Source organism: Actinoplanes palleronii, assembly GCF_016862315.1.
GTDB lineage: Bacteria > Actinomycetota > Actinomycetes > Mycobacteriales > Micromonosporaceae > Actinoplanes > Actinoplanes palleronii.
This window is the reverse complement of sequence record NZ_BOMS01000137.1, coordinates 1-52,834: the sequence shown is the minus strand read 5'-3', so window position 1 is coordinate 52,834 and position 52,834 is coordinate 1. Positions and strand designations below refer to the sequence as shown.

Below are 52,834 nucleotides of genomic sequence, written 5' to 3'. Positions count from 1 at the left end.
GGAAGTCGATCAGCCACTCGAAGCTCTGATCGGTGTCAGCGTTCCACTGGAAGCCGTTCGCGCCCTGTAACGTCGCGAAGCCGTGCAGGGTGCTGCGCAGCGTGCGCAGGGCGTGGGTCTGGTCGGCCGGGTCGATCGCGTAGCCGCGCAGGACCGCGGCGAGCGAGGCGATCCCCCGGGCTCCGGCCGCGTCGACCTCCGGATCGGACGTCACGCCGACGGTCGCGGCGTACCGGCCCGGGTGACCGACCACGTAGGAGCGCATCGCCCTGGCCGCGGCGGCCAGCGCGTCCCGCCCGGCGTACCCCTGGGTGGCGTCGCGCAGCGCGTCGCTGAGCTCGTTCATCGCCAGGGCGGCCAGGCCCTGCTGGAGTGCGGCGAGGCTCTCGACGTGTTTGTACAGCGACGGGGTGCGCACGCCGAGCCGTTCGGCGACCAGGCCCATGGTCAGCTGGCTGAAGCCCCGTTCGTCGGCGACCGCGGCGGCCGCGGCGATGACGGTGGCCCGGTCCAGACCGGCCCTAGGCACGGACGGCCGTGGCGAGGAACGGGAGCATGAGCGACACCACCTGATCGGGGAACTGGGCGTGCGGATAGTGTCCGGCGCCGTCGACGAGGGCCAGGGTAGCGAGCCCGGCGGGCATCGCGGCGACGACCGCCTCGCCCTCGGCGCGCGGGTCGGCCCAGTCCGGGTCGAGCGTGCCCTGCACGATCAGAGCCGGACAGCGCACCCCGGCCAGGTGTTCGCCGGCGTCGGCCGGGGTGGTCTGGCCCATCTTCTGCAGCACTTTCATCCGGCCGGGCTCGCGCAGCTTGCTCTCGATCCGGGCGAGCTCGGCGGTCCAGTCGGCCGGCTTCGGACCCGGGTAGGCGACGTCGAGGTAGCTCAGCCACTGCTTGACGCTGCCGAACAGCGCGGTGCCGAGCAGCCGCGTCATGCCCTGCCGGAAACGCTTGACCCGCAGGTCGCCGAGCGCGATCGACTGCTTGCGGGTGAACGGGCCCAACTCGACGATCGCGCTGACCAGCTCGGGCGCGGTCGCCGCGGCGATGGTGACCGCCCCGCCGGAGATCGAGTGGCCGACCAGCACGGCCGGGCCGCCCAGGTGCCGGACCAGCGCGACCAGGTCACCGGCGATGTCGGTGCGCGAGTACCCGGCGAACCCGGTGTCCGAGTCGCCGGTGCCGCGCAGGTCGGTGGCGGCCACCCGGTAGCCGGCGGCGACCAGGCGAGGCACCACGAAACGGTACGCGTGCCGGCTGTCACCCATCCCGTGGGCGAGAACGACGAGCGGCCCGTCGCCGGTCACCTCGTAGGCGATCCGGCCACCGTCAACAGCAAGGAACTCGGTCATGACAACCTCCAGGTCTGGCTAACTCCGTTAGCTAAAAGCTAATCGCGTTAGCCAGATCTGTCAACCAGCAGCTTCGATCAACTACTTCCCGGAGCGCTGAGCGACAGTCGGCGAGAAGAAGGTGGTGCGCCAGGCGTCGAAGTCGGCGTCGGGCAGGTGGCGGGCCCGGGCGGCGTCCGCGGTGTCGCCGCCGACGCGGAACCTGGTGAGGCCGGTGTCGTCGGTGGATGCGGCGAACACGGCGGCGGCCACGTCGTCCTCGGTGCCGAGATAGCCTGCTGGCGGCTCGACCTGGAACGCGGCCATCTGCTGCTGAATGAACGGCAGGTAGGCCGGCGGCGCCTCGATGCCCTCGAACCGCTTGCTGGTCTGCGCGAAGAACCCGGTGGTCGGCACGAACCCCGGCTCAACGACGGCGATCCGCACATTCTGGCCGGCCAGCTCGTAGCCCACCGCCTCGGAGAAGTTGTGCAGGGCGCCCTTGCTGGCGCCATACGCCGCCTGCAGCGGGGTCGGCAGCACGGCGCTGCTCGAGGTCACGTTGACGATCCGGCCGCCGCCCTGGCCGCGGAAGACCGGCAGCGCGGCCCGCACCAGGCGCATCGGCCCGAACACGTTGGTGTCGAACAACTCCTCGATCACGGCCTGCGGCGTGGTCTCGAAGACCGAGAACAGGCCCATTCCCGCGTTGTTGACCACCACGTCGAGCCGGCCGAACCGGGTGGTCGCCGCGGTCACCGCCGCCGCGACCGAGGCCTCGTCACGCACGTCGAGCGCCTGCACCAGCAGCCGCTCGGACGGCGCGCCGGACCACTGGGCCGGGTCCCGCAGCGTCGCCACCACGTTCCACCCCTCGATCAAGAACCTCTCCACCGTACGACGGCCGAAGCCCGACGAGCTGCCAGTGATGAGGACGGTCTGCGTCATGCCCACTCCCTAAATATACGGCGTAAATTTACTGTGTATAGCGACCGTAGCCCGCCGCCCCGCGACCGTCAACGCCGATTCCTATACGCGATATAGTGAGCCGCATGACGCCCCGTCCCCCGGCCTCCGAACGCCTCGACCGCGGTGAGCTGCTGTCCACCGCCCTGGCCATCGCGGACACCGACGGGCTCGACGCCGTCACGCTGCGCCGGGTCGCCGCCGACTGGAGCGTCACCCCGATGGCGCTGTACTGGCACTTCCAGCACAAGGACGCCCTGCTCGACGCGCTGGTCGAGCGGATGCTCGACGAGCTGGAGCTCCCCGGCGACGAGCCCGACCTGCGCACGGTGATGACCGCCCTGCTGCGCGTCCTGCGCGCGCACCCCGCGCTCGCCGAGATCACCCCGATCCGCCTGATGCGCACCGACGCCGGCCTCGACATGGGCGAACGGGTCGTCGGACTGCTGCGCGCCGAGGGCCACTCGCCGGTGGCCGCGGCCCAGCTGAGCGTGCTGCTGCTCAACGCGCTGATCGCGCTGGTGATCCGCCAGCCGGGTGAGACCGCCGTCGCCGACCCGGTGCAGCGAGACGCCCTGCTGGCCGCCAAACGCGCCCGGCTGAAGTCGCTCGACCCGCAGGCCTTCCCGCACCTGACCGAGACCGCCGACTTCTTCCTCGGCCTGCCCGACGAGCAGGAGTACTACGAACGCGGCCTGACCATGCTCCTCAACGGGGTGCGGCTCAGCTGACCAGGCCGGTCCGAATCCGGCCACTCGTGTTCCTGATGCCGCGTCGGTGGTGCTGCGCCGCCGCGATGCCTGATCCCGGCGCGACCTGCCCAGCCTGCCCGGCCTGATCTTCCCAGCCTGCCCGTCCGCCCATCCCGGCCCTCGCGACGGGGCCCGCCCGCCCCGCCCGGCATGATCGGATCGGGCCGCAACGATCGGGCGCGACCAGGCAGTACCCCGGCAGAGTCGACACCGAAAGGGGGCCCCATGATCACGGCACTCAACCGACTCGCCGACCTCGTCGAACAGCACCTCGGCACCGATGTCGACCTGGCCGGCGCGGCGCGATCAGCCGGCACCACCGAGCACCACCTCCGCCGGATGTTCTCGTCGCTGGCCGGGATGCCGCTGTCGGAGTACGTCCGCCGCCGCCGGATGACGATGGCCGCCGCCGACGTCATCCGCGGCGGTGACCTGCTCGGCATCGCCGTCCGGTACGGGTACGGCTCGGCCGAGGCGTTCGGCCGCGCGTTCCTGGCCGTCCACGGCGCCGGCCCGGGCACGGTGCGCCGCGACGGTGGCCCCCTTCGGACACAACCGCAGCTCAGGTTCCGCCTGACCGTCGAAGGGAGCACCTCCATGGACACCCGCATCGCCGACCGCCCCGCGTTCCGGCTCGCCGGCCACTCCGCCCGGGTCCCGCTGATCCACCACGGCCCGAACCCGCACGTCCAGCAGCACATCGCCGCCCTGCCGGCCGAGGAGCACCAACGGCTGAAAGCCCTCGCCGACACCGAACCGGCGGGCCTGCTGCAGGTCAGCGACGACCTGGACCCGGACCGCGCCGAGGGCAGCACGCTCACCTACCTGCACGGCGTGGCGGTCACCGCGGACACCCCGCTGCCCGGCGACCTCGACACCATCGAGGTGCCGGCCGGGGTGTGGGCGGTCTTCCGCAGCTCCGGGCCCTATCCGCTGGCCCTGCAACAGACCTGGGCCGCGACCGCCACCGAGTGGTTCCCGTCGAACCCGTGGCGGCTGCGCCCGGGCCCGGAGATCGTCGCGGTGCTCGACCGGGCGGCCGACTTCAGCACCGCGACCTGCGAGTTGTGGCTGCCGGTCGAGCCGGCCTGAGACTCCGGTACCCGTCTGTGCCCGGTCGTTCACGGATGTCCGTGGACGCCGGGCGCGGCGGCCCGGGCACCGACGGCGACCCGCGCGAGGCCACCGGCGAGAACCGGAACCGTCGACAGAATGGACAGAACCTCGGACGGCACGAGGCCGGCTCGGACGATGAGCGGGACGCTGCGCGCAGCCTCGACGCGCAGCGAACACCCCCGCTCCCCGTCCCCGTGGAGGATCTCGTTGTCCACCGCAGCCCGAGGGCTTCGCCTCGCCCTCACCGCCGTCCTCGCCCTGGTGCTGTCGTACACCGCCGTCGGTGCCGCACCGGTCGCGGCCGCCACCAGCAGCCCGATCGCCGGACTGACACTGATCAACGACGTGTCCCGCCGGCCCGTCCTCGGTGTCAGCCCGATCCTCGACGGCACCGTCGTCGACCTGACCCGGCTCGCCAACCGCAATCTGAGCATCCGCGCCGACCTCGTCGACGGCGCGACCGCCGGCAGCCTCCGGTTCACCCTGACCGGGGCCAGGGGCACCAGTTGGACGCGGATCGAATCGGTCGCGCCGTACTTCCTCTGCAACGACTACGTCGACTGCCCGCTGCTCGCGACCGCCGACACCTACACCCTGACCGTGCAGGCCTACACCGGGACGAACGCCACCGCCGCCCCGCTCGGCGCCGCCTCGACGATCCGCTTCACGATCTCGGCCACCGCGGTCGCGAGCACGGCGATCGACGTCCTGTTCGTCGGCAACAGCCTGATCGGCACCGCCACCGCCTCCACCGGCCAGGACACCCCGCGGGTACTGCAGAGCATGGCCGCCGCGACCGGGCGGACCGTGACCGTCACCGAGGTCATCCACTTCGGGAACACGCTCGCCCAGACGTGGAACGCCGGCGAGGTCGCCGCGGCGGTCAACGGCACCACGAAGTACGACTACGTCGTGCTGCAGGAGTACAGCTCCCTGGTGGCGACCGACCTGCCGGCCGCGAGCAGCACCCTGGTGGGCACGTACGCCCCGGCGGTCGCGAAGGTGCTCAAGCCCGGCGGCAAGGTGGTGCTGTTCAAGAACTGGGCGACCGTCGACCCGGCGCCGTTCCCGTCCCGGGCCGCCTACGTCGCGGCGCTCGACAAGAACTACGCCACGCTCGCGGCCCGGCTGACCCTGCCCGGCATCGTCGCACCGGTCAGTGACACGTTCGAGCCGCTGATTGCCGCGAACGGCACGTCGTACCTGATCGTCGCGGACGGCAAGCACCCGCACGGCCGCGCGATCTACCTGAACGCCGCCACCCTGTACGGCATCCTGTTCCGCACCTCGCCGCGACCGGTGCCGAACCTGTACGTCGACAGCGACACCACCACCGCACCGGCCCTGCGTGACGCCGCGGCCACCGCCATCGGTTACTGAGCCCGGCATGGCCACCGCCCCTGCCGGCATCAGCCGGGCCGGACGCCGGACGCCGCCGCTCGGGACCGTGCCGCGTGGATTTGCCTTTGTGGTTACTGGAGGGCGCAACCTGGTGGCATGTTGTCGATCAGCGAGTTCAGCGAGATGTGCCACCTGTCGCCGCAGGCCCTGCGCTTCTATCACGCCGAGGGCCTGCTCGTGCCGGCCGACGTCGACGAGCGGACCGGTTACCGCTCGTACGCGTTCGAGCAGGTGGAACGGGCCATGATCGTCACCCTGCTGCGCGACACCGGGATGAGCGTCAAACTCGTGCGGCAGTCGCTCGACGAGCCGGACCGGGCCGCGGCGCTGCTCGCGTCGCACGACGCGGAGCTCCGGCGCCAACGCGCAGCCCAGGACGAGGCGATCCGGGCCGCCCGCGCGCTGTCCGTGGCGCAGCCGCAACCCCGGCAGCGGCACCGGCCCGCGACGACCGTGGTCGCCAGGATGGTGCACGGCACCCCGCTCGGACGCGACGCGCGGGAGTGGGAAACGGCCGAGGCTGCCATCGCCGCGGCCTCGGACGACCTGGTCCGGCTGCTGGAGGAGGCCGGCATCACCCGGCTGGGCCGGCCGTGGCGGGCCCTGGCGCTGGAGAGCCCGGAGCAGGATCGGCGCGTCCTGGACGGCGAGGGCCCGTTCTGGATCGTAAAGGTCGCGGTGGCCGCGACCGCTGCGGCCCTCACCGCGCTGCCGGCCGGGACCGACGTGCAGGAGCATCCGGCGTACGACGAAATGTCGATCTTCATGCCCGGCCGCCACACCATGGCGCAGTACTGCACCACGATCCTGCGCCTGTTGGATGCCCAGCCGCTCGATGACGACAGGTTCGTCAACGTGGCCCGCCTGCGCCAGGAGATCCACGAGGACGGCGTCCTGAGCAGCGCGCCCGTCGAACCCCGACCGCAGTGATCACCCCGCGCGGATGGCACCCGCGGCGTCAACCCGGCGCAGTCCACGCCCGGCACCGACGCGAGCCGTTGCCGCCGTCAGCCGTTCGGGCGTGCTGCGATGGCCTGCAGCGACCAGCGGTTGCCGTCGGGGTCCTGGAAGTACACGAAGTCACCCCACGGCTGCGGGTCGACCTCGCCGGCCTCGACGCCCACAGCCAGCAACTGTTTGCGGGCGGCCTCGGCGTCGGCCACCACCACCTGGATCTCCTGCGTGCCCGGCACCTTCGCGGTGATGCCGTCCCCGATCACGATCGAGCAGGCCGACCCGGGCGGTGTGAGCTGCACGAATCGCAGGCCCTCCCGGACCTGATGGTCGACGTCGGCGGTGAAGCCGATCCGCTGATAGAACGCCTTGGCCCGATCCACATCGGTCACCGGCACTGGCACGAGCTCGATTTTCCACGTCACGGTCATGCCTCCACCCTGCCCGCAATTGCGGTCAGAACCTGTCCGTTGCCGACGGCGCCTCATCAGGCACCGGCATGATCGCCAGCTATCCCGTCGCGGACTTCTTCGACGATCTGCCCTGACGCGCGATCGGTCACGCCGGGGCACCGCCGAGGCCGATCTCGTTGCCGTCCGGGTCGCGGAAGAGCGCTTTGCGCACTCCGTTGTCGTACACCTCAAAATCGGCCGGAGTCAGGCCCCGGCCAGCGATCTCGGCCAACCGCGCGTCGAAGTCGCTGAAGAAGAGCGTCTGCATCGCGTGCCCGGCGCGCTCCGGCCGCACCTCGATGTAGAAGTACCGGTTCTCGGCGACCTCCCACACCGCCTCCACGTCGTTGGGCAGGAACGACGGCGGCCCGCCGAGCAGCCGCTCATACCAGGCCACGGCCGCGGCGTAGTCACGCACGGCGATGCCCGCGAAGAGGTCCACAGTCACGGCCCGATGCTATGCCAGGCCGAACGCGCCGCCCTCGACCACAATCAGCAGGCCGATACCGATCAGCACGACCGGAAGCAGCACGTGTCCCCACCTGCTGAGGGCCTTGGCGATCACCGGGCGGGTCGCGAAGTACCGCCCGGCAGCGACCCACACCGCGACCAGGACCAGGAAGACCGCCACATACACGCTCATCCCGCCGACGCCGGCCGTGGCGAACACCGGCACGTAGACCCCGATGTTGTCCCCGCCGTTGGCGAACGTCACCGCGGCCACCTCGAGGATCCCCGGCCCACCCGACCCCGCTTCCGGACCGTCATCGTCGTCGTCGCCCCGGTGCCGCCACGCCTGCACCGCAGCCTTGACCCCGAGAGCGAGCGGCAACAACCCGAGATACGGAACAGCGCTCTCCGGCAGGAACGTCGCACCGAACGCGGCCGCCACCGCGACCGCCACGATCGCGGTGAACCCCAGGTACTGCCCCGCGGCGATGTTCCGGGTCGCGCCCTTGACCCCGGCGCCCTGGGCGAAGAACAGCGCGAGGATGACGATGTCGTCGATGTTGGTGACGGCGAACAAGCCCACGGCCTGACCGATGATGCCCAGGCTCACGTGTGCCGCACCCGCTTTCTTGCCGTCGAGCAAGGAGCGTCTCACAGCCGGAAAAGTCCTACACCAGACAACGCCTCCTCATACCGTGTGAAGATGATCAGCGAGGGGTCCCTGAGGCCCGGCGAAGCCATCCCGACCTCCACGAGGCGTCAGCTCTTCGCCGATCTCAGCGTCCGGGTCAAGATCCTGGCCGCGATCGCGGTCGCGGCCGCCGTCGCACTGGTAGTCGGGATCGTCACGCTGTTCGCGCTGAGCAAGGCAGCGGACTCGGCACAGGCGATCTACTCCAACAACGTCGCCAACGTGTCCCAGGTCGGCCAGATCGAGGCCGCGTTCGCGCTGGCCCGCCTGCATCTGGCCACCTCGGCCATCGCGCCCGACGACGCCACCAGCGACAAGTACCACACCGCCTACACCGAGGACCTGACCGCTCTGGACCAGGCGATCTTCAACTACCGCGACGGCACCTTCGCCGGTGATCCGGCGGTGCTCGCCGACGTGACCGCGAACGTGGCCCTCTACAAGCAGGCCGTCGAGAACAAGCAGGCCGCTGCCGCGTCCGGCAACGACTACGCCACCTGGACCAAGGTCAACGAGCAGGACGTCGCACCGATCGCCGACAAGATCAACGCCGACGTGCAGGCGCTCACCGCCTCGGAAGCGGCCGACGCGTCAGCTGCCGCCGCCGCCGCGCGGTCCACCGCCACCTCCAGTCGTACGCTGTCCATCTCGCTGCTCAGCATCGGTCTGTTACTCGCCCTCGGTCTCGGGGTGGTCGTGGCCGGAGCGATCGTGAGATCGCTGGCCCGGGTCCGGGACGTGTGCGACGCGCTCGCCGCCGGCGATCTCACCCACAGCAGCGGGCTCACCTCCCACGACGAGCCCGGCCTGATGGGTCAGGCCCTCGACGCGGCGATGGCCCGGCTGCGCGCCACCGTCGCCACCATCGACGGCTCCGCGACATCACTGGCCGGCGCGTCCGAGGAGCTGTCGAGCGTCTCGTCGCAGATCGCCGCGTCCGCGCAGAAGACCTCGGCGCAGGCGCAGACGGTGTCGGCGGCCGCGGAGGAGATCTCCCGCAGCGTCGACACGGTGTCGGCGGGCAGCGAGCAGATGGGCGCCTCGATCCGGGAGATCTCGCAGAACGCCAGCGAGGCGGCCCAGGTGGCCGGCGAAGCGGTCGGCCTGGCCGCGTCCACCACCACGACGATGAGCAAGCTCGGGGCGTCGTCGGCCGAGATCGGCAACGTGATCAAGGTGATCACCGCGATCGCCGAGCAGACGAACCTGCTGGCGCTCAACGCCACCATCGAGGCGGCCCGGGCCGGTGAGATGGGCAAGGGTTTCGCCGTCGTCGCGTCCGAGGTCAAGGACCTGGCTCAGGAGACCTCCCGGGCGACCGGGGACATCTCCCAGCGGGTCGAGGCGATCCAGGCCGACACCCGCGGGGCGGTGACCGCGATCGAGGAGATCTCGCGGGTGATCGGCCGGATCAGCGAGTTCCAGACCACGATCGCCTCGGCCGTCGAGGAGCAGACCGCGACGACCTCGGAGATGAACCGCAGCGTCGGCGAGGCCGCCACCGGCACCGCCGACATCGCGCAGACCATCACCGGCGTCGCCGAAGCCGCCCGTGTCACCAGCGAGGGCGTCGTACAGTCCCAGCACGCCACGCGCGAACTAGCCCGCCTGTCCACCGAGCTCAGCGGCCTAGTCACCGCGTTCCGCTATTGACCGGATCGTCGCCATGTCGAGCACATCGCTGTTGGTCAGCACGACGAACCGCCGCTCGACCGACGGCACGACCGCGGCGAACGCCTTGAACCCCGCGTTGTCCCCGCTGTGGTGCCACCACCGCCGCCCACCAGCCGTCTCACCGGTGAACACGCCGTACCCATAACCGCTCTGCTCCGCACCCTTACCGGTCGGCGCCGGATCGAGGCACAGCCGCCCGAACAGCTCCGAATCCAACCAGGTCAGCACATCCTCAGCGGTCGACCAGACATCGCCGGCCCCCATCCCGACCACGTCCAGTTCCCAGCTGGGCACCGGCTGGCCCGCGACGTCATGACCGCTCGCCACGTCCGGCTCATCCCCGGGCATCCCGGCGAACGTCCGGCTCAGACCGAGCGGCCCAAAAATCCGATCACCCAAAAACTTTCGGTACGGAGTGTCTGCCGCCCGCTCCACCACGTGCGCGAGCAGCACATACCCGGCACTGCTGTAGCTCCAGCCCCCACCCGGCGCAAACTTCAACGGCACGGCGTGGAACGTCGTCAGCAACTCCTCCGGCGGCACCCACACCGCCAGATCGATCATCGGATAGTCCTCCCAATGACCGAGCCCCGACGTGTGCCGAAGCAGCTGCCGCAGAGTGATCCCCCGCCACTCGCCCGGGCACCCGGAGATCCACCGCCCCACCGGATCGTCCAGCCCCAGCACACCCTGCTCAACAAGCAACAGCACCGCAGCCGCCGTGAACTGCTTGCTCACCGAGGCGAGCTGATACCGCTCCCGAGTGGTCTCATCGACAACAACGTCACTCCCCTGTCGTACCAAAATCTCGGTCCGCACCATGCCGCCGACCCTAAACCGGGGAGTCCGAAAGCCGCCGCCCTGACCGGTAATGGCAGTACCTCTCACACCGCCGGACGGACGCCTACCGTCGAAGGCATGAGCCAGCAACTCCTCCTCAACAACGGCATCCCGATGCCCGCCCTCGGCCTGGGCGTCTTCCAGAGCCCGCCCGAGGAGACCGCCGCCGCGGTCGAGGCCGCGCTGATCGCCGGGTACCGGCACATCGACACCGCTGCCGCGTACGGCAACGAGCGGCAGGTCGGTGACGGCATCCGCCGCTCAGGCATCGACCGCGGCGAGATCTTCATCGAGACCAAGGTCTGGGTCAGCGACTACGGGTACGGCGAGACCCTCCACGCGTTCGAGAAGGCCACCCGCAAGCTCGGCGTCGACCAGATCGACCTGCTGATCCTGCACCAGCCCGCGCCGGACCGCTTCGACCGTACGATCGCGGCCTACCGTGCCCTGCAGCAACTCCTCGCCGACGGGAAGGTCCGCTCGATCGGGGTCAGCAACTTCATGCGCCATCACCTGAGGGATCTGCTCGCGCAGGCCGACGTGGTCCCCGCCGTGAACCAGATCGAGCTGCACCCGTACTTCGCCCAGCCGGACGTGCAGAAGGCGAACGCCGAGCACGGCATCCTCACCCAGGCGTGGTCGCCGATCGGTGGCATCACGTTCTATCCGGGCTGGGGTGAGGACCGCCGCAACGTCCTGCAGGATCCGGTGATCGCCGGGATCGCCGCCGCGCACGCCAAGACGCCCGCCCAGGTGATGCTGCGCTGGCAGCTGCAGCACGGCCGGTCGGCGATCCCGAAGTCCACGAATCCGGGCCGGATCGCGGAGAACTTCGCGGTCTTCGACTTCGAGCTGACCGCCGAGCAGCTCGCGGGCATCGACGCCCTGGACACCGGCGTCCGCAACGGCCCGGACCCGGACGTGCCCCGCCCGTTGTTCGAGCGAGTCATCCCGGAGGACTGACCGATCACGGCGCCAGGTGGTCCCGTAAGAACTCAGTGATCTCCGCCCGCGCGGCCCGGGCCTGCGGGACCACCCCCGGCATGCTCAGGAACGCGTGGGTGGCCCCGGGATGCTCGGTGAGCCGCGCGGGCGTCCCGGCCGCCCGCAGCCGCGCGGCGTACGCCCGGCCCTGGTCCGCGAGCGGGTCCAGGGTCGGCACCACGATCAGGGCCGGGGCGAGCCGGCCCAGGTCGGCGGCGGCCAGCGGCGACACCGCCCGGGCGTCGGCACCGTCCGGCACGGCGAGGCGCCGCACGAACTCCAGCAGCGGCACGCTCAGCATCGGCGCGTCGGCGTGCTCCCGTATCGACGGGTAGTCCAGCGCCGTCGCGGTCAGGTCGGCACACGGGTTGACGAGCACCTGGGCCCGCAGCGGCAGCCCGTCGTCGCGGGCCCGCAGCGCGGCCATCGCGGTGACCGCCGCGCCGCCGCTCTCCCCGAACACCGCGACCCGCGCGGGGTCGACACCCCACTCATCGGCCAGGCGTACCACCTCGCACAGCACGTCCCAGCCGTCGTCGACGGCGGCCAGCATCGGCGTCCGCGGGCCGATCAGCCGGTGCTCGACCGAGACGACCACGGCGGGCAGCCGGGCGGCGAGGTGACTGTTGATCCAGTCGCTCTGCGGGGCGGTGCCGACGAACGCGCCGCCGTGCACGTGCACGACCAGCGGCAGGGCCACGCCGGACGGGCGCGCCGGCCGGTGCACGCGCACCCGCAGCTCGTGCTCCGGCAGCGCCACCCGCTGCCAGCCGATCACGGCCTTCCGGTCCGGGAACCCGCTGATCACCCGGGTCAGCCGGGCCGACCGGGTGCGGTTCTCCGCATCCCGGTACGCCACCAGCTGCTCATCCGACATCGCCGCCCAGTCCGGCTCCTTCCGCAGTGCCCGCAGGATCCGGATCCCCCGTGCCGCCCGCTCGTCACCCATCGGTCCTCCTCGATCGCCGCTATTACGCTACCTGAGGTATCGATACTAGAAGTAGCATAACTCGCTAGGGTGAGACCATGGCTTCCTCGACCCGCGCGCCCGGCCGTCCCCGCTCCGGCATCGACGCCACGGTCTTCGCCGCCACGCTGAGCACCGTCCACGAGCTGGGCTACACCCGCGCCACCGTCGACCGGATCGCCGCCACCGCAGGCATCGCGAAGACCACCGTCTACCGCCGCTGGCCCACCAAGGGCGCCCTGATCACCGCATGCCTCGTCGACGCGTTCGGCTCGGCCCCACTGACCGGAACCGATCGCCTGGAAATCATCGCCGCGGCCATCCGCTGGATCGCCGCCCGCATCGGCGAACCGGGCATCGGCGCCGCGTTCGCCGGCGTCTTCACCGACGCGGTCAACGACCCCGACCTGCGCCAGGTCCTCTCCACCCAGTTGCAGGACCCCTACCGCCTGGCCCTCCAGGAGGTCCTCAACGAACCCGAACACCGAGTCCTGTTCCTCATCGACGTCGTCGTCGGCACGCTGCTGCACCGCCTCGGCATGACCGGGAAACCCATGTCCGCCCCAGACGTGGACGCCTTGGTCCAGATGGTCCTGCAAACCTTCCGCTAAACCCTGTTTGGTACGAATACCGAGCGCCCGCCCGTAGGCTACGAGCCACGTCCCGCCCGTGAGGCCACGCGACACCCGTGCCCACTCCGGACCGCAGCGCGCCCCCAGACTTTGGCTGGCCCCCAGGGGTGTCTCCGCGTCGCGGAGACACCCCTGGGGGCCAGCCGGGACCGTGAGTCGCGCGACGGTCCGGAGTGGGCACGGTCTCGCGCGGTGAGCGACGCGGCGCGGGCTCTACACTCCCCGCGATGGATGTGCTCTGGTCCGCGACGGACCCGAAGACGCGCCGCTTCTCCGCCGCCCCGGTGCGGTCCGACTCGGCGGCGTTGGAGGACCGTGTCCAGAGGCTGCGGAAGCGACGCATCCGCGGCTACCTCGAGGCGGAGATCCCGGACACCGAGTCTCCGCAGCTCACCATGGGCTTCCGTGGCGAGTATGCGGTCATCCACATGATCGTCGAGGCCCCGGAGCCGCTCTCGTTCCTGCTCCTCGGGGACGGCAGCGTGCCCGACGAGGCCTACGTCCAACTGCCGGTCATGGACGAGCTGGCCAGGTTCTACGGCGACGTCGTCCAGGAGGTCGAACACGCCTGGCACCTGATGCAAGCCTTCCTCCGCACCGGCCGTCCCGACGACCTCGGCGAGTGGCGAGCGCTGTGAGCGGTCATCCGCCCTGCTGGACGATGCGGATCGGGTTGCCGGACGGGTCGCGCAGGCCCAGGTCGACGCCGTAGAAGTGCTTCGTGGGCTCCTGGGTGAAGTCCGTAACGCCGCGCTGCCTCAGGGTTTCGAACAGCTTGTACGCGTCGTCGGTCGTGAATACCAGGCCGGTCAACGCACCCTTGCTGATCAGCTCGCGTAGCTGCTCCGCGGTCGCCTCGTCGTGCAGCGGGGCGCCCGGCTGTTCCAGAGCGATCTCGGTGCCGGTCGTACCCGGGACCCGGACGGTCAGCCAGCGGTAGTCGCCCTGCCGCACGTCATTGCCCTTCTCCAAACCGAGTTTGTCCACGTAGAAGTCCAGCGCCTCGTCCTTGTCAAGAACGTAGATGGACGTCACGTTCAGCGTGGTGATCACGTCGCGTTCTCCTTTGCCGACGATTCCGGACCGTCGCCCAGGCTAGAACCGGTCGCCGGGCCGCTGCTTATCCGAAACTGCGCCATCTGCACACAGCCGGGCACGACCACCGGCCCGTTCCCCCGCCGGTAGCCCGACGGCGTTTCCCCGACGATCACCCGGAACGTCCGGCTGAAGGTGCCGAGGCTGGCGAAACCCACCTCGAAGCAGATCTCGGTGACGCTGCGCCCGGTCTCGCGCAGCAGGAACATCGAACGCTCGACCCGTCGCCGCTGCAGGTAGCGGTGCGGTGTCTCCCCGAACGCGTCCCGGAAGCAGCGGCTGAAATGGGCCGGGGAGAGGTGCGCGACCGCCGCGATGGCCCGCACGTCGAGCGGCCGGGCAAACCCGCGGTCGATGGCGTCCCGCGCCCGCAGCAGCCGCCGGTTGAGCACCTCGGTCTCCCGGCTCACGACGCCCGCCGCATGTCCATCGCAGTCACCCCCGGTGGAGACCGTCATCGTAAACGGGCGCGGCCGCGACCTCGCGCCGGGACGGTCTCGCGGCGGCCTCACGGGCGGGACGCGGCTCGTGGCCTACGGACGGACGCTCGGCATTCGTACCAAAAATGCTGTTGCGCGGTCCGGGAGGATGGGGGCATGTCTGATGTACCGCTGGCCGTTTTTGATGTGGATGGGGTGGTTGCCGACGTTCGCCATCGGCTGAAGCATCTCGCGAGCCGGCCGAAGAACTGGCAGGCGTTCTTCGCCGCCGCCGACCGTGACGAGCCGTTGCAGCCCGGGCTGGACCTGGTGCACCGCTATGTCCGTGACCATCGACTGGTCTGGCTGACCGGGCGCCCGGAGCGGCTGCGGGTGGTGACCGAACGCTGGTTCGCCGACCACGGGCTACCTGCCGGACGGCTGCTGATGCGGCCCGATAATGATCGGCGGGCGGCGCGCGACTACAAGAGTGATCGGCTGCGCCGGCTGGCCGCCGGCGGGACCGTGGCGGTGGTGGTCGACGACGATCCGGAGGTGGTCGCGCGACTACGGCGCGACGGGCATCCGGTGCAGCTGGCCGACTGGGTCCCGCATGCCAAGACGCTGCGGCAGGCGCAGGAGCGCGACGGCCGGACCTGACCGCTTCAGATCGTCGTGTCCGGCGCTCGCCGCACCAGCCGGTCGGCGCGCCGGCCGATCTCCTTGGCCCGCGCGGTCACCCGGTCGCCGAGGGCGTGCAGCCGGGCTCGGGTGGCCGGATCGGGCGATTCCTCCGCGCTGCGGTGCAGCATCGCCTCGGTGATCTCCAACTGGTCGGCGGTGTCGTGCATGGCGGCGGTGGTCCGCTGCCGGCGAGTTGCTTCGTCCGAGGTCACAGGCATGCTCTACCCGCCCACCCGGATGATCATGCGTGATCGGTCACCGGACCCATCGTGAGACCGCTTCGAAGCCGGCGGCCTGCTCCATCCAGAAGTATCCGTACGCCGGTGTGCTCCCGAGATACGGCCCGATCTGCGCGAGCAGCGCCTTGGTGCCGGCGCGGTCCCGGTCGGCCAGGTGGTTGGCGAGCGCCAGCCAGTGCCGCAGCGTGACACCCCGTCCGATCAGGCGAGGCTCGCCGGCCGCGCGCCATTTGCCCGCGCACCACTCGATCTCCTGGATCACTTCGGGGCGGCGGAAGTAGTCCGTCTTCGCGGCGAGCGACTCGGCACGGGACTCGAATCCGTATTCACGCAGCGCGTACTCGAAATGGGCCAGCAGCGGCAGCAGGGTCACCGACGAACCGGGCGGCGCGGCGGCGGCCGGTTCACGGGCCGCCGCGAACATCTCCTCGTGCGAACCGAACCACTTCTGGCAGCGGAACGACACCGCCATCAGGTGCGCCTCGAAGTGGAACTCATCGCGCGCCAGCGCCTCGCCCAGCGCCGTGTCGAACTCCTCGCGGTGCTGACGCCCGTTGGCGAACATCGCGTCCAGCCTGGTCACCCACGGGTACGGATCGTCCGGGTTGAGCTCCACGGCCCGCTGCCCGGCCTCGGCCGCGAGGGCGGACAGCCGGTGGAACTCATGGAACTGCTCCGGACTGGTGTTCCGCGCGGACGCGCCGCCCCGCGCCTGACCGGCCAGCTCGGTCAGGCCTTCGGCCCGCAGGATCGCGACTGTCGCGTCGCCGGGCACTGTCGCCTCCCACGTGTGCACCCAGTGCGGGTGGTGCCCGGCCGCGATCCCGAGCACCGCGAGCCGCCGGCTGCGCAGCTCCCAGTCCCGCCCGGTGCTCTGCAGCAGGTGCAGGGCGGCCGGCCAGTCACCGCGTAACGCCCGGTCGCGCGCGTTGCGCATGTACAGGTCAGCCTGGCCGGGGTCGAGATCCGGGAGGAACGGCTTGCGGGAGCGTCCGAACATCCGGTGATCATAGGATCCCGGCCGGCGCGGGTTCCGCGGCCACCCGCGGCCGGGCGCCGATCAGCGTGACCGCGAGCAGCAGCCCGCGGTCACTGGCCGGTGCGGCCGTCGATGCACTCGCGCAGCAGGTCGGCGTGCCCGGCGTGCCGGGCGTACTCCTCGACCATGTGGATCAGGATGTCGCGGACGGTGTACCGGTCGCCGCCGGGCATCACCACGAAAGCGCCGAGGTCGGTCAGCTCGTCCAGCCACCGGTCGGCGGACGCGATCTGCTCCCGCCAGCTGGCGAACGCGTCCTCGACCACGGCCGCATCCGCCACCGCGCCGTCGAAGTCGAGATCCTTGTTGTCGTCGGACCAGTACGGCCGTGCTTCGTCGTGCAGACCTTGCAGGGACCGCCGGAACCAGCCGTGCTCGACCTGGGCCATGTGCCGGACCAGCCCGAGCAGGCTCATCGTGGACGGCGGCACCGACCGGGTGGCCAGCTGCTCCGGGGTCAGGCCCTGGCACTTCAGGTCCAACGTGAGCCGGTAGTTGGTCAGGTAGAGCCGGATCGTCGCCAGCTCACCGTCCGGGCTCTCGGTGGCCCGCGGATCGTCCTCGGGCTTCACCCAGCTGCCGTTGTAGCCGACCACTCGCTCAGTTGTCATGCTCCGATCCTGGCCGAACCGGCCCCCGCGAGCCACCCGTTAACGCCACGACACGGCCGGCGGACCAGCCGGGGGCGCGCCCGCCGACCGGCAGCGGTACGTCACCGGCCGGGTAGCCGGCCCGGGTCAGCAGCCAGGAGATCAGCGAGTTGGAGTTCCACATGTCGCCAGTGCCGAGCTCGTCGCGGCCCCAGGTCGCCGTCGGGAACGACGGCACCAGCGCGAGCAGCCGAGCGGCCAGCTCCGGGTCGGTGCTCAGCGGCACGGGACCGCCGACGGCGAACGCGGCGTCCGGGATCCGGCCGTGACGCCAGCGCCGCACCTCGTAACGGAACAGCGCGGACCGGCCCAGCCACCGCAGTCCGACCGGCCCCTCGGCGACCACCCCGCGGTTCGGCTCGCGCAGACTCCAGACCGGGGCCATCTCGATCACGTACTCGCCGACCGCCAGCGCGCAGTGGTACAGGTCGCGGGGAGCGCGGTGCTCCCGGCGGGCACTCATCGTCTCGTAGCAGGCGCCGCTCCAGCGCACCACGCGAGCGCCGCCCGCGCCGAGGGGCAACCAGTAGAGAGTCATCTCCGCATCCTGTGGCGGCGCGCGGCGCCACGGTAGGGCCGACGGACACCGGTAATGGCAGTACCTGCCTGATCCCCGGCCGCCGACGTAGCGTCGCAGGGGTGGACAGCCGAACCGAGATCCGCGACTTCCTGACCACCCGCCGGGCGAAGATCACCCCGGAGCGGGCCGGTCTGCCCGACTACGGCGGTCACCGCCGGGTCAGCGGGCTGCGCCGCGAGGAGGTGGCGATGCTGGCCGGGGTCAGCGTCGACTATTACACCCGGCTCGAGCGGGGCAACCTCTCCGGCGTCTCGGACAGTGTGCTCGAGGCCCTCGCGCGCGCCCTGCAGCTGGACGAGGCCGAGCGGGTCCACCTGTTCGACCTGGCCCGGGCCGCCAACACCAGCGCCGCGGCGAGCCGCGGCAGACGAAGGCCGGGCGCACTGTTGCGGCCCGGCGTCCAGGTTCTTCTCGACGCGATGACGATGGCTCCGGCGTACGTCCGGAACGGCCGGCTCGACGTGCTCGGCGCGAACCAGCTCGGCCGCGCGGTGTTCGCGCCCCTGTTCGCCACGGCCGCTCCGGTGCCCAACCTCGCCCGGTTCATCTTCCTCGACCCGGCCGCGCAGACGTTCTACGTGGGCTGGGAGCAGCTGGCCGCGGATACCGTCGCGTTGCTGCGCGCCGAGGCGGGGCGTGATCCGTACGATCGGGGTCTGACCGACCTGATCGGTGAGTTGTCCACCCGCAGTGAGGTGTTCCGGACCTGGTGGGCCGCGCACAACGTGCGCCTGCACCGCAGCGGGGTCAAGTACATGCACCACCCGGAGGTCGGCCCGCTGACCCTGGCCTACGAGTCGCTGGACCTGACCACCGACCCCGGCCTGCGGCTCAACGCCTACACCGCCGAGCCCGGCAGCAGGTCCCGCGAGGCGCTCGACCTGCTGGCCAGCTGGACCGCCGTGCCCACCGAGGTGAGGAACCCATGAGCACGGACCCGCGGGTGGAGCGGGACGTGGTCTTCCGCACGGCCGATGCCGGTGTGCACCCCGGCATCGGCATTGCTTACGACCACTTCGGCTCTGACGATCCGCCTGCTGCCGTCCTGACCGTTGCCGGTCAGACCTGGCTGGCGCCGCCGTCCACGTAGATCTCCGCGCCGGTCATGAACGTGCTGGCGCTCGACGCCAGGAACACCACCGCGTCGGCGATCTCCTCGGGCCGGCCCAGCCGGTTCATCGGCACCCCGGCGGCCAGGCCCTTGAGCAGCTGCTCGGCGGCCTCGGCGTCGGGCGCGAGCCCGGTCAGGCCGGGCGTCTCGATCGGTCCGGGCGCGATGCTGTTGACCCGGATCTCGCGGCCCACCAGCTCGGCCGCCCAGCTGCGGGTGAACGACCGCAGCGCGGCCTTGGTCGCGGCGTAGACGCTGAACGACGCGGCGCCCTTGGTGTCGATGTTGGAGCTGGTCAGGATCACCGAGGCGCCCCGGTTGAGCAGCGGGAGCACGGCCTGCACGGTGAACAGCGTGCCGCCGACGTTGGTGTTGAACGTGTCGGCGTAGTGCTGCCAGGTGATCTCGCCGAGCGCGGCGAACTCGCCACCGCCGGCGTTCGCGAACAGGATGTCGAGCCCGGCGCCCCGCTCACGGATCGCGGTGGCGACCCGCTCCAGGTCGTCGAGGTTCGCCACGTCGGCGCGGACACCGGTGGCGTTGGCGCCGATCGCGGCGACCGCGGCGTCGAGGGCGTCCTGACGGCGCCCGGTGAGGAAGACGTGTGCGCCGTCGGCGGCGAGGCGGCGGGCGGCGGCCAGGCCGATGCCCGAGGTGGCGCCGGTGACGAGGGCGGTCTTGCCGGTGAACTGAGACATGGTGGGTCTTCCTTTGCTGAAAATCGGTCGGTTGTCTTCGGCCGCGGCCTGGTGACCCCGGCTGCGGTCAGTTGATCTCGGAAGCGGTCAGTGGTTGAGGAACGCCAGCTCGCGCCACTGGGCGAGCGGCAGGCCGGAGCCACCCGAGGTGATCACGTGCAGGGCGACGTGATCGGCGCCGGCGTCGAGGTGGTCCTGCACGCGGCGGGCGACGTCCTCGGCCGTGCCGTGCGCGACGAGCGCGTCGATCAGCCGATCACTGCCGCCGGGCACCAGGTCGTCGTCGCCGAACCCCAGGCGTTTCAGGTTGTTGCGGTAGGTGGGAAAGCCCAGGAACATGCCGATCCCGGCGCGGGCTGCCGCCCGTGCCCGATTTTGATCGGTGTCCAGGACGACCGCTTGGTGCGGCGCGATCAGTGGTTCCGGTCCGACCATTTTTCGGTACGCCGAGACGTACGCCAGCGTCACCAGGAACGGATGCCACCCGCCCGTGCGGGCCACTGCCAGGTCGACCATCTTCGGCCCGAGCGCGCCGAGCAGCAGCCGGTCGGCACCCAGGCCGGGCTGTCGGTCGGTCCCACGGCCGCGCCCGGTCCCGGGCTCGCGCCCCGGAGTCAGCTCGTCCAGGTAACGCGCCATCGACGTGACCGGCTTGCCGTAGTCCTGCCCGTGCGCGGTGGCACCGGCCGGACTGCCGATGCCCAGCCCGACCACGGTCCGTGCCCCGTATTTCGCGTCGAGCTCGGCGACCCGCCCGGTCAGCGCAGCGGCCGACTGCCCCCAGATGTTGAGCACGCCGGTGACCACCCGGCTGCCCGGCGCCGCACCCAGCAGGTGATCGACGTCGTCGAGCACGCCACCGCCGTCCAGGCCGGGTAACCAGATGGTGTTCCAGCCGAGTTCACCGAGTTCCGCCGCGGCGTCCCGGACCTGCGGCCGCCCGGCGGAGCGCAACTCCATGCTCCACACGCCGACCCGCCCTAGATTGCTCATGACCAGCACTTCCATTTCCGTACCGCTCGGTACTGATATCAGGAACGCTAGCACACGCCGGCTTATTTCTGTACCGATCGGTTAAGATGAGCTGGATCACCCGGGAGGGGGCGCCGAGATGACGGCGAAGACACGTGAGCGCGGTCGCCCGAGGGGCTTCGACGCGGACGCGGCCCTGGACCGCGCGGTCGAGGTGTTCTGGCGCAACGGCTTCGAGGGCGCGTCGCTGACCGACCTCACCGAGGCCATGGGCATCAACCGGACCAGCATGTACGCCGCGTACGGCAACAAGGACGAGCTGTTCCGGCGCGCGGTCGCCCGCTACGCCGAGCAGGACATGGCGTATGCCCGGGAGGCGCTGGCCGAGCCCACCGCCTACGCGGTGATCGAGAAGTTCCTGCGTTCCAACGCCGACGCGCTGACTCAGCCCGACCGCCCGGCCGGCTGCCTGTCCATCCAGGGCGGCCTGGCCTGCGGCAGCGACAACGGCAACACCGCACAGTTCCTGGCCGCCAGCCGACTGGCCGGCGAGGCCCTGATGGCCGAACGCCTGACCCGCGCGGCGGCAGAGGGCGACCTGCCTCCCGGCACCGATCCGGTGGCGCTGGCCCGCTACGTCATGGTCGTCAGCGAGGGCAACGCCGTCCACGCCACCGCCGGCACCCCCCGAGAGGCCCTCCACACCACCGTCGACCTGGCCCTGCGCGCCATCCCCCACGCCGCCTGACTCGCCCTCCCGCACCCCCGCACCCCCGCACCCCGTCTCGACCGCCACGCGCCCCCGTCCCCCGGCTGGTTGTCAGGGGTCCCTCAAAGCCCCGAAGACACACCTGCCACCCAGCTCACGAGCGCCGGCTGGTTGGCAAGGGTGCCTGAAAGGGTCTGAGACACCCCTGGCGGCCAGCCGGGTTCGGCGGGCATCACGCTCGGCGTGGAGCGCGGCGTTCGCTGCGCGGCGCCGCCTACAGTGAGGCGCGTGGATCTTCCTGAGAATGTCGCGGCCGTGGTCTTCGACTGTGACGGGCTGCTCGTCGACACCGAGACGTGCTGGACCCGGGCCGAGACGGCACTGTTCGCCGAGCACGGCCACGGCTTCGGGCTGGAGCAGAAGAAGCTGCTCATCGGCCGGACCCTGGAGACCGCCGCCGAGGCGATAGCCACCTACTTCGACCTGCCCGGCGAAGGTCCCGCCCTGGCCGCCCGGCTCCACGACCTGGTCGCCCTCGAACTCGCCGCCGGCGCCGACGCGCTCCCGGGCGCCCGCGACCTGGTGACCGCGTTACGCGGCCGGGTGCCCATCGCCGTAGCCAGCAACAGCAACCGTGCCTTCGTCGACACCGCCCTGGCCAAGTCCGGGCTGGCCGAGCTGTTCTCGCACGTCTACGCGGTCGAGGACGTCTCACGACCCAAGCCCGCACCGGACCTCTACCTGGCGGCGTGCGACGGCCTCGGGGTGGATCCGGCGCGCAGCGTCGCCTTCGAGGACTCCGGCACCGGGGTGGCCTCGGCCCGCGGCGCCGGCCTCTACGTCATCGGCGTCCCGTCACTGCCGGGCACGACTCTCGACGTACACCGGAGATACTCCTCGCTCGCCGACACGGAATTGCTCACCTGGGGTTCAGGCCTCGGCCTTAACCGCCGATAAGCCCGTTGACCATGATCGAAAAGCTCGTCCCGGCAAGGACGAGTTGCGGGCCGTTTACCCCTCAGAAGCAGGCCTAGTCCCGAGAAATCTCAGAACCGCCCGCCGATGGTCGATCACCGGCATGGTGACACAGGGATCGGTTCTGAGGAGGATGATGATCGGCCGGTCGGCGATAGTCCGTCACGCGCGCGCCGCGGCCTTCCTCGCCGGTCTGCTGGTGCTGGTGATGAGCGTGTTCACCAGTGTGCTGGCGACCCGGGACAAGCAGGTCACCTCGCAGGACCACGCCCTCGATCTCGCCCTGCAACAGCAGGTCGCCACGGTGCGCAACTATTTCGCGCAGTCCCGGGCGATCGCCGAAGTGCTCGCCGACAACCCGGTCTTCATCGACTTCTACCAGGCGCCCGGCACCACGGCAGAGAAGGTCGCCGCCGGTGGGCCACTGCTGGAGCGGGTCAACGACGCGCTCGCGTACCTGGAGCAGTTGTACCCGGGCCGGGTCGGTGAGGCGTGCTTCGTCGACCGCGACGGCTCCCAGATCGCCCGGATCGACAACGGCCTGCCGGTCGCGACGAAGAACCTGCGCCAGGACGAGACGAAGATGTCCTACTTCGCCCCGACACTCGCACTCGGTCCGGAGCGGGACTACCAGACCAAGGCCTACCAGTCGCCGGACACCCACAACGCGGTCATCTCCAACTCGATCGTGGTGTCGGCGGCCGGGCACACCGGCATGGTGCACTTCGAGATCGCCCTGGACAGCCTGCGGCTGCCGGCGACCAGTGGCCGGGTCGCCTCGATCATCGACGCGAGCACCGGCGGGGTGCTTGTCGACTCCCGGACCGCGACGACGATCACCGGCAATGACGACGACTCGTTCATCCCGTTGAAGGAAGGTGGCCAGCTCGCCGGCATCACCACGCTGGGCGACCGGCGGGTGGCCTACCAGCGGCTCCCCACCGCCACCAACAACGCCAACGACTGGTACGTCGCGGTGTCCGCCACCGCGTTCGGGCTCGGCTGGTCCCGTGGCCTGAGCGTCAACTCGCTCGCGCTGCTGCTGGGCGCGCTGCTGACCATCCTGGTGTCCGGTGTGAGCTGGCGCAGTCACACCCGCTCGGTGCGCCGGGCCTCCACCCACGACCCGCTCACCGGCCTGCCGAACCGGGCGCTGTTCGTCGAGCGCACCGAGGTTGCCCTGCGCAACGGCCGCCCCGCCGCCGCGCTGATCATCAACTTGCAGGGCTTCCGGAACGTCAACGACGTGCTCGGGCACCGGCACGGAGACCTGCTGCTCATCCAGGTCGCGGAACGGCTCTCGGAGGCCGCCCCGACCGGCGCCACGGTCGCCCGGATCGGCGCCGACGACTTCGCCGTGCTGCTGCCCGGAATCGAACTGGAGCCGGCCCGGGAGACCGCCGATAAGCTGCTGGCCGCGTTGCACCACACCTTCCTGATCGACGACTTCCAGCTCGACGTCGAGGCGAACGCCGGGCTGGCCGCCGCACCGGAGCACGGCACCGAGGCCGACGCCCTGCTGCGGCACGCCGACGCGGCCCTGCACCTGGCCCGCGAACAGGCCAGCACGGTCCAGCAGTACGACGCGTCGAACGACACCAACGCCGCCAACCGCCTCGAACTGCTCGGCGACCTGCGCCGCGCGATCGGAGCCGACGACCAGCTCTCGCTGCACTACCAGCCCAAGATCGACCTGGCCGGCGGCCGGGTCACCGGCGTCGAGGCGCTGATCCGCTGGCAGCACCCGCGCCTGGGCCGGGTCGCGCCGGACCAGTTCATCCCGATGGCCGAGTCGACGAGCCTGATCCGTCCGCTGACCAGCCACGTCCTGGACATCGCCGTACACCAGGCGAAGGACTGGTCGGACCGCGGCATGCCGATCCCGGTCGCGGTCAACCTGTCCACCCGCTCCCTGCTCGACCCGCACTTCCCGGCCCAGGTCTTCGACCTGCTGCACCGGGTCGGCCTGCCGGTCGCGCTGCTCAAGTTCGAGATCACCGAGAGCATGGTGATGACCGACCCGGAGAAGGCCCTGGCCGTGTTGCGCGAACTGCGCAGCGGCGGCATCAGCCTGTCGATCGACGACTTCGGCACCGGCCACTCGTCGATGACCTACCTGCAACGCCTCCCGGTCGACGAACTGAAGATCGACAAGTCGTTCGTCCAGGCGATGGGCGACAGCCACGGCGACGCCGTGCTGGTGCGCACCGCGATCACGCTCGGCCACAACCTGGGCCTGTCGGTCGTCGCCGAGGGCGTCGAGGACCTGGCCGCGGTGGCCGCCCTGCGCGAACTCGGCTGCGACGTCGCCCAGGGATACCACTTCGCCCGCCCGATGCCGGCCGAGGACTTCGACCAGTGGCTCAGTGATTACTCGGGCCGCTCCTACTCGGCCCGGCACTCCGCGAACGCCGTCCCGGTCGCCTGACCATCGCGGAGGGCTGGCCGCCTATCTGAGCGTGACCTCTACGCCGCCGGAGAACGGCGAGTCGTGGAGTTCCAGGGTGGCCAGCGTGACCCCCCTCGGGACGTCGAAGACGAGGCTGCTTGTCGCTTTCTTGCCCGGGGCAAGCTTCTTCAAGAACGCGTCAGTGCCGTGATTGGCGTAGAGGCTGGCCAGCTCGTCGATCCGGTATTCGCCGCCCGACGCGTCCCGCGCCTTCTGGGGGTAGCCGATGAAATATTTCGTGCCGTCGCCGATGTCGCGCACCGACAGGCTGATCACGCAGAACTTGCCCGCGGCGGTGCGTTTGAGGCGCTCGACACCGATGCTCGTCCGGGAGCAGTCCATCGCGGAGACCACGAACTGGAACTTGCCGTCGCGGACGGCGTCGCCGAAGCCGGGCCCGGCCGGGACGACCTTCGCCGGCGGGCTGGTGGTGGCCGTGACGGCGGCCGACCGCGTATGGCTGTACTGCTCGGCGGCGATGCCGGCCGCGAACAGCGCGACCACCACGACGAGCGACGCCACGACCGCCAGCGACACCTTGAGCGGCGACACGGGTCGGGCGGCCCGGACCGGCCGGCGAGATCGGGCAGTCCGTACTGAGCCGTGCTGCTGACGAGAATCGTGCGACATCGAGCCACTCCACGGGGCCGGCCGGGTTCACTATCTCCTCACTCTCGGCCACCACTCACGTCTGAACCAGTAATTCGGCATGATCAGCACCAATCACCGCCTGATCGGACAAACCATCGACCCCGAGCACGGCCACGCTGGTGGTCATTTCAGCAGCTCCGGTAGCTCGACCGCCGCATCGGCCAGCCTGGCCAGATCGATCCGCTGCCCGGCCAACCCCGCCCGTACCAAATCCTGGATCTGATCGGTGACCTCCCAGACGTTGATGTTCATGCCGGCGGCCACCCGGCCCTCGACGGTCCAGAAGACGACGGCCTCGAGAGCGTCAAGGCTTCCCCGGACCACCAGCTCGGACTGCCCGCCCGGCGGCACCCAGCCGGCATACTCCATGCCGAGCTCGTACTGGTCGGTGAAGAAATACGGCAGGTGGTCCCAGGGCGTGCCCCGGTCCAGCATCGCTCGGGCCGCCGCGGGACCGGACTGCAGCGCGTTGGCCCAGTGCTCGACCCGGACGCGATGCCCCAGCAGCGGATGGTCGATGTTCGCGATGTCGCCGGCCGCGAAGATGTCCGCGTCGCTGGTGCGATGGTGGGCGTCGACGAGCACCCCGCCGTCGACGGCCAGGCCGGCCTGCTCGGCCAGTTCCACGTTCGGTGCCGCACCGACGGCGATCAGGACGTAGTCGGTGTCCAGGACGGTGCCGTCGTCGAGCACGACCTGCGCGACGTCGCCGTCACCACGCAGCTCGGCGACGTGGGTCCGATAGCGGAAGTCCACACCGTGCGTGCGGTGCAAGGACCCGAACACCGCCGCCAGCTCGTCGCCGAGCACGTGCTGCAGCGGCGCGGATTCCGGGGTCACGACGGTCACCGCGACGCCCCGGCCGCGTGCCGCCGCGGCGATCTCGAGGCCGATCCAGCCGGAGCCGACGATGGTCAGCCGGGCGCCATCGGTCAAGATCTCGGCGAGCCGGTCAGAATCGTCGAGGGTACGCAGGGTGAGCACGTTGCCCAGCTCCGCGCCGGGCACCGGCAGGTCACGGGGCCGCGAGCCGGTGGCCAGCAGCAGTCGGTGATAGCCGATCTCCTCCCCCGCAGCGGTCCGCACGGTCTTCCGCTCCCGATCGACGTGGATGACCCGGGTCCCCACGCGCAGGTCGACGTCGTGCTCGGCGTACCAGCCGGCCTCGTGCACGTACGGAACGCCGGCCTCCGCCTTGCCCAGCAGCAGATCCTTGGACAGCGGCGGCCGCTCGTAGGGCCGGTGGTGGTCGTCGCCGAGCAGCACGATCCGGCCGGTGAAGCCCTCCTCGCGCAGCGTCTCGGCGGCCTTGGCCCCGGCCAGGCTGGCGCCCACGATCACAAAGGTCGGTTCGGTCATGACAGCTCCTCGCATTGACGACTGCTTCGTAGAGTTCGATGTATCGGTCCTACATCAAGGCTTCGTCCTCGGCCAGGTCCCGAGTGTTGTGGCCGACACCCCGCGACGCCGCGATCCGGTGCACGGCGAGCAGGATCCCGTCGAGCGCGCTGATCGCCACCGCGACGAGGCCCGCGGCGGCGTAGTCCAGCCGGCGCCACGGCGCTGCCCGCAACCTGCGGGTTCGCACCGGCCGGGCACGGTGATCAAAATCAGCACGCCGACGGGAGAAGGAGCATGACGGGGATGTACACACCAGGCAGACCGGGCGGGACCGCCGTTTGTGACAACGCCGGTTAGGTTGTCGGCCGTGGGAGTCAGCGCATACGTGCATTGCCGCTGCTGGAAGGACGGGTTGGCGCCAGCGCCGCCGGTCGGCCCGGTCGGTTTCGACGAGGACGGCCGGCTCGGTCTGCTGGAGCCCTGGAGCCGGGAGACCGCGAACGCGCACGGCGACGTCGAGCACTGGCTGGAGCACGGCTGCCCGCACGACCACATGCAAATCCGCCGCGAGGAGATCGGGTCCTGGGCCGGCATCCGAATCTTCCAGCAGGCCCTGCGGGCGGCGGGCGCGGCGGACTTCCCGGTGCTGCTCAGATACCTGCCGGAGACCAACGACGGCTGGATCCCCGCTGACGAGGTGCCCCGGGTGCTGGCCGAATTGGATCACTTCGAGAACGGCGCGCGGCTGGCCGACGAGGTCGTCCTGGTCGACGAGGCGTCCGGGGACGCGCTGCATTCCTACGTCGCCGGCCACGGCGGCGTGTTCATCTGGGGCCGGGACCTCCACATCGGGGTCGATCCGGACGGCTTCTTCGTCCTCGACAGGACGACGGAGCCACCCGGCACGCTCTTCCGGGCGGCCTGTTTCGAGCAGCGGGTCCTGCCCGGCGGCGAGCTGGAACTCACCGGCGAGGGGCACAGCGTGCGGCTGGCAATGACACCGATCGCCAACTACTTGCCGACCCCGCCGCAGCGGTTCACGGTCCAGGTCAGACCGCGGTCGGCGGCGGACTTCGACCACCTGCTGGGCATGCTGCGCCGACTGTGCGCCGCAGCCCTGTCCACCGACAACCCGATCCACTGGACCTGACCCCGACACCCCTCCCGAAGCGACGACCACCGCAACCAGCAGCAACGCTCCAGAAACGACGACCAGCGGAACCAGCCGCGACCCTCCCGAGACCACGACCAACGGCTCCAACGGCGACGACACCGAGGCGACAACCACCGGACGCAGCAGCGGCACCGGCAGGCCCGCAAGCGCCGGACATCAGACCTCGGGCATCAGAGGCCGGCCCAGAATCCGCACTGGTGCTCGGCCGCCAGGTCGACGCCTCCGTCACGGTCGGCGGCGAACACCCGGTGTGCGGGCATCGCTGCCCACCCCGGCCGCCCGGTCGCCGCGAACCGGGACCAGGCGTCGATCATGTCGTCGGCCAGATTCGCCTGGACGTCGCCGACCGTGGTGAAGCCGGCCACGTCGAAGAGATATGGCAGCTCGTAACCGTGTGCGGCGCCCCACGGATACGTATCGGACACCGCCGGGCTGTGCCGTTCGGCGAACTCGTAGCCGAAGGCCGGCGCGTGCCGGGCGAGCAGGCGCCGGGTGGCCAGCGACGGGCACGCCCAGATCCGGTCGGTGGCGAGCGCCGCCCAGGCCAGACCCGGTGTTTCATACGACCCGGCCGGATATCGAGCGGCGACGTCGGCGGCCCGGTCACCGAACGCGGAATCCAGCATCGCCGCGTAGTCGGCCGCAGTGAGCGGCGCGCCCAGCCACAGCTCCTGCACGCCGGTGAACGCGCGGTGCTCGTCGAGGTTGGTCCCGCTGAGCACCGGCACCCGGGCCGCCCTGCCTGCCCGCAGCGCCACGGCTGGCGAGTCGGGCAGCAGGGCCGTGCCGTAGGCGGGAGTGGTGAAGGCCCTCGTCGCGCCGAGCAGCGCGAGCGGGTCCTTGCCGCGCAGGCACGCGACCGCCTGCGTCGGCGGGCAGCCGAGCGTGGCGGCGAACGCGGAACCGTTGCGCTCGACGGTCGCCCGGGACGTGAACGGCACTCCGGCACCCATGCTGGGCAGGAACAACCCGTCGGGCCAGCTGTCCAGGCACGACCCGGACTGCATGATCGCCTTGTCGAAGAGCCCCCGGGCGGACGGCGAGGTGAGCTGTGCGCAGACGCTCTCCGCGCCGGCCGACTCGCCGTCGAGGGTGACGTTGCGCGGGTCGCCGCCGAACGCGGCCGCGTTGTGCCGCACCCAGCGCAGCGCCGCCTGCTGGTCCTGCAGGCCGAACGTGCCGGAGCCGGCGAGCCCGGGCAGTCCGAAATAGCCGAGCACGCCGAGCCGGTAGTTGACGGTGATCACGACCAGGTCGCCGTGGGTGGCCAGGCGGGCCGGGTCGTAGTCGGTGGCCGAGCCGTTCTGGAAGCTGCCGCCGTGCAGGAACACCAGCACCGGGTGCGGGCCGGGCGTGGTCGGCGCGGTGACGTTGAGATAGAGACAGTCCTCGTCGCCGGTGGGCGCGCCGAAGACCGGGTTCTGCGCGCAGCGCTCGTGCGGTGCGGTCGCGTCGCGCACGCCGCGCCAGGCGGTCACCGGTTGCGGGGCCCGCCAGCGGCGTTCGCCGGTCGGGGGTGCGGCGTACGGGACGGCTTCGAACGTACGAAATCCGGTTTTGACTGTGCCTTTGATCTGGCCCTGGTCGGTCCGCACGATCGGACCGGCGGCCGCGGCCGGGACAGCGGGCACCACCAGCATCGCGGCCAGTGCCAACACACTCCAGCTGAGCCTGCGCACTTGCACCTCCGGGTGAGGATTTTTTATGATGCAGATGTATCATAACCGGAGATGGCACAGTGGTGCGATGCCGAAGCGGGTGGATCATGAAGTACGACGGCGGCAGATCGCCGCGGGAGTGTGGCGGATCGCCGCCGAGCGCGGGCTGCCCGCGGCCACGTTGCGCGAGGTCGCGGCGGAGTCCGAGGTGTCGATGCGGCTCGTGCAGTATTACTTCACGACCAAACACCAGATGCTGGTGTACGCGTTCGAGCTCGCCGCGGTCACCGCCGGTGAGCGGATGCGCAGCCGGTTCGGCGAGCTGGGGCGCACGCCGGAGCCGGTCGAGGTGGTCCGGATCTGCCTGCACGAGCTGCTGCCGACCGATCCGGACAGTCTGCTGCTGAGCCGGGTGCACGCTGCTTACTACGCCGCTGCGCTGACCGATGCCACCCTGACGGCCGCCGACGCCGACAACCCGCAGCACATGCTGGAGAACCTGATCGCGGGTCAACTGCGTGCGGGTCAGGCGCGCGATCTGGTGCCCGCCGCGATCGATCCCGATCTCGAGGCCCGCGGGCTGGCCGCGCTGGCCGCCGGGCTCTCCTCGATCGTGCTGGTGGGTGGCCGGACCCCCGAGGAAGCCCTGGCCACCATCGACTACCAGATCGACCGGCTGTTCCCCGGCCAGACCGCCTGACCGGTCAGACCGCCTGACCGGCCACGTCGCCGTGCAGGCTGCGCACCCAGTCCTTCTGCGCCAGCTTCAGGTGCAGTTCGCGCAGGTAGGCGTCTCGCCGGGGCACGGACACCGGTCGCACCGCGTCGGCGATGGTCCGCAGCGGACCGACGTCCTCGAGGTCCTCGGTCCGCGGGCACCGCCCGTCCTGCCGGGCCCGTCGCAGGCCGGCCTGGGCCGGCAGCACCGCGAGCGGTTCAGCACCCAACTCGCGGCGCAGGTAGTCGACGTCGACCTCGTCGACCACCTTGTTGCCGACCAGGATCAGCAGGTCCTCGACGCCTGCCGCAGCCGCCAGTTCCCGGTATCGGCGGGCCACCGTGACCGATTCCGGCGTGGGTTCGACGACCACCACGATCGCGTCGAACTGGGCGTGCAGCGAGTTGGCGAACGCGTCGGTACCGGCCACCATGTCGCAGACCACCCAGTCGCCGGGCTGCGCCCGCAGGTGCGACAGCAGGTTCTCCAGGATGGCCAGGTGGCCGTGGTAGCAGCCGCCGCCGATGTCCTCCGGCTCGTAGGTGCCCACGTGCATGACGTGGGTGCGCTCGTCGAGCGCCACACCGTGCCCGGCCAGCACCGGGTCGGCGGGATCGAGGGTGACCAGGCGCGAGCCGGGACCGGGCGGGGTGGTGGCGACGAAGTGCTCGACCGCGCCGACCAGGGTGTTGGTGCCCATCAGGTGGCGGCGCACGGACGTGGCATTGTCCGGATGTGACAGCGCGGCCCCCCGGTCGGCGGTGACCCCGAGCAGCGGGGCGAGGTGCACGTTGACGTCGGCGTCGATCGCCAGGACCCGGCGGCCGGTGGCGCGCAGGTGTCCGACGAAGAGCGCGGCCAGGGTGCTCTTGCCACTGCCGCCCTTGCCAGTGAAAGCGATTTTCATTACCGAGAAGCTAGTGACGGCCGAGGAGCCGTGCAAGCGAAACACGCGTTTTCGTAATGAAAATCGTTGCCAACTTTGTCGCGGCTCAGCACGCCGGGAACCCGGCCGAACAGAGCGAGGTGAACCCCTCGTAATGTCCACGCAGGTCAGCGACAGATGATCGAGGTAGGGCCGCCAGCCCGCCCCGTTGTCGACGGACGTGGGCGGGTCCGGATTGCCGGCACCCACCGGAAACCCCAGACCGCCTCGGCGACCGCCGGGTCCGCCGCATGGAAGATCACCATGCCGTCGTCCACCTCCAGACCGAGGGCCGGGACGTCACTGCGGTTCTCGTACGGCCCGCTATGCTCCGGCGGACCGACCGGGTGGGGAGACGGCGTGAAACGCGGCGAGGTCTGGTGGACACCGCTCGACACCGAGTGGCCGGTCGTGCTGATCTCCGACCACGGGGACGCGGTGCAGATCGTCGCGCCGGCCACCGCGGAACAGAAGCGGGGCTTCGTCATCCTCACCCCGGAGCAGGCGGCCGAGGCCCGTCCGGTCGCGGACACCGGCCCACTCGTCGGCATCGAGGTACCCATCGACCTGAGTGAGACCCTCCACCAGGTCGGCGTGGTGCGGGTGGCGCTCCCCCGCAACGGCCACATCTTCTGCACCTGGGAACTGACCGTCGAACCCGGTGCCCTGACCGAGCGCGTGACCACGCTGCCGGCCGAGACGATGCGGCAGCTCGACCAGGCCATCGACATCGGTAGAGTTCGTTCCCATGGTCGACTGGGTCAAGCTTGAACTGGACATCACACGGTTCGACGACGCGAGCTTCGAGCACTACCTGCACCGCGCCCGATCCGCGGACATCCGCTTCTCGACGATGGCCGAGCTGGGCGACCGCCGCGCGCTCTACGAGCTCAACAAGACCTGCTCGGCCGACATCCCGAATCGCGGACCCTTCTATGCGTACGACGAGTACGTCGCCCAGCGCATCGACGTGCCGACGTATGACCCGGAGGGTGTCGTCATCGCCGTCCTCGACGGTGACTGGATCGGCATGTCCGCCACGTCCGTCCACCAGGACGAAGCGTTCTCGGAGATGACCGGCGTGCTCGCCCCGCACCGCGGCAAGGGACTGTCCCTCGCGCTGAAACTCCTCGCGATCCGCTTCGCCCGCTCCGCAGGCTGCCAGCGACTCGTCGCCTTCCACCACCCGGAGAACCACACCGCCATCGCGATGAACCGCCGCCTCGGCTTCGTCGATCAGGCTCGCTGATCGGAGCCGCCCGGCTGGACACAGCGGCCCTTATGAGACCCGCATAACGGCCACCAGAACCAGCCGGGGCGCACCCGGCTGGACACAGCGGCCCGAATGAGACCCGCATAACGGCCGCCAGAACCAGCCGGGCACACTCGGGCGGGTGGCGGGGTCAGCTGGTCCTGTCCGTTGCATCCCGGTCGCTGGGCAACGGTGCGGGGCCATAGAAGCGCCGCCGATAATCCGCCGGGCTCACGCCCACGTGCCGCTGGAACAGGGCGCGCATGTTCGCGCCGGTGCCCAGCCCGGCGCGGCGCGCGACGGCTTCCAGGCCGTGACCGCCCTGCTCGATCAGGCGGCAGGCCAGCGTGACGCGCTCCACGGTCAGCCAGGCCAGCGGGGTGGTGCCGATCTCGGCACGGAACCGCCGGTGCAGGCTGCCCACGCTCATCCCGCACCGCCGCGCGAGGTCCGCCACGGTCAGCGGCTCGTCCAGGCACTGCTGGGCCCAGGCCATCATCGGCGCGAGGGACTGGTCGGCGGCTGGCGGCATCGGGCGTTCCACGAACTGGCGCTGGCCGCCGTCGCGGTAGGCGGCGAAGACCAGGCGGCGGCTGACGTGGTTGGCGATCTCCGCGCCGTGGTCGCGCCGGACGAGGTGCAGCCCCAGGTCGAGCGCCGCGGCGCTGCCCGCCGAGGTCAGCACGTCACCGTCGTCGACGAACAGCACGTCGGGTTCCAGCCGCACCGCCGGGAAGCGCGCCCGGAACTCGTCCGCCAGGTTCCAGTGCACGGTGGCCCGGCGACCGTCGAGCAGGCCGGCCTCGGCCAGGGTGAACGCGCCCGTGCACAGGCCGACCATCCGGGCGCCGCGCTGGTGCGCGCGGCGCAGGGCCGCGAGCAGGGCCGGGCGGGAGGGCGTTTCGACGTACGGCCGGTTCGGCACGATCACGGTGTCCGCTTCGTCGATCTCGTCGAGGCGCCCCACCGCGCCGATGCTGAACAGTGCGTCACGCATGGGCGTCGATGCGCGGGGAGCGACGACCTTCAGGTCGTACAGTAAAAATCCGATCTCGGGCCGCAGCGGACCGCCGAATATCTCGCACGCGCAGCCGATCTCGAACGGGTTGGACTGTTCGTCGACGACGAGGACAACCCGGTGTGAGGATCCTTGCGGCATTGGTCATTTCTACCAGTGCCGGGCCGGTCGTTCCCCGGTCAGGATCGGTGCATGCTCACAAAGTTCGCCCTGGCCGACGAAGCGGCCGGCCTCACCGAGTTCTGGTCCCAGCGCGTGCTCGCCGCGGCCAACGGCAACCTGCTCAAGGTCGCGAAGGGAACCCGATCCACACATTGGCATTCCCACGACGATCAAGACGAGACATTCTTGCTTTTGTACGGCCGGATGACGATCCAACTGCGCGACGGCGACGTCCCGTTGACGCCCGGCGACCTGCTGGTCATCCCCCGCGGCGTCGAGCACTGCCCCCGCGTCGACGGCGACGAGGCCCACTTCCTCCTGATCGGCCCCGACGTCACCTCGACCGCGGCCGGCGGCAAACCGGACTGGAGCGCGCCACCCGCCGATGACCGTGCCGCCCAGCCCGGAGCGTGACGTGGGCCGACCGACCAGTTCGACGAGGACGTCGTCGCGGGCGCGCGGGCGGCCCGCCACCTCACCGGCACGCGTCACCACCTGCAGCCCGGTCTGACGCCGGCCGAGTTCGACCGGATCGAGCAGCAGTTCGGGTTCACCTTCGCCGACGACCACCGGGCCTTTCTCAGCATCTGCCTGCCGACCGCCGATCGCTGGCCGGACTGGCGCGACGGCGACCCGGACACCCTGCGCACGATGCTCGACCGCCCGGTCGACGGCGTCCTCTTCGACGTCGAACACGCCGGCTTCTGGTACCCCGGCTGGGGCGAGCGACCCGCCGACCTGGCGACCGTTCTCGATCAGGCCCGCGCTCATCTCGCGACCGTCCCCCGGCTCGTTCCGGTGTACGCGCACCGCTTCCTGCCCGCCGGTCGCGGCACGTCCGGCCACCCGGTGCTGTCGGTCCACCAGACCGACATCGTCTTCGCCGGCTTCGACGTGGCCGACTACCTGCATCGCGAGTTCGCCGGCGGCCCGACCACCTGGTCCGACGACGCGGAACCCGAGACGACCGTCGCTTTCTGGCTTTATTTCACCGGCTGAGGACCGCGCCGCTCATCGTTCCCGCTTCTTCCGTACGACGGAAGAGCCGCCCGCCGCCGTCACCTGACCGGAACGGCCGGCAGGTCGAGCAGGCTGCGGTCGCCGTCGGCGCCGTGACTCAGGGCCGCGGCGACGTCCTCGTGCGGGGTGCCCGGCCGGACCGCGCTGACCTCGTCCAGCAGTCGGTAGTGTTTGTCGTCGAGGTCGAGGTGCAGCGACTGCAGGTATTCCTGCAGCTGGGCGAGGGTACGCGGGCCGGCGATCGGGACCAGCGCCGTGGCGGCCCGTGCGGACCGGCGACGCAGCCACGCCAGGGAGACCTGGACCGCGCTGACACCCAGCTCGTCGGCGATCGCCAGCACCGCGTCGACGACCGCGGAGCGCTGCGCGGTTCCCTCGATCGCGTCGCCGCGAGCACTCAGCCGGCCCTGCTCCCCCTGCCGGTACTTGCCGGTCAGCAGTCCCCCGGCCAGCGGCGAGTACAGCACCACGCCGAGACCGTACGCCTGCGCCATCGGCAGCAGTTCCCGGTCGGCGGAGCGTTCGGCCAGGCTGTACTCGGTCTGGATGCCGACCAGCGGGGCCAGCCCGCGCAGGTCGGCCCGGACGGCGGCGCCGGCGATCCGCCAGGCCGGGAAGTTGGACAGACCACCGTGCCGGATCTTGCCGGAGCGGATCAGGTCGTCGAAGCCGGCCAGGATCTCCTCGATCGGTGTGACGCCGTCCGGGAAGTGCGGCATGAAGACGTCGACGTAGTCGGTGTTCAGCCGGCGCAGGCTCGCCTCGAGCGACCGGACCATGATCTTGCGGCTGTTGCCGGTGCTTCCGGGGCGGGGCTCGGCCTGCCGGGTCCCGCTGTACTTGGTGATCACCACGAAGTCGTCGCGCCGCGGCCCGAGCAGCCCGCCGAGCACGGTCTCGGCCTGACCGTCCTGGTAGATGTTCGACGTGTCGAACGTGGTGCCGCCGGCGTCGACGAAGGTCTCGAAGATCTGCTGGGCGGCCGCGGCGTTCGCCGTGCTGAACGTGGCCGTGCCGAGCGCGTACTCCGACACGCGCAGTCCGGTCAGCCGGCCGAAGGTCTGGTAACGCATGGCGACTCCTGAAGATCGGGTAGGCTCCGACAGTAGCACCTAAAAAGAGAGGTCACTCTTTTATGCCAAGGGTCAGCCAGGCTCACCTCGACGCCCGCCGCCAGCAGATCGTGGACGCGGCCCGGTCCCGGTTCGCCAGCCACGGGTTCGCACACACGTCGATGACCGACATCATCGCCGAGTCCGGGCTCTCCAACGGCGCCATCTACCGGTACTTCACCAGCAAGGACGAGATCGTCGTCGCCGTCTGCGAGCAGGGCACCGACGCGCTGCCGAGGGCGCTCACCGCCGAGGCCGTGTCGGGGTTCCTCGAGCACGTGCGTGCGCGGGCACGGGACTCCCACCACGCACGGCTGGTCGCGCAGATCTATGCCGAGGCAGCGGTGTCACCGCAGCTGGCAGCGGTGGTGCAGCGGCAACTGGCCGCCATGCGGGCCGCGATCGCCGAGTTGGTGCCGGATGCGCGACGTGCTCAGGCGGGGCAGATCGCCGAGGCTTTCGTGGCGCTCTGCGCCGCCTACAGCCAGCAGCTGGCGATCCGCGGGGACGTGGACCCCGCCCCGTTCGCCGCGGGGCTGATGGCGATCATCAGGGGCTGATCGGGCGCGCTCTCCGTCGTACAAAAAGAGTGTTCTTTCATTTTTTGGGGTGACCCACCGTCAGTCGAGCGGTGGGCGGTAGAGGACCTCCACGAACATGATCACGTCGCGGACGACATCGAGGATGAGCATGCCCGGCCAGCTCGGGTCCGGCGCGACGTTGCGGTGGTCCGGGCCGTAGGCGCCGTCCGGCGGCGGTTGCGTGTAGAAGCTCTGACAGAAGTCGTCGTCGCATTCGCACATCCGCAGGACGCGGAGAGCAGCGACCTGCTCCGCCAGACCGTTTTCGCCGTCGTCGCGGAGCGCGGCCACGATCTGCGCGGTGAGGATCGGCCATCGGCTGCCGAGAAGCGGCGGTTCGTCGGGCGTCATCACCGGCGGCGTTGGCTCGGGAATCCCTCAGGTGTGCACAACATCGTCGTAGTTTCCGCACCAGCGCAGCCGGAAGCCACCGATTTTTCGCGGCGCGGCCAGGGCATATGTACTCTGCAGCCCACCGAGTGATCAATTCGAGTCGAGCCAGCCATCGAGGAGACGCGTGCAGTTCCGGACACGAGCCGCCGCCGTGCTTCTCGTGGCGATCGCCGGCCTCGGCGGCGCCCGGGCGGCAGTCGCCGACGACGACCCCGCCGCGCAGGTCGACGCGCGGGCGCTGGGCGCCGACGACCAGGAACTCTGGCGCCGGCAGAACCTGCTCGGTGACCTGAAAACCTGGATCGTCACCCAGCCCGGGATCGAGACCAGCGGTTACATCGAGTCGGTGAACAACCCGGACGCGGGCTCGACAGTGCTGCTCTGGCACGGCGCCGCCAACCACACCCAGCAACTGATCAAGGACAAGGCGCGCCAGATGGGCATCCCGCTCACCGTGGAGCAGCGCACATTCAGCATGGCCGATCTGGTCAGGACGCAGGACGCGATCCTCGACCTCGCCGGCACGGGACCGCTGACGGACTTCCGGATCAACTCGGTCGGCGGGCTCACTGCCGATTTCGACGGCATTATTGTGTACGGCGAGCACCGGCACCCCCGCCCCACCGCGGACGCCGAACTCGGCATACTGCTCTGACCATGAAACTGTACAACGCCACCGCGCTCGCGCTCGTCCTCTTCACATGACGCTGCACTCCCGCGCCCTTCTCGGCGCGGTCGTCGCCGTCGCCGGCTACGCGCTCTTCAGTAGCCTGCAACCGGATCCCCCGGTGAGTGAAGAGAAGTCCTCCTGGTCAGTTCCGGTCGGCTATTCCATTCTGTCCACCGTCGACATCGACGGCGGTTCCGTCCGGCTGTGGGAGCACCACGAGGGCACTGCGATGTGCTTCGTCCAGGAAGTGGTCGACCAGGACGGACGCCACGAGTCGGCCGTCTAGGGCAGCTGCTGGGAAGCGACCGACCCCGCATGGCGGACCGCGCGGGGCATGGCCACGCTGGTCATCGCGCCACCCCGGCAAGCCGCCGACGCCGTGCTGGTGACGGCGCCGGGCGGCTCGCAGTTCGGCCCGTTTCCGGTCCGGGCCGGCTTGGTGATGATCCCCGATCGGTGGGAGCACGAACCGGTGCAGCTCGAGTTCCAGGCCCTCGACAAGAACGGCACATCAGTCGGGCCCGCCGAGTCCAAACACCTTGAGGCCACCTGATTCACGACCGCTATACGGCGTCAGGTATCTGGATCGAGAGGCAGAAAGGGTGGCCGGCCGGATCCAGGAAGATCCGATAGCGGTCCGGAGCCGGCTGCTCGGAGACCAATCGCGCTCCCAGGCGAATCGCCTCAGCCTCAGCCTCGTCGAGGTCGTCGACCGACAGATCGATGTGCATCTGCTTGGGTACGTCGGCATCACCCCAGGTGGGCGGCTGATGATCCGGCACCCGCATCGCCGCGAACCAGCCCCGGCTGGTGCGCACCGCGACAAAATCGTCCCCGGTCACGGCCACCTCACCGCCGACCATCGCGGCCCAGAACGCCGACAGCTCCTCCGGGTCCGTGCAATCGAACACCACCGATGCGAACCGAGCGACAGCCATCCCGCCACCCTACCCACTGGCCCCGCAGAGGATCGGGCTTGCTCGACCGCGCCGCGGTCACCGATTCATTCAGGCTGACCGTTTTCATACGCCGCGAACTGGTCCAGCAGACTCTGCGGGGCATTGGCGTCGAAGCACAACTCCAGATTCCGGGCCGCCTCTGCCGCCGCTTCGGCGCTGCGGGGGAACAACGCTTTTTCGTACGCATGAAGCGCCTTTTCCGTCTCCCCCGGATGGGCCGCGAGCGCCTCGCCCAGCTCCGCCCCGTCGAGCATCGCGAGATTCGCACCCTCACCCGCGAACGGCGACATCACGTGCGCCGCGTCCCCGAGCAGGGTCACCCCGGGCACCCGGTCCCAGCGGTGTTCGATCGGCAGCGCGTTGATGGTGCGCGGGATCAGCGCACCGTCCGCCTCGGTGATCAGCGCGTGGAATTCCGGCGCCCAGTCGTGGAATTCGTCGACGAGGAGCGCTTTGGCTTTCGCGGTATCGGTGAAGTCGATGCTCTCCACCCATTCCGCGGGCTTTTCCAGGGCGATGTAGATGTGCAGGCTGCCGTCGGTTTCGCGGTGCGCGAGAAAACCGTTTCCCGGGCCGAGAGCGAACAGCATCCCGGCGCCCACTGTCCGAGAAGGACCAGGGTGACGGACGTCCGCGTCGTGCAGGTCGACCTCGACGAACGACATCCCGGCGTAGGCCGGCGTCGCGGCGGACAGCAGCGGCCGGATCCGTGACCAGGCGCCGTCCGCGCCGACCAGCAGCCCGGTCGTGTGCGTCGAACCATCCGCGAAAGTCAGCTCGTGCCGCCCCTCACCCACTCCGCGCACCGCGGTCACCTTGCTGCCCCAGCGGATCGTGTCGTCCGGCAGCGAGTCGAGCAGCATCCGGCGCAGCTGCCCGCGATCGACCTCGGGCCGGGTGCCGTCGCCCTCATCGATCTCGTCGGTGTGCACCGTGCCGTGCTTGTCGAGGATCCGGGTCGCCTCACCACCCGGGTGGATGATCTTCTGGAACGCGTCGAACAGCCCGGCCGCCCGGATCGCGACCTGGCCGTTGTAGTCGTGGATGTCGAGCATCCCGCCCTGCGTGCGCGCCTCGGGCGAAGCGTCCAGCTCGTAGATCGTCGCCGGGATACCGTGGACGTGCAGCACGCGGGCCAGGGTCAGCCCGCCGAGGCCGCCGCCGACGATCGTGACAGGTGTGTTCATGGTGTCCTCCCAGTTCAGCAGCTTAGAACACGTTCTTGACGAACATGTTCTTCACAAGCAAAAAAAGCCATTTTTGGTACGCACGGTCAGCCGACCGGCACCGCCTGAATACCCGCGATCACCACACCGAACGTCCACGCGAAACGCTCCTCGCCCGTGCCGGAGAACAGCTCCTCCCGCACGCGGGCGATGTTCGGGAACTCCGCCTCGGAAGCCTCCCGCAACTCCATCACCAGCAGCTGATGCTCGTCGCCGGCATCCACCGACTCACCCCGGGTGCCCTGCTCCGCAGCGATCGCGGTGCCGTGCTGCAGCAGCAGGTCGACACCCCAGGCCGCCTGCCCGACCGGCACCCCGCCGGCATGCAGCAGGCCGAGCAGCGCGTCGATGAACCGTACGTAGTGCGGGCCGGACGGCCGCAGCGTGAGCACCGAGCGCGCCAGGCTCGGATAGGCCATCAGCAGCCGGGTGTAGGCGCTCATCAGCGCGACCACGTCGTCCCGCCAGCTGTCCGCGCTCGCAGCCGGCAGCTCGAGCCCGGCGAGCAGCTCGTCGAGGATCGCGCCGTGCAACTCGGCCATGTTCTGCACGTAGACATACAGCGAAGAGGGCCCGGTGTCGAGCTCGGCCGCGAGCCGCCGCATGGTCAGCCGCTCCAGCCCCTCCTCGCGCATGATCCGCAAGCCGACCGCCACCGCGCCGGCCCGGCTGAGCGGCGCCTTGGCCGGCCGATCCCGCCGGCTCACCGGCACCCGTCGAGGACTCATAACACGATCGTAGCGAACATGTTCGTCAGCTGCCACTGCCCGCGGGAACGGGGGCCCTGCGGGTCACCACCGCGGCGACCAGCACGCCGAGCGCCGGGCCGACAAGCATGGTCACGCCATGCGGATCGCCCATGACCAGCAGCGCGATCCCGTCGGCCGCGATCAGGGCGACGGCGAGCGCCGTCCGCAGGCCGGGAACGCTGACGAGTGCGAGCCCGGCGAGGCTCGCGGCCAGGGTGAAGGTGGCCCCGGAGTTTCCGCCGCCCGGCTCCATCGGCACCAGGAAGACGACGACGCCGTAGAGCACCACGCTGCCGAACTGTGGAACGCGGGCGCGCCGCACGACACGGTCACCCGGTTCGCGACGGAGGTGGCGGCGCTCGGCGCGCAGGGTGTGCTGGCGATGCCGAGCGTCCCGGCGGCCGTGGAACAGTTCCTCGCCCTGATCGGGCATCCGGCCAACCTGCGGTCGCTGTACGGCGTGCTGCCGCTGACCGAGACCGCGCGGCGCGAGATCGCCGCCGCGGCGGCGGACATGTTCGTACGCGCTTACGGCACCCGGTGACTCACTTCGCCTTGCAGCTGAGCGCGACGATGCGGGTGGCGTTGAGGAGCGGCATCAGCTGGCTGCAGTCCTTGCCCGGGACCAGCACCGCTAGCCGCACCCCCTCATCATTGACCTGGGTCGTGACCAGAGTCGTCGTGGCGAAGCCGCTGCCATCGGCATGAGTCAGGGACCGGCCGAGACTGAACTCGCTGCTCCCGCCGTCGCTCCCGAACACCTGCGCGTCCATCACATCGCCGGGGGTCATGCCCGGGGTACCCACCTGGATGGTTAGCGTCCAATTGCCCGGGTTTCCGGCCAGCTGGACGTTCGCCTGCGGGTGCCCCGGGGTGCCCGGCTCGTCGTAGGCGGCGACCAGCCCGGTCACCGCGCCCAGGACCAGCCCGAGCACGCTGAGCCCGGCGGCCATGACGGTGCTCGCCGCGCGCGGCCGCGAGGTGAGGGCACGCACGGCACCGAACACCGCGGCCGCCACCGCGAGCACGCCCAGGCCGACCGTCAGCCCGGCGAGCACCTCGGTCACGGTGGTGTCCGCGCGGCGCTCCGCGAGCCACAGCCCGCCGACCGTCACCGCGACCCCGAACAGGCCGACGACCGCGTTGGTGACGCCGATGTGCCCCGGCCCGCCGGCGCTGCTCCCCAGGTCCTCGGGCCGCTGCTCCGGTGTCGTCTCGCCCATCGTCCGTCTCCCCCGCTACGTCGCTCTCAAGCCGGGAGCACTCTCGCACACTTGATCAACTCAGGGCGCGGCCCTACCGGCGCCACCAGGCGACTTGCCGCTTCGGCGGCCGAGTCAGCCGCCGCGTCCCCCGCTGATCCGCCTACCTGCCGGCGTAGTGGGCCATCGCCACCAGCAGACCGGCGGTGCCGGCGAAGGCTCCGCCGCCGCTGAGGATGGCCTCCGGGATGTTCTTCCCCGCGGCATGGGCCAGCAGTCCGGCGAGGACGCCGACGACGGTTGCGGTGATCAGCATGAACGCCATCAGCGCTCGGCGCGTCGCCACTGCTCGCTGAGGGGGCGGAGCCGACTCCGCCGGAACGGAAGGAGCTTGCGGTCCCTGCTCGATCATGACGACCACCTAATTATTCAGAGCAACCTTGCCCTCAGTTTCTAGTCACAGGAGTGGCTAAGCTAGTCACTTACACATGCCGCTAGAGGATCTATCCTGTCATCCAATCGGCTAGATGGCAGGCAGGTATGATGCAAGTTGCCCGTTGCTCTGCAGTATCGTTCCTGTTCAGACGCATATTCTGCACGACTCCTGGGAGGCTTGAATGAGAATGAATCTTACGACTAAGACATTCCAGCGGCTGCTGACATCGGCCTCCGGCCTCGACACGCCCCTCGGCGCGCTGCGACCCATCGCGAACCAGTGCACGGCGGGCAACTGCCCTACGATCTACCTCGCCGACTCCGAACCCGCGGAGGTGGCGACTGCCGTGGTGCAGGGATACGTGGTCACGGCAGAGCAGGCCGGTATCGACCTTCCCCACGGCGAAGTCCTGGTGCGGGTTCCCGTCAGCCTGCTGACCGAAGCCGTCCACAACCTGTCCCGCCAGTCGGCTCCCCCGGGCGGGGCCAAGGAGGTCTAGCATTTCCACTGCACTCGGACTCCCCGGCGACGAAAGCGAGCCGGTCGGTGTCACTTTGGGCCGCTGGCGCCGGATCCGGCGGATGAGCGGCGCCAAGCTGGCTGCCGCCACGAATCTGAGTCAGCCCAAGATCTCCCGGATAGAGCGCGGCGTCGGCCCGCTGAGTCCGGAAAACATCGAGGCGATCGCTCGCGCCCTGGGCGCGAGCGACGCCGAGACCCAGGCGCTGCTGGAACGCTCAACGCGGTTGCACGACCGGATGGCCGACTGGCGGCCCGCTCAGACCGGCCTGGCCGTCCAGCAGCGAACGCTCGCCGATTGGGAGGCCGGTGCCGAGCGCATCCGCGTTTTCGAACCCTCCTTGGTGCCCGGGCCGCTGCAGACCAGTGGCTACGCGAAGTTGGTGCTGCGGGCGTTCCGGCAGCTGCTGGTGCTGCCCGCGGACGACCGCACCGAGTCGGCGCTGCTGTCCGCGGTGTCGGCCCGGATCAAGCGCCAGGTCTCACTGGCCGACCCGGACATCTCGTTCGAGTTCGTGATGGGCGAGGCGGCGTTGAAGCGCAGGATCTACCCCCCGGTGGAGCTCCTGGCGCAGATCAGCCATCTCCGCGAGATCGCCGCGCACCACCCGAACGTGAGCATCAAGGTGATCACCGACGACGCTCCGGCCGACATCCCGCTGCTGCACGGGTTCACGCTCATCGATGACAACCTGGTGGTCGTCGACCTGTACAACACCGGCCTCACCTCCCGCGGCCAGAAGGACGTGGACAGCTACCGGCAGGTGTTCAAGCTGCTCGACGAGCACGCCACGGACATCGGGCCGCTGCTCGACCACTACCAGGCGATCTACATCGACATGCTGAGGGGCCAGTGACCTCGCGAGCGGCCGGTGTCAGCCGTTGAAGGTCGCCGGGTGCGGGCCGGTGCGCCCGTCCCGCTCCAACCCGTCGATCGCCACCAGTTCCTCCCCGCTCAGGTCAAACCCGAACACGTCCAGGTTCGCGGCGATCCGGGCCGGCGTCACCGACTTCGGGATCACGATGCGGCCCTGCTGCAGGTGCCACCGCAGCACCACCTGCGCCGGACTCACCCCGTGCGCCGAGGCAGCGGCCACCACCGCCGCGTCCTCGAGAACCGCGCCCTGCGCCAGCGGACTCCACGCCTCCGTAGCGATCCCATGCTTCGCGTTGGCCGCGACGGACTCCCGGTTCTGCAACGCCGGATGCAACTCGATCTGGTTGACCGCCGGAACCGTGCCGCCCAGGGCGATCACTCGGTCCAGGTGCTCCGGCAAGAAGTTGGAGACGCCGATCGCCCGGGTCAGCCCCTCCGCGAGCAGGTCCTCGAGGCCCTGCCACGCCTCCAGATAGGCGTCGGTGGCCGGCGCCGGCCAGTGGATCAGGTACAGGTCGACCCGGTCGAGGCCGAGCCGGTCCAGGCTGGCGTTCAGGGCGTCGCGGGCCGAGGCGCGGCCGAGGTCGGCGATCCACAGCTTCGTGGTGATGAACAGGTCGTCGCGGGCCAGATCGGAAGCGGCCAGCGCCCGGCCGACCCCGGTCTCGTTGCCGTAGACGGCCGCCGTGTCGATGCTGCGGTACCCCGCGTCGAGGGCGGTGGTGACAGCCGCCTCGGTCGCAGCGTCCGGGATCTGGAAGACGCCGTAGCCGAGCTGCGGGATCTCGACACCGTTGTTGAGCGTGATGGTGTTCATCAATTCCTCATTTCCGAGCCGCCGGCGCGAGACACCGGCACCATTCGAATCGATCTTGGAGCGATGCAAGGATTCAGTGGGCCGCGACGGCCACCCCGCGGCGCGAGGCGAACTCCCCACCCGGCAGGCGGGTGGCCAGCAGGTAGACCAGCAACGCGCCGACCGTCACCGCCGCACCGGCCCACAGCGGCGCCCGATACCCCAGCCCGACACTGATCGTCAGACCGCCCAGCCACGCCCCGAACGCGTTCCCCACGTTGAACGCCGCGATGTTCGCCCCCGAAGCCAGCGTAGGCGCCTGCTCCGCGTGACCGAGAATGCGCATCTGCAGCCCCGGCACCGTCGCGAAACCGAACCCGCCCATCAGCAGCAGCCCCGCCACCGCGGCGATCTGATTGCCCGCGGTCAGCGCGAACACCGCCAGCACCCCGCTCAACCCGGCCAGCAGCACGATCAGCGTCACCGGCAGGTTCCGGTCCGCGGCCCGGCCCCCGGCGATGTTGCCGAAGAACAGCCCGAGCCCGAACACGATGAGCAGCCACGGCACCGCCCCGGCGGAGAAGCCGCTCACACCGGTCAGCGTGTAGGCCATGTAGCTGAACGCGCCGAACATCCCGCCGTACCCGAGGATGGTGACCACGATCGACAGCCAGACCTGGCGGTTGGCGAACACCCGGAACTCACCGAGCAGGCTGCCGCCGGACCGCGCCGGAGTCGCCGGTGTCAACGCCGCGATGCCGGCCAGCGCCAGCACCCCGATGACCGCGATCGCCCAGAACGTCGAGCGCCACCCGGCGGCCTGGCCGAGGAACGTCCCCAGCGGCACGCCGAGCACGTTCGCCACGGTCAGCCCGCCGAACATGATCGAGATGGCGGCGGCCTTCTTCTCCGCGGGCACCAGGTCGGCGGCGACCACCGAGCCGATGCCGAAGAACGCGCCGTGGCAGAGCGCCGCGAGGATCCGGCCCAGCATCATCAGGGCGTAGTTCGGGGCGATCGCGGAGAGCACGTTGCCCACGATGAACAGGACCATCAGTCCGAGCAGGGCGTGCCGGCGGTCGACCCGGCCCAGCGCGGCGGTGAGTGCGATCGCACCGACCGCGACCGCCAGGGCGTACCCGGAGATCAGGCCACCGGCGACGGCCTCGGTGACGTGGAAGTCCGCGGCCACCTCGGGCAGCAGGCCGGCGATGACGAATTCGGTCAGGCCGATCCCGAAGCCGCCGATGGCGAGCGCGTACAGGGCGATGGGCAACTCAGTCTCCTCCAGCGCGTGCAATAACCAGCGTGTGCACTAGTTGCACATGCAACGAGAACGATAGTTGCAGACGCGCTATACCGGCGCAAGGCGGTGTACCGTGCATCTCAGCGACAGCGGAAGGGCACGACCATGGGGATCAGCAACGACGCGGTGGAGATCCGCACGCAGGGATGGCGCCGGCTCGCCGCCCTGCACGGCCTGATCGAAACCGGGCTGGAGAAGGAACTGCAGACCGCGCACAAGTTGTCGGTCGTCGAATTCACGGTGCTCGACGCGCTCAGCCGCCAGGACGGCTGGCACATGCGCATGCAGCAGCTGGCCCGCGCCGCCGCCCTCTCCAGCAGCGCCACCACCCGCCTGGTCACCCGCCTCGAAGATCGCGGCCTGCTCACCCGCATCCTCTGCGCCGACGACCGCCGCGGCATCTACACCGAGCTGACCCCGGCCGGCCTGCAGTTGCTCACGCTCGCCCGCCCCACCCACGACCGCGTCCTCGAGGAGTCCCTCACCGAGGCCGAGAAGATCCCCGAACTCAAGACCCTGGTCAGCGCTCTGCACTTAACCCAAATAAACCCCATATAGTACGAATACCGAGCGCCCCGCCGCACGGTATTCGTACGGGAAAAGGGTTGGCCGGAAGCGGACAGCGGACGTCGGGAACCGGGGGCGTGCGCGGTGCGTCAGATAGGCATGATCAGGACCTTTGCGGCGAGTTTTGTGCTGGTTGTCGGGATTTTCGGGCTGAGCGGGTGCAACTCCTCCCCCGCGGCCTCCACCGGCGGGACCAGCGTCGCGCCCAGCGGCGGCCTCAGCGCTTCACCGAGTGCCAGCAGCCCTGACGCCAGCGTCAGGGCGGGCGCCAGCACGGGCGTCAGCCCCAGTGCCAGCCCGGTCACCAGTTCGGCGGCGGGCACTGCCGAGGCGGTTCTTCCGTTGGACTTCTCGCGGTCCGGGGGCTTCGCGGGGCTGGACGAGCGGCTGCACATCGACGCTGATGGCACGGCGACCGTGACCCGCAAGGGCCGGGCCGGGAAGCCGGTGCAGCTCACTACGACACAGCTCGCCGCGCTGCGCAAGGCGCTCAGCGACCCGGCCCTCGACGCGCCCGCCGACGCGCCGGCGGACCCGCGGGCCTGCGCCGACGCGTTCCAGTACGAGATCCGCACGCCGTCCTGGAGAGGCTCGGCCGACGACTGCAACCCGGGGACCCCGGCGATGCGGAAGGTCCTGAGCGCGTTGACCCCGCTGCTGCAGGCCACCAGCTGACCGATTCTGCCCGGCGCTGAGGGAAGATCGACTGATGAGCGTCGTACTCACCCGGGTAACCGGGCACCTCGGGCAGATTTGTCTCAACCGGCCGGCAGCGATCAACGCGCTCACCCCGGAGATGGTCGCGATCATGCGGCAGGCTCTCGCGGACTGGGCGAGCGACGATCAGATCCGGACCGTGCTGATCAGTGGGGCCGGGGAGCGGGGGCTCTGCGCCGGTGGCGACATCCGGGCGATCCATGCGGACGCGGTGGCCGGTGGGAGCGCGTCGCTCGGGTTCTGGGCCGATGAGTACCGGCTCAACGCGACGATCGCGGCGTACCCGAAAAGGATCGTCGCCCTGATGGACGGCCTGGTGATGGGTGGCGGTATCGGGGTGTCCGCGCACGCCGCGGTGCGGGTGGTCACCGAGCGGTCCCGGCTGGCGATGCCGGAGGTCGGCATCGGGATGCACCCGGACGTTGGCGGGTCGTGGCTGCTCTCGCACGCGCCGGGTCAGCTCGGCACGCACCTGGCGCTGACCGGGTCGCCGGTCGGCGCGGCGGACGGCATCGCGGCCGGGCTCGCTGATCACTTTGTGCCGGCCGCAAGACTGCCGGCGTTGGTGGAGACGCTCGCCGCCGGTGGTGCCGTCGAGGGGGAAACGCCACCGCCCGGCGAGTTCGCCGCCGCGCGCGCGTGGATCGACGAGTGTTACCTCGGTGACTCGGTGAGCGCGATCGTCGAGCGGCTCGCCGGCCATCCGGAACCCGGTGCGCAGGCCGCGGCCAAGGAGATCCTGACCAGGTCACCCACCGCGCTGACGATCACGCTGCGGTCGCTCCGCAGCGCCGCGACGCTGCCCGATCTGGGCGCCGCGCTGGACCAGGAGTACCGGCTGTCGGCGGCGATGCTGCGGCTGCCCGACCTGGCCGAGGGCATCCGCGCGCAGATCATCGACAAGGACCGGCGGCCGCGCTGGCAGCCGGCCACCCTCGCCGAGGTACCGGACAGTCTGGTAGCCGACTGCTTCGCCCCGATCATCGATCCTCCGGATCTTGGCGTGTAGTTTTGCACCCCGTGGCTGACCGACTTCGTTCCACCGACCCCGAGTTCATCGGGCGGTACCGGACGCTCTCCCGGCTCGGTGAGGGCGGGATGGGGTCGGTCTACCTGGCCCAGGACCCCGGTGGGCGTTTGGTCGCAGTCAAGGTCATCCGCCCGGAGTACGCCCATGACCAGCAATTCCGTGCCCGGTTCCGCAGTGAGGTCAACCGGGCGCGGGAGGTGCCGCCGTTCTGCACCGCCGAGGTGCTCGACGCCGATCCGGACCACGAGACGCCGTACCTGGTCGTCGAGTACGTGGACGGGCCCAGCCTCAACGAGGTGGTGACCGAGAACGGTCCCCTGGCCGGCGGCAGTCTGCACGGTGTCGCGGTCGGTGTCGCGTCGGCGCTCGCCGCCATCCACGGCGTCGGGGTGATCCACCGGGATCTCAAGCCGCGCAACGTGCTGTTCGCGCTGGGCATCCCCAAAGTGATCGATTTCGGTATCGCCCGGCCCCTCGAACCGACGAGCTTCCACACCAAGGCCGAGGAGGTCGTCGGGACGCTGGCGTACATGGCGCCGGAGCGGCTCGACCCGGAGACCGACCGGCTGCTGACCGCGGCGGTGGACGTGTTCGCGTGGGGCGCGGTGGTGACGTACGCGGGCACCGGCCGTACCCCGTTCGGCGGCGACACGCCCGCGGTGACCGCCGCGCGGATCCTCACCCAGCCGCCGCGGATCGGTGACCTGCCCCCGTACCTGGCCGAGCTGGTCGGCGCCGCGCTGGAGAAGGCGCCGGAGAACCGGCCGACCGCGCCGGAACTGCTCGACCGGCTGCTGGTCACCGGCGGCCCGAGCACTCCCCCGCTCCCCGCTGAGCTGCGGCGCGAGGCCGAGGCCGCGCAGCAGTCCGGCCGCTACCAGACCGGGCCGCGCCGCTTCCGGCCCGCGCGCCGGCACCGGATCGTCGCGATCGGGGCGGCGATCGCGGTGGTCGCGGGGGCTGCCGCCGGTCTCGGCCTGCGTTCTCAAGAACCTCTTGAGCGTACGGCGGAAGCAGCGCCCAGCGCCGTCTCCTCCGCTCCCGCCGCACCCGCCGGGCCGGTCCTCTTCGACTCGCTGCGCTCCGATGCGCTCTTCTCCGCCGCGCGGGGCGACACCGGCTCGTGCGCGTACCAGCGCGGCCTGCGGGTGACGGCGGCCGCCGGGTCGGTGGCCGTGTGCGGTGACTACGACCAGACCGTGTTCCCGGCCAGTCAGAGCATCACGGTCAGCGCGGTGCTGGCCGACGCCGGCTCGTGCGCGGCGGTCTGGTTCCGGGGCACCAACACCCCGGACCAGGAGGACGCGCACTTCGCCGACGCGTACCAGGTGGAGGTCTGCGCCGGCACGGTACGGCTGGCCAGCTCGATCGGTGGCGACCAGGACCTGATCGCCACCGCGGATCGGGTGACCACGACCGGTGTCGCGCACCGGATCCAGGTGGTCACCGGTGACCGGGAGGCGACCGTCACGATCGACGGCGGGCCGGCCCTGCGCGGTGAGCTGACCGAGACCGCCCTGTTGAGCGGGCGGGTGCTGCTCGGCGCGGTGGCCGGCGCCAAGGCCCGGGCCAGGGTCACGTTCACCGATGTCCAGCTGCGGTCCGGCGCGGTGCCCGACGTACCGGCCGTGCCCGCGTTCACCACCGGCGACGCCCAGTTCACCGCCGGGATGTGGCTGCTGCACGACGCCGGCCACACCGCCATCGTGGAACCCGCCGAGTACCTGACCGGCGCGGAGTACTGCCGGCAGGTCGCGGTGGACGCCGGCTCGCCGAAGTGCGCCAAGCCGTTCGTGCCGGTGCTCAGCGCCATCCGGGTCAGCCTGCCGATCAGCACGAAACCGCAGTACCTCGACTATCGCAGCGGCCCCGCCACGTGCGTGGACCCGCGGACGCACGCGGGGACCTGCCAGGTCGGTTTCGACGAGTTCTCCACGACGTCCGGCGAGACGTCACCGTGGCCGGCGCTGGTCACCGTCCGTGCTGGCCGGGTGGTGTCGGTCGCCCGGCTCGACCTGACGTAGGCACATCGGCCCGGGTGCGCCGGACCACGGGCCGTGCCGGCCGGTGAGGATCTTCCATAACGTACGGTCATGGGAGATCAGCGCACGGTCGTCGTCGGCGTCGACGGCACCACGACGAGTTCGGTCACCGTCGATCTGGCAGTCGCCGAGGCGGTCCGCCGCTCGGCCCGGCTGCTCATCGTGCACGTCTGGCCCGGCCGGTACCGGGGCCGGTTCCGCCCCACCCGCACGGGCGGTGACCTGGTGGAGGTGCGGCGGCTGCTGGCCGGCGCTGCCCGTCGTGCCGCCGCGATCGCGCCCGGGCTGGTCGTCGACACCGAGCTGCGGACCGGGGTCGCCGCCGAGTCGCTCGCCGAGTGCTCGGCCGAGGCCGGGCTGATCGTGATCGGACACCGGGACACCCAGCGTGGCCGTCCGGACTGGGGTGGCACCGCCCGGCTGCTCGCCCGCTCCAGCGCCAGCCCGCTGCTCGTGCACCGGGGCCGCGCCGACATGGCCGGCCCGATCGTCGTCGGCGTCTCCGGGCGCCCGGCCGAACCCGCCCTCGGGTACGCCTTCGTCCAGGCCGCGCTCTCCGGCGCGGATCTGGTCGCGGTGCGCGCGTGGCAGCGACCGCCCGAACGGCGTGACCGGCACCCGCTCCCGGTGCTCGGCGACCTGGAACGCCGGGTGGCCGCCGAGTCGCTGATCGCGGCGCTCGCCGGGTGGTCACGACGGCTGCCGCAGGTGAGCGCCGAGCCGCTGGTCGTACCGGACCTGGACGTGCCGTACACCCTGGACCGGGCGTCCCGGCGCGGCCGGCTGCTGATCGCCGGGACCGGTGGCCGCGGCGAACTGACCGACCTGCTCCGCGGGCCGGCCGCCCGGACCGGCGCGCACGACCGCCGCTGCCCGGTGCTGCTGGTGCCGCCGCACTGGCAGGTGGAGCTAGCCGCCGACCCGGTCCCGGCGTGATCGGCGGCCGTACGATCAGAAGGTGTTGGTCTGGGTGTTGTGGTCGCCGACCTGGACACCCTTGGCGTCGGTGATCTGGATCCGGTACTTGGTGGCGTTCGCCGGGTCGACCACCTGCAGCAGGTGCTGCGCGGCGGCCAGCACCTGCTCGTCGACGTCGGCGCCCGACGCGACGAGCTCGGCCTCGAGGACCTCGCCGTCGATCACGTCGGTCTCCAGCGCCTGACGCGCGTCGCCGCGCACCCACGGCCGCAGCGTCCGTTTCAACGCCGCATACCCGTCCTTCACCGCGGTGGAGGCGGTGTCGGTGAGTCCGGCCGCCGCTCCCGCGCTCAGCGCCGTCACGATCAGTTCCACGTTCGACAACGTGTCACTCCCTTCATCCACCCCCAGTGTGTCCGATCGGCACCACGACCCGCCCCCGCTCACCCCGCACTCACCCCCGCGTTCGCCCCGCCCTCACCCCCCGTTCGCCCCGCACTCACCCCCGGGCTCACCCCCGCGCGAGGCCGCCCCGCCCTCGGACCGCGACGCGCCTCCGGGTCCCGGCTGGCTCTCAGGGGTGCCTCCGAGCAGTTGAGACACCCCTGAGAGCCAGCCGAGGGGCGGAGGCGCGCTTCGGTCCGGGGTGGCTGCGGTGTCGCGGGGCCTCACGGGCGGGACTCGGCTCGTAGCCTGCGGGCGGGCGCTCCGTATGCGTACCGGAAAGGGTTGACCGGAAGCGGTCAGCGGGCGGACCAGTATGGTGAGTTGTGGGAATCGCGCGTGCTGGGACCGCTGCTTATCTTTCCGTTCCGCTGCCTTCCTATGGGCCCGACCTCGGCGATCGGATATACCGGTGGGCGTCCTCGGCGCCGATGCAAGACTTGGTCGCGGAGTACGGTGGCGCTCTTCCGGCGAGCGGGGACCTGCTGGCGTGGCTTGACGACTTCTCGGCCGAGCACTGGGATTTCCGCAAGGCGCTCGGGGTGGAACGGCATCAGGTGACGGCACCCTCATTCGCTCCGGCCCGGCGTGACCTGGTGCTGAATGCGGCGGGAGCGCTGGGTTTCATCGAGTCGGCGCCGCCGCGGCTGACCGAGTATGACCATTTGCTGGTGCTCGGGGGTCTGGCCCGCACATGTCTGCAGCGCGTGGAGCATGCGGCGCGGATCCTCGCGGACGGGGTCGTGGTGCCGGAAGTGACCGGGCTGGGCAGCTTCCGGCCGCTCGGTGACGCGGAGCAGGAGCTGTTGCCGGGCGGGGCCGACTACGAGGTGGACGCCCTCGAGGCGGGGTTCCGCAAGGAGTTCGCCGCGTCGACGAGTGAGCGGCGCAGCTCGGCGGGAGCGGTCAGTTTCGAGTCATGGACGGTGCACCGCCTCCGGGGCCGGCGTGACCTGCGGTTGCGGGTACTGGCGGCGCCGTCGAGCGAGCCGGGGGTGCGGCGGGCCAACACCGCGGACACCTATCGGTTCTGGGCTCGGGAGGCGGAGGTGCGCGCCGGTGCGCGGGTGCTGGTGGTGACGTCGCCGATCTATGTGCCGTTCCAGCACTGCGACGCGATCCGGACGCTGGCGGTGCCGCACGACTGCCAGGTGGAGACGGTGGGGTTGGACGTGAGCCGGGCGACGCTGCCGCAGGCGGCGGGCGCGACCGGCGCGGATCGCTATCTGCAGGAGATCCGGTCGGCGATCCGGTCGATGCGCCGGCTACAGGCCGACGCGGGGTAGGGCGTTGCTCGAGGTGATCAGCCGGTCAGAGCGCAATGCCGCTCAGCCTATTTTGATCTCGGTGAGGCTCTGCAGTCGCGGGGGTGGTTCCTGATGTGTTCGGGTGCAGGTGGGCAGGGGTGTCGTTGCGGGCTGGGGATGTCCCGTCGCTCGGTGTTGTTGTAACGGTCAGCGTGGGGTGATCGATGCCGGCGGGGCGGCCGGAGTCCGCGTTCGGCGTCGGTGGGGCGGCAGGGGTCCGCGTTCGGCGTC

At 70.7% G+C, this 52,834-nt stretch carries 67 protein-coding genes (1 of these 67 cut by a window edge); 33 read left to right on the top strand and 34 right to left on the bottom strand.

Annotated elements, in window-relative coordinates:
* The 3 genes from Apa02nite_RS40940 to Apa02nite_RS40930 all read right to left on the bottom strand — a co-directional run.
* A protein-coding gene (locus Apa02nite_RS40940; RefSeq protein ID WP_203829866.1) for a TetR/AcrR family transcriptional regulator crosses the window boundary here: on the bottom strand, window positions 1-529 show its 5' portion. It extends 26 nt beyond the left edge of the window; the window shows 529 of its 555 coding nt (coding positions 1-529); it begins with the start codon at window positions 527-529; its stop codon lies off the left edge, out of view.
* Complete coding sequence (locus tag Apa02nite_RS40935) at window positions 522-1,355, bottom strand: alpha/beta fold hydrolase (RefSeq protein ID WP_203829865.1); 834 nt, start codon at window positions 1,353-1,355, stop codon at window positions 522-524. Before Apa02nite_RS40935 ends, Apa02nite_RS40940 begins: the two co-directional genes overlap by 8 nt.
* A gap of 81 nt (window positions 1,356-1,436) precedes the next feature.
* Window positions 1,437-2,282, bottom strand: coding sequence for an SDR family NAD(P)-dependent oxidoreductase (locus Apa02nite_RS40930; RefSeq protein WP_203829864.1), 846 nt, complete (start codon window positions 2,280-2,282; stop codon window positions 1,437-1,439).
* Window positions 2,283-2,386: 104 nt separating this feature from the next.
* Between Apa02nite_RS40930 and Apa02nite_RS40925 the strand changes: the two genes are divergently transcribed.
* From Apa02nite_RS40925 to Apa02nite_RS40910, 4 genes are all read left to right on the top strand, one after another.
* Window positions 2,387-3,031, top strand: coding sequence for a TetR/AcrR family transcriptional regulator (locus Apa02nite_RS40925; RefSeq protein WP_203829863.1), 645 nt, complete (start codon window positions 2,387-2,389; stop codon window positions 3,029-3,031).
* Window positions 3,032-3,277: 246 nt separating this feature from the next.
* Entirely contained in the window at window positions 3,278-4,144 is an 867-nt protein-coding gene (locus Apa02nite_RS40920; RefSeq protein ID WP_203829862.1) for an AraC family transcriptional regulator, read from the top strand.
* 231 nt (window positions 4,145-4,375) lie between these two features.
* Window positions 4,376-5,548, top strand: coding sequence for a hypothetical protein (locus Apa02nite_RS40915; RefSeq protein WP_203829861.1), 1,173 nt, complete (start codon window positions 4,376-4,378; stop codon window positions 5,546-5,548).
* A 117-nt stretch (window positions 5,549-5,665) separates the two neighbouring features.
* Window positions 5,666-6,499 (top strand): MerR family transcriptional regulator, encoded by an 834-nt coding sequence (locus tag Apa02nite_RS40910; protein WP_203829860.1) that lies wholly within the window; start codon window positions 5,666-5,668, stop codon window positions 6,497-6,499.
* A 77-nt stretch (window positions 6,500-6,576) separates the two neighbouring features.
* Here the strand turns inward: Apa02nite_RS40910 and Apa02nite_RS40905 are convergent, their stop codons facing one another.
* The 3 genes from Apa02nite_RS40905 to Apa02nite_RS40895 form a co-directional block, all read right to left on the bottom strand.
* Window positions 6,577-6,954 carry a VOC family protein gene (locus tag Apa02nite_RS40905; protein WP_203829859.1) on the bottom strand — a complete coding sequence of 126 codons (378 nt, stop codon included), beginning with the start codon at window positions 6,952-6,954 and terminating at the stop codon, window positions 6,577-6,579.
* A gap of 127 nt (window positions 6,955-7,081) precedes the next feature.
* Window positions 7,082-7,423, bottom strand: a complete 342-nt coding sequence (locus Apa02nite_RS40900; protein ID WP_203829858.1) for a VOC family protein — start codon at window positions 7,421-7,423, stop codon at window positions 7,082-7,084.
* A 9-nt stretch (window positions 7,424-7,432) separates the two neighbouring features.
* Complete coding sequence (locus tag Apa02nite_RS40895; RefSeq protein ID WP_239164902.1) at window positions 7,433-8,080, bottom strand: cadmium resistance transporter; 648 nt, start codon at window positions 8,078-8,080, stop codon at window positions 7,433-7,435.
* Window positions 8,081-8,128: 48 nt separating this feature from the next.
* Here Apa02nite_RS40895 and Apa02nite_RS40890 point away from each other — a divergent pair, with 48 nt between their 5' ends.
* Entirely contained in the window at window positions 8,129-9,769 is a 1,641-nt protein-coding gene (locus Apa02nite_RS40890; protein ID WP_203829857.1) for a methyl-accepting chemotaxis protein, read from the top strand.
* On the opposite strand, the gene Apa02nite_RS40885 is transcribed toward Apa02nite_RS40890, so the two are convergent.
* A complete protein-coding gene (locus tag Apa02nite_RS40885; RefSeq protein ID WP_203829896.1) occupies window positions 9,746-10,612 on the bottom strand; it encodes a serine hydrolase domain-containing protein in 867 nt (288 codons plus the stop codon). The genes Apa02nite_RS40890 and Apa02nite_RS40885 overlap by 24 nt on opposite strands.
* 96 nt (window positions 10,613-10,708) lie before the next feature.
* Here Apa02nite_RS40885 and Apa02nite_RS40880 point away from each other — a divergent pair, with 96 nt between their 5' ends.
* Window positions 10,709-11,593 carry an aldo/keto reductase gene (locus Apa02nite_RS40880; protein ID WP_203829856.1) on the top strand — a complete coding sequence of 295 codons (885 nt, stop codon included), beginning with the start codon at window positions 10,709-10,711 and terminating at the stop codon, window positions 11,591-11,593.
* Window positions 11,594-11,597: 4 nt separating this feature from the next.
* On the opposite strand, the gene Apa02nite_RS40875 is transcribed toward Apa02nite_RS40880, so the two are convergent.
* The gene (locus tag Apa02nite_RS40875) at window positions 11,598-12,563 is read right to left on the bottom strand and encodes an alpha/beta hydrolase (RefSeq protein WP_239164901.1); all 966 of its coding nucleotides are present in this window, start codon (window positions 12,561-12,563) and stop codon (window positions 11,598-11,600) included.
* A gap of 77 nt (window positions 12,564-12,640) precedes the next feature.
* Between Apa02nite_RS40875 and Apa02nite_RS40870 the strand changes: the two genes are divergently transcribed.
* Window positions 12,641-13,192, top strand: coding sequence for a TetR/AcrR family transcriptional regulator (locus Apa02nite_RS40870; protein ID WP_203829855.1), 552 nt, complete (start codon window positions 12,641-12,643; stop codon window positions 13,190-13,192).
* Between the two features lie 248 nt (window positions 13,193-13,440).
* Window positions 13,441-13,851 carry a hypothetical protein gene (locus Apa02nite_RS40865; protein WP_203829854.1) on the top strand — a complete coding sequence of 137 codons (411 nt, stop codon included), beginning with the start codon at window positions 13,441-13,443 and terminating at the stop codon, window positions 13,849-13,851.
* Window positions 13,852-13,855: 4 nt separating this feature from the next.
* Here Apa02nite_RS40865 and Apa02nite_RS40860 read toward each other — a convergent pair whose 3' ends face one another.
* On the bottom strand, window positions 13,856-14,266 hold the full coding sequence (locus Apa02nite_RS40860; protein WP_203829853.1) for a VOC family protein: 411 nt from the start codon (window positions 14,264-14,266) through the stop codon (window positions 13,856-13,858).
* Window positions 14,263-14,718 carry a helix-turn-helix domain-containing protein gene (locus Apa02nite_RS40855; protein ID WP_203829852.1) on the bottom strand — a complete coding sequence of 152 codons (456 nt, stop codon included), beginning with the start codon at window positions 14,716-14,718 and terminating at the stop codon, window positions 14,263-14,265. Before Apa02nite_RS40855 ends, Apa02nite_RS40860 begins: the two co-directional genes overlap by 4 nt.
* Before the next feature lie 186 nt (window positions 14,719-14,904).
* Between Apa02nite_RS40855 and Apa02nite_RS40850 the strand changes: the two genes are divergently transcribed.
* A complete protein-coding gene (locus tag Apa02nite_RS40850; RefSeq protein ID WP_203829851.1) occupies window positions 14,905-15,387 on the top strand; it encodes a phosphatase domain-containing protein in 483 nt (160 codons plus the stop codon).
* A 5-nt stretch (window positions 15,388-15,392) separates the two neighbouring features.
* Here Apa02nite_RS40850 and Apa02nite_RS40845 read toward each other — a convergent pair whose 3' ends face one another.
* From Apa02nite_RS40845 to Apa02nite_RS40830, 4 genes are all read right to left on the bottom strand, one after another.
* Entirely contained in the window at window positions 15,393-15,623 is a 231-nt protein-coding gene (locus Apa02nite_RS40845; RefSeq protein WP_157441299.1) for a hypothetical protein, read from the bottom strand.
* Between the two features lie 43 nt (window positions 15,624-15,666).
* Window positions 15,667-16,650, bottom strand: a complete 984-nt coding sequence (locus Apa02nite_RS40840; RefSeq protein ID WP_203829850.1) for a hypothetical protein — start codon at window positions 16,648-16,650, stop codon at window positions 15,667-15,669.
* 89 nt (window positions 16,651-16,739) lie between these two features.
* A complete protein-coding gene (locus Apa02nite_RS40835; protein WP_203829849.1) occupies window positions 16,740-17,300 on the bottom strand; it encodes a DinB family protein in 561 nt (186 codons plus the stop codon).
* Window positions 17,290-17,877, bottom strand: a complete 588-nt coding sequence (locus Apa02nite_RS40830) for a hypothetical protein (protein ID WP_203829848.1) — start codon at window positions 17,875-17,877, stop codon at window positions 17,290-17,292. Before Apa02nite_RS40830 ends, Apa02nite_RS40835 begins: the two co-directional genes overlap by 11 nt.
* 101 nt (window positions 17,878-17,978) lie before the next feature.
* Between Apa02nite_RS40830 and Apa02nite_RS40825 the strand changes: the two genes are divergently transcribed.
* Together Apa02nite_RS40825 and Apa02nite_RS40820 are read left to right on the top strand one after the other, a co-directional pair.
* Window positions 17,979-18,848, top strand: coding sequence for a helix-turn-helix transcriptional regulator (locus tag Apa02nite_RS40825; protein WP_203829847.1), 870 nt, complete (start codon window positions 17,979-17,981; stop codon window positions 18,846-18,848).
* Window positions 18,845-19,009, top strand: a complete 165-nt coding sequence (locus Apa02nite_RS40820; RefSeq protein WP_203829846.1) for a hypothetical protein — start codon at window positions 18,845-18,847, stop codon at window positions 19,007-19,009. Before Apa02nite_RS40825 ends, Apa02nite_RS40820 begins: the two co-directional genes overlap by 4 nt.
* Here Apa02nite_RS40820 and Apa02nite_RS40815 read toward each other — a convergent pair.
* Both Apa02nite_RS40815 and Apa02nite_RS40810 read right to left on the bottom strand, forming a co-directional pair.
* Window positions 18,979-19,728, bottom strand: coding sequence for an SDR family oxidoreductase (locus tag Apa02nite_RS40815; protein WP_203829845.1), 750 nt, complete (start codon window positions 19,726-19,728; stop codon window positions 18,979-18,981). The two genes, Apa02nite_RS40820 and Apa02nite_RS40815, sit on opposite strands and share 31 nt — an antisense overlap.
* Window positions 19,729-19,815: 87 nt before the next feature.
* Window positions 19,816-20,721, bottom strand: a complete 906-nt coding sequence (locus tag Apa02nite_RS40810; protein ID WP_239164900.1) for a TIGR03620 family F420-dependent LLM class oxidoreductase — start codon at window positions 20,719-20,721, stop codon at window positions 19,816-19,818.
* A 118-nt stretch (window positions 20,722-20,839) separates the two neighbouring features.
* On the opposite strand from Apa02nite_RS40810, the gene Apa02nite_RS52095 reads away from it, so the two are divergent.
* The 3 genes from Apa02nite_RS52095 to Apa02nite_RS40795 all read left to right on the top strand — a co-directional run bounded on the left by Apa02nite_RS52095 (window position 20,840) and on the right by Apa02nite_RS40795 (window position 24,812).
* Window positions 20,840-21,448: a TetR/AcrR family transcriptional regulator gene (locus Apa02nite_RS52095; RefSeq protein ID WP_203829844.1), complete on the top strand. Its 609-nt coding sequence runs from the start codon at window positions 20,840-20,842 to the stop codon at window positions 21,446-21,448.
* A gap of 249 nt (window positions 21,449-21,697) precedes the next feature.
* Window positions 21,698-22,366 carry an HAD family hydrolase gene (locus Apa02nite_RS40800; RefSeq protein ID WP_203829843.1) on the top strand — a complete coding sequence of 223 codons (669 nt, stop codon included), beginning with the start codon at window positions 21,698-21,700 and terminating at the stop codon, window positions 22,364-22,366.
* Window positions 22,367-22,517: 151 nt separating this feature from the next.
* Window positions 22,518-24,812, top strand: a complete 2,295-nt coding sequence (locus Apa02nite_RS40795) for a bifunctional diguanylate cyclase/phosphodiesterase (RefSeq protein WP_239164899.1) — start codon at window positions 22,518-22,520, stop codon at window positions 24,810-24,812.
* Window positions 24,813-24,833: 21 nt separating this feature from the next.
* On the opposite strand, the gene Apa02nite_RS40790 is transcribed toward Apa02nite_RS40795, so the two are convergent.
* The 3 genes from Apa02nite_RS40790 to Apa02nite_RS40780 all read right to left on the bottom strand — a co-directional run bounded on the left by Apa02nite_RS40790 (window position 24,834) and on the right by Apa02nite_RS40780 (window position 27,072).
* A complete protein-coding gene (locus tag Apa02nite_RS40790; RefSeq protein WP_239164898.1) occupies window positions 24,834-25,355 on the bottom strand; it encodes a DUF4352 domain-containing protein in 522 nt (173 codons plus the stop codon).
* Window positions 25,356-25,607: 252 nt separating this feature from the next.
* Entirely contained in the window at window positions 25,608-26,843 is a 1,236-nt protein-coding gene (locus Apa02nite_RS40785) for an NAD(P)/FAD-dependent oxidoreductase (protein ID WP_203829841.1), read from the bottom strand.
* A gap of 49 nt (window positions 26,844-26,892) precedes the next feature.
* Entirely contained in the window at window positions 26,893-27,072 is a 180-nt protein-coding gene (locus Apa02nite_RS40780) for a hypothetical protein (protein ID WP_203829840.1), read from the bottom strand.
* A gap of 120 nt (window positions 27,073-27,192) precedes the next feature.
* Here Apa02nite_RS40780 and Apa02nite_RS40775 point away from each other — a divergent pair, with 120 nt between their 5' ends.
* Window positions 27,193-27,975 carry a hypothetical protein gene (locus Apa02nite_RS40775; protein WP_203829839.1) on the top strand — a complete coding sequence of 261 codons (783 nt, stop codon included), beginning with the start codon at window positions 27,193-27,195 and terminating at the stop codon, window positions 27,973-27,975.
* A gap of 194 nt (window positions 27,976-28,169) precedes the next feature.
* Here the strand turns inward: Apa02nite_RS40775 and Apa02nite_RS40770 are convergent, their stop codons facing one another.
* Complete coding sequence (locus tag Apa02nite_RS40770; protein WP_203829838.1) at window positions 28,170-29,678, bottom strand: carboxylesterase/lipase family protein; 1,509 nt, start codon at window positions 29,676-29,678, stop codon at window positions 28,170-28,172.
* A 67-nt stretch (window positions 29,679-29,745) separates the two neighbouring features.
* Here Apa02nite_RS40770 and Apa02nite_RS40765 point away from each other — a divergent pair, with 67 nt between their 5' ends.
* Window positions 29,746-30,357 carry a TetR/AcrR family transcriptional regulator gene (locus Apa02nite_RS40765; RefSeq protein WP_203829837.1) on the top strand — a complete coding sequence of 204 codons (612 nt, stop codon included), beginning with the start codon at window positions 29,746-29,748 and terminating at the stop codon, window positions 30,355-30,357.
* Between the two features lie 4 nt (window positions 30,358-30,361).
* Here Apa02nite_RS40765 and Apa02nite_RS40760 read toward each other — a convergent pair whose 3' ends face one another.
* Window positions 30,362-31,282: an ATP-binding protein gene (locus Apa02nite_RS40760; protein WP_203829836.1), complete on the bottom strand. Its 921-nt coding sequence runs from the start codon at window positions 31,280-31,282 to the stop codon at window positions 30,362-30,364.
* A gap of 378 nt (window positions 31,283-31,660) precedes the next feature.
* Here Apa02nite_RS40760 and Apa02nite_RS40755 point away from each other — a divergent pair, with 378 nt between their 5' ends.
* Both Apa02nite_RS40755 and Apa02nite_RS40750 read left to right on the top strand, forming a co-directional pair.
* Window positions 31,661-32,071, top strand: coding sequence for a hypothetical protein (locus Apa02nite_RS40755; RefSeq protein ID WP_203829835.1), 411 nt, complete (start codon window positions 31,661-31,663; stop codon window positions 32,069-32,071).
* Window positions 32,049-32,549 carry a GNAT family N-acetyltransferase gene (locus tag Apa02nite_RS40750; protein ID WP_203829834.1) on the top strand — a complete coding sequence of 167 codons (501 nt, stop codon included), beginning with the start codon at window positions 32,049-32,051 and terminating at the stop codon, window positions 32,547-32,549. The genes Apa02nite_RS40755 and Apa02nite_RS40750 overlap by 23 nt, the downstream gene beginning before the upstream one ends.
* A gap of 154 nt (window positions 32,550-32,703) precedes the next feature.
* Here Apa02nite_RS40750 and Apa02nite_RS40745 read toward each other — a convergent pair whose 3' ends face one another.
* Window positions 32,704-33,549 carry a GlxA family transcriptional regulator gene (locus Apa02nite_RS40745; protein ID WP_239164897.1) on the bottom strand — a complete coding sequence of 282 codons (846 nt, stop codon included), beginning with the start codon at window positions 33,547-33,549 and terminating at the stop codon, window positions 32,704-32,706.
* Window positions 33,550-33,762: 213 nt separating this feature from the next.
* Between Apa02nite_RS40745 and Apa02nite_RS40740 the strand changes: the two genes are divergently transcribed.
* Window positions 33,763-34,146, top strand: a complete 384-nt coding sequence (locus Apa02nite_RS40740; RefSeq protein WP_203829832.1) for a cupin domain-containing protein — start codon at window positions 33,763-33,765, stop codon at window positions 34,144-34,146.
* Window positions 34,147-34,383: 237 nt separating this feature from the next.
* The gene (locus tag Apa02nite_RS40735) at window positions 34,384-34,731 is read left to right on the top strand and encodes a hypothetical protein (RefSeq protein WP_239164896.1); all 348 of its coding nucleotides are present in this window, start codon (window positions 34,384-34,386) and stop codon (window positions 34,729-34,731) included.
* Window positions 34,732-34,790: 59 nt separating this feature from the next.
* Here Apa02nite_RS40735 and Apa02nite_RS40730 read toward each other — a convergent pair whose 3' ends face one another.
* Complete coding sequence (locus Apa02nite_RS40730; RefSeq protein ID WP_203829831.1) at window positions 34,791-35,825, bottom strand: aldo/keto reductase; 1,035 nt, start codon at window positions 35,823-35,825, stop codon at window positions 34,791-34,793.
* 62 nt (window positions 35,826-35,887) lie between these two features.
* Here Apa02nite_RS40730 and Apa02nite_RS40725 point away from each other — a divergent pair, with 62 nt between their 5' ends.
* Window positions 35,888-36,424, top strand: a complete 537-nt coding sequence (locus Apa02nite_RS40725) for a TetR/AcrR family transcriptional regulator (RefSeq protein WP_203829830.1) — start codon at window positions 35,888-35,890, stop codon at window positions 36,422-36,424.
* Between the two features lie 60 nt (window positions 36,425-36,484).
* On the opposite strand, the gene Apa02nite_RS40720 is transcribed toward Apa02nite_RS40725, so the two are convergent.
* Entirely contained in the window at window positions 36,485-36,796 is a 312-nt protein-coding gene (locus tag Apa02nite_RS40720) for a hypothetical protein (protein ID WP_203829829.1), read from the bottom strand.
* Between the two features lie 166 nt (window positions 36,797-36,962).
* On the opposite strand from Apa02nite_RS40720, the gene Apa02nite_RS40715 reads away from it, so the two are divergent.
* Genes Apa02nite_RS40715 through Apa02nite_RS40705 form a run of 3 tightly spaced genes read left to right on the top strand, consistent with a single transcriptional unit; the run spans window position 36,963 to window position 38,061 of the window.
* Window positions 36,963-37,493: a hypothetical protein gene (locus tag Apa02nite_RS40715; RefSeq protein WP_203829828.1), complete on the top strand. Its 531-nt coding sequence runs from the start codon at window positions 36,963-36,965 to the stop codon at window positions 37,491-37,493.
* 46 nt (window positions 37,494-37,539) lie between these two features.
* On the top strand, window positions 37,540-37,794 hold the full coding sequence (locus tag Apa02nite_RS40710) for a hypothetical protein (protein WP_203829827.1): 255 nt from the start codon (window positions 37,540-37,542) through the stop codon (window positions 37,792-37,794).
* A gap of 48 nt (window positions 37,795-37,842) precedes the next feature.
* Window positions 37,843-38,061, top strand: coding sequence for a hypothetical protein (locus Apa02nite_RS40705; protein ID WP_203829826.1), 219 nt, complete (start codon window positions 37,843-37,845; stop codon window positions 38,059-38,061).
* A 10-nt stretch (window positions 38,062-38,071) separates the two neighbouring features.
* Here Apa02nite_RS40705 and Apa02nite_RS40700 read toward each other — a convergent pair whose 3' ends face one another.
* The 4 genes from Apa02nite_RS40700 to Apa02nite_RS51535 all read right to left on the bottom strand — a co-directional run bounded on the left by Apa02nite_RS40700 (window position 38,072) and on the right by Apa02nite_RS51535 (window position 40,764).
* Entirely contained in the window at window positions 38,072-38,446 is a 375-nt protein-coding gene (locus Apa02nite_RS40700; protein WP_203829825.1) for a VOC family protein, read from the bottom strand.
* 65 nt (window positions 38,447-38,511) lie between these two features.
* On the bottom strand, window positions 38,512-39,654 hold the full coding sequence (locus tag Apa02nite_RS40695; protein WP_203829824.1) for an FAD-dependent oxidoreductase: 1,143 nt from the start codon (window positions 39,652-39,654) through the stop codon (window positions 38,512-38,514).
* Between the two features lie 86 nt (window positions 39,655-39,740).
* Window positions 39,741-40,421 carry a TetR/AcrR family transcriptional regulator gene (locus Apa02nite_RS40690; RefSeq protein WP_203829823.1) on the bottom strand — a complete coding sequence of 227 codons (681 nt, stop codon included), beginning with the start codon at window positions 40,419-40,421 and terminating at the stop codon, window positions 39,741-39,743.
* A gap of 25 nt (window positions 40,422-40,446) precedes the next feature.
* The gene (locus Apa02nite_RS51535; RefSeq protein ID WP_239164911.1) at window positions 40,447-40,764 is read right to left on the bottom strand and encodes a hypothetical protein; all 318 of its coding nucleotides are present in this window, start codon (window positions 40,762-40,764) and stop codon (window positions 40,447-40,449) included.
* Between the two features lie 27 nt (window positions 40,765-40,791).
* Between Apa02nite_RS51535 and Apa02nite_RS51530 the strand changes: the two genes are divergently transcribed.
* Complete coding sequence (locus Apa02nite_RS51530) at window positions 40,792-40,986, top strand: TetR/AcrR family transcriptional regulator C-terminal domain-containing protein (protein WP_344574718.1); 195 nt, start codon at window positions 40,792-40,794, stop codon at window positions 40,984-40,986.
* Between the two features lies 1 nt (window position 40,987).
* Here the strand turns inward: Apa02nite_RS51530 and Apa02nite_RS40680 are convergent, their stop codons facing one another.
* Window positions 40,988-41,665 carry a hypothetical protein gene (locus Apa02nite_RS40680; RefSeq protein WP_203829821.1) on the bottom strand — a complete coding sequence of 226 codons (678 nt, stop codon included), beginning with the start codon at window positions 41,663-41,665 and terminating at the stop codon, window positions 40,988-40,990.
* 142 nt (window positions 41,666-41,807) lie between these two features.
* Entirely contained in the window at window positions 41,808-41,969 is a 162-nt protein-coding gene (locus Apa02nite_RS40675) for a hypothetical protein (protein ID WP_203829820.1), read from the bottom strand.
* A gap of 292 nt (window positions 41,970-42,261) precedes the next feature.
* On the opposite strand from Apa02nite_RS40675, the gene Apa02nite_RS40670 reads away from it, so the two are divergent.
* Window positions 42,262-42,579, top strand: coding sequence for a hypothetical protein (locus tag Apa02nite_RS40670; protein ID WP_203829819.1), 318 nt, complete (start codon window positions 42,262-42,264; stop codon window positions 42,577-42,579).
* Between the two features lie 55 nt (window positions 42,580-42,634).
* Window positions 42,635-43,456, top strand: coding sequence for a helix-turn-helix domain-containing protein (locus Apa02nite_RS40665; protein ID WP_275412881.1), 822 nt, complete (start codon window positions 42,635-42,637; stop codon window positions 43,454-43,456).
* Between the two features lie 18 nt (window positions 43,457-43,474).
* Here the strand turns inward: Apa02nite_RS40665 and Apa02nite_RS40660 are convergent, their stop codons facing one another.
* Together Apa02nite_RS40660 and Apa02nite_RS40655 are read right to left on the bottom strand one after the other, a co-directional pair.
* Complete coding sequence (locus Apa02nite_RS40660; protein WP_203829817.1) at window positions 43,475-44,293, bottom strand: aldo/keto reductase; 819 nt, start codon at window positions 44,291-44,293, stop codon at window positions 43,475-43,477.
* Between the two features lie 73 nt (window positions 44,294-44,366).
* A complete protein-coding gene (locus tag Apa02nite_RS40655) occupies window positions 44,367-45,548 on the bottom strand; it encodes an MFS transporter (protein ID WP_203829816.1) in 1,182 nt (393 codons plus the stop codon).
* Between the two features lie 135 nt (window positions 45,549-45,683).
* Here Apa02nite_RS40655 and Apa02nite_RS40650 point away from each other — a divergent pair, with 135 nt between their 5' ends.
* Window positions 45,684-46,136, top strand: a complete 453-nt coding sequence (locus Apa02nite_RS40650) for a MarR family winged helix-turn-helix transcriptional regulator (protein WP_203829815.1) — start codon at window positions 45,684-45,686, stop codon at window positions 46,134-46,136.
* 98 nt (window positions 46,137-46,234) lie between these two features.
* Here Apa02nite_RS40650 and Apa02nite_RS40645 read toward each other — a convergent pair whose 3' ends face one another.
* Window positions 46,235-46,468: a hypothetical protein gene (locus tag Apa02nite_RS40645; protein ID WP_203829814.1), complete on the bottom strand. Its 234-nt coding sequence runs from the start codon at window positions 46,466-46,468 to the stop codon at window positions 46,235-46,237.
* 19 nt (window positions 46,469-46,487) lie between these two features.
* Between Apa02nite_RS40645 and Apa02nite_RS40640 the strand changes: the two genes are divergently transcribed.
* The 4 genes from Apa02nite_RS40640 (at window position 46,488) to Apa02nite_RS40625 (ending at window position 50,870) form a co-directional block, all read left to right on the top strand.
* Window positions 46,488-46,820 carry a hypothetical protein gene (locus Apa02nite_RS40640; protein WP_203829813.1) on the top strand — a complete coding sequence of 111 codons (333 nt, stop codon included), beginning with the start codon at window positions 46,488-46,490 and terminating at the stop codon, window positions 46,818-46,820.
* Window positions 46,821-46,854: 34 nt separating this feature from the next.
* On the top strand, window positions 46,855-47,871 hold the full coding sequence (locus tag Apa02nite_RS40635; protein WP_203829812.1) for an enoyl-CoA hydratase/isomerase family protein: 1,017 nt from the start codon (window positions 46,855-46,857) through the stop codon (window positions 47,869-47,871).
* Window positions 47,872-47,882: 11 nt separating this feature from the next.
* Entirely contained in the window at window positions 47,883-49,916 is a 2,034-nt protein-coding gene (locus Apa02nite_RS40630; RefSeq protein WP_203829811.1) for a serine/threonine-protein kinase, read from the top strand.
* Window positions 49,917-49,985: 69 nt separating this feature from the next.
* Window positions 49,986-50,870, top strand: a complete 885-nt coding sequence (locus tag Apa02nite_RS40625) for a universal stress protein (RefSeq protein WP_203829810.1) — start codon at window positions 49,986-49,988, stop codon at window positions 50,868-50,870.
* 15 nt (window positions 50,871-50,885) lie between these two features.
* Here the strand turns inward: Apa02nite_RS40625 and Apa02nite_RS40620 are convergent, their stop codons facing one another.
* Window positions 50,886-51,227 carry a Het-E N-terminal domain-containing protein gene (locus Apa02nite_RS40620; RefSeq protein ID WP_239164909.1) on the bottom strand — a complete coding sequence of 114 codons (342 nt, stop codon included), beginning with the start codon at window positions 51,225-51,227 and terminating at the stop codon, window positions 50,886-50,888.
* Between the two features lie 440 nt (window positions 51,228-51,667).
* Here Apa02nite_RS40620 and Apa02nite_RS40615 point away from each other — a divergent pair, with 440 nt between their 5' ends.
* Window positions 51,668-52,582 (top strand): hypothetical protein, encoded by a 915-nt coding sequence (locus tag Apa02nite_RS40615; RefSeq protein WP_507762497.1) that lies wholly within the window; start codon window positions 51,668-51,670, stop codon window positions 52,580-52,582.
* Window positions 52,583-52,834: the final 252 nt, after the last annotated feature.

Coding starts and splice junctions, on each gene's coding strand:
- Apa02nite_RS40720 (WP_203829829.1), bottom strand. CDS start 36,796: ATGACGCCCGACGAACCGCCGCTTCTCGGCAGCCGATGGCCGATCCTC.
- Apa02nite_RS40680 (WP_203829821.1), bottom strand. CDS start 41,665: ATGGGCGAGACGACACCGGAGCAGCGGCCCGAGGACCTGGGGAGCAGC.
- Apa02nite_RS40705 (WP_203829826.1), top strand. CDS start 37,843: ATGGCCACGCTGGTCATCGCGCCACCCCGGCAAGCCGCCGACGCCGTG.
- Apa02nite_RS40730 (WP_203829831.1), bottom strand. CDS start 35,825: ATGCGTTACCAGACCTTCGGCCGGCTGACCGGACTGCGCGTGTCGGAG.
- Apa02nite_RS40795 (WP_239164899.1), top strand. CDS start 22,518: ATGATGATCGGCCGGTCGGCGATAGTCCGTCACGCGCGCGCCGCGGCC.
- Apa02nite_RS40760 (WP_203829836.1), bottom strand. CDS start 31,282: ATGAAAATCGCTTTCACTGGCAAGGGCGGCAGTGGCAAGAGCACCCTG.
- Apa02nite_RS40835 (WP_203829849.1), bottom strand. CDS start 17,300: ATGACAACTGAGCGAGTGGTCGGCTACAACGGCAGCTGGGTGAAGCCC.
- Apa02nite_RS40910 (WP_203829860.1), top strand. CDS start 5,666: ATGTTGTCGATCAGCGAGTTCAGCGAGATGTGCCACCTGTCGCCGCAG.
- Apa02nite_RS40675 (WP_203829820.1), bottom strand. CDS start 41,969: ATGGCGTTCATGCTGATCACCGCAACCGTCGTCGGCGTCCTCGCCGGA.
- Apa02nite_RS40625 (WP_203829810.1), top strand. CDS start 49,986: ATGGGAGATCAGCGCACGGTCGTCGTCGGCGTCGACGGCACCACGACG.
- Apa02nite_RS40810 (WP_239164900.1), bottom strand. CDS start 20,721: ATGAGCAATCTAGGGCGGGTCGGCGTGTGGAGCATGGAGTTGCGCTCC.
- Apa02nite_RS40740 (WP_203829832.1), top strand. CDS start 33,763: ATGCTCACAAAGTTCGCCCTGGCCGACGAAGCGGCCGGCCTCACCGAG.
- Apa02nite_RS40725 (WP_203829830.1), top strand. CDS start 35,888: ATGCCAAGGGTCAGCCAGGCTCACCTCGACGCCCGCCGCCAGCAGATC.
- Apa02nite_RS40920 (WP_203829862.1), top strand. CDS start 3,278: ATGATCACGGCACTCAACCGACTCGCCGACCTCGTCGAACAGCACCTC.
- Apa02nite_RS40925 (WP_203829863.1), top strand. CDS start 2,387: ATGACGCCCCGTCCCCCGGCCTCCGAACGCCTCGACCGCGGTGAGCTG.
- Apa02nite_RS40690 (WP_203829823.1), bottom strand. CDS start 40,421: ATGAGTCCTCGACGGGTGCCGGTGAGCCGGCGGGATCGGCCGGCCAAG.
- Apa02nite_RS40710 (WP_203829827.1), top strand. CDS start 37,540: ATGACGCTGCACTCCCGCGCCCTTCTCGGCGCGGTCGTCGCCGTCGCC.
- Apa02nite_RS40785 (WP_203829841.1), bottom strand. CDS start 26,843: ATGACCGAACCGACCTTTGTGATCGTGGGCGCCAGCCTGGCCGGGGCC.
- Apa02nite_RS40735 (WP_239164896.1), top strand. CDS start 34,384: ATGCTCGACCGCCCGGTCGACGGCGTCCTCTTCGACGTCGAACACGCC.
- Apa02nite_RS40885 (WP_203829896.1), bottom strand. CDS start 10,612: ATGGTGCGGACCGAGATTTTGGTACGACAGGGGAGTGACGTTGTTGTC.
- Apa02nite_RS40765 (WP_203829837.1), top strand. CDS start 29,746: ATGCCGAAGCGGGTGGATCATGAAGTACGACGGCGGCAGATCGCCGCG.
- Apa02nite_RS40635 (WP_203829812.1), top strand. CDS start 46,855: ATGAGCGTCGTACTCACCCGGGTAACCGGGCACCTCGGGCAGATTTGT.
- Apa02nite_RS40840 (WP_203829850.1), bottom strand. CDS start 16,650: ATGTTCGGACGCTCCCGCAAGCCGTTCCTCCCGGATCTCGACCCCGGC.
- Apa02nite_RS40815 (WP_203829845.1), bottom strand. CDS start 19,728: ATGTCTCAGTTCACCGGCAAGACCGCCCTCGTCACCGGCGCCACCTCG.
- Apa02nite_RS40865 (WP_203829854.1), top strand. CDS start 13,441: ATGGATGTGCTCTGGTCCGCGACGGACCCGAAGACGCGCCGCTTCTCC.
- Apa02nite_RS40650 (WP_203829815.1), top strand. CDS start 45,684: ATGGGGATCAGCAACGACGCGGTGGAGATCCGCACGCAGGGATGGCGC.
- Apa02nite_RS40870 (WP_203829855.1), top strand. CDS start 12,641: ATGGCTTCCTCGACCCGCGCGCCCGGCCGTCCCCGCTCCGGCATCGAC.
- Apa02nite_RS40670 (WP_203829819.1), top strand. CDS start 42,262: ATGAGAATGAATCTTACGACTAAGACATTCCAGCGGCTGCTGACATCG.
- Apa02nite_RS40660 (WP_203829817.1), bottom strand. CDS start 44,293: ATGAACACCATCACGCTCAACAACGGTGTCGAGATCCCGCAGCTCGGC.
- Apa02nite_RS40930 (WP_203829864.1), bottom strand. CDS start 2,282: ATGACGCAGACCGTCCTCATCACTGGCAGCTCGTCGGGCTTCGGCCGT.
- Apa02nite_RS40875 (WP_239164901.1), bottom strand. CDS start 12,563: ATGGGTGACGAGCGGGCGGCACGGGGGATCCGGATCCTGCGGGCACTG.
- Apa02nite_RS40890 (WP_203829857.1), top strand. CDS start 8,129: ATGATCAGCGAGGGGTCCCTGAGGCCCGGCGAAGCCATCCCGACCTCC.
- Apa02nite_RS40695 (WP_203829824.1), bottom strand. CDS start 39,654: ATGAACACACCTGTCACGATCGTCGGCGGCGGCCTCGGCGGGCTGACC.
- Apa02nite_RS40905 (WP_203829859.1), bottom strand. CDS start 6,954: ATGACCGTGACGTGGAAAATCGAGCTCGTGCCAGTGCCGGTGACCGAT.
- Apa02nite_RS52095 (WP_203829844.1), top strand. CDS start 20,840: ATGACGGCGAAGACACGTGAGCGCGGTCGCCCGAGGGGCTTCGACGCG.
- Apa02nite_RS40830 (WP_203829848.1), bottom strand. CDS start 17,877: ATGACTCTCTACTGGTTGCCCCTCGGCGCGGGCGGCGCTCGCGTGGTG.
- Apa02nite_RS40750 (WP_203829834.1), top strand. CDS start 32,049: ATGGTCGACTGGGTCAAGCTTGAACTGGACATCACACGGTTCGACGAC.
- Apa02nite_RS40745 (WP_239164897.1), bottom strand. CDS start 33,549: ATGCGTGACGCACTGTTCAGCATCGGCGCGGTGGGGCGCCTCGACGAG.
- Apa02nite_RS40700 (WP_203829825.1), bottom strand. CDS start 38,446: ATGGCTGTCGCTCGGTTCGCATCGGTGGTGTTCGATTGCACGGACCCG.
- Apa02nite_RS40850 (WP_203829851.1), top strand. CDS start 14,905: ATGTCTGATGTACCGCTGGCCGTTTTTGATGTGGATGGGGTGGTTGCC.
- Apa02nite_RS40935 (WP_203829865.1), bottom strand. CDS start 1,355: ATGACCGAGTTCCTTGCTGTTGACGGTGGCCGGATCGCCTACGAGGTG.
- Apa02nite_RS40820 (WP_203829846.1), top strand. CDS start 18,845: ATGAGCACGGACCCGCGGGTGGAGCGGGACGTGGTCTTCCGCACGGCC.
- Apa02nite_RS40880 (WP_203829856.1), top strand. CDS start 10,709: ATGAGCCAGCAACTCCTCCTCAACAACGGCATCCCGATGCCCGCCCTC.